The organism is Nocardia sp. NPDC003963 (assembly GCF_053605105.1).
Genome location: NZ_JBSGIP010000013.1, coordinates 85,334 through 143,004, shown reverse-complemented (window position 1 = coordinate 143,004; position 57,671 = coordinate 85,334). Strand labels below are relative to the sequence as shown.

The following is a 57,671-nucleotide window of genomic DNA, read 5'->3' as shown; positions in this document are numbered from 1 at the left end:
CGTCGCCGGGTGGGAGACGACAGGACAGCGCCGGGCCGACGAACTCCAGGGCCGGTCCGTCGATCTCGTGGTCCTGCAGTTCTCGACACCGAAGCAGGCCACCGATGCGGCCCGAGCGCTCACCGACGCCCTGTGGCACAGCAGATATCCGCCCCTGGGCACACTGCCGATTCCCGGGTATCCCGATGCGTACGGCCAGACCCGCGAATACGGTGCGATATCAGCGGCAGCCGCCCGAGACCGATTCGTACTGTGGACCTATATCGGTGGTGGCGTGGATATTCCCCCGAATCGGAACGAGCTGGCCGTTCTCGCCGGTAAGGTCTTCGACACACAGTTCGATCATCTGCGGGATTACGAACCGCCAGCGGAATCCGAAACCGCCGAATTACCCGTCGATCGGGACGGGATTCTGGAGTACGCACTGCCCCCATCGGACGGAGCAGCCGAAGGGGTGATGAGCGCTGACACCGCGTTACATCTACTCCAACGTCCCGACCTCACGAAACGTGCGTTCGACGATGCACGGGTGGATTTGGTGGTCGACAGCGAAACGCAGATCTACCGGGCAGGTGACGACGCTGCGGCCGAACGTTTGCTCGCGTATTTCGCCGCTCAACTCGATCCCGAGGAGAAACCGGTCGACAGTCCGCCCGGGCTTCCCGGTGCCCATTGCGTCGAGAATCCGGAAACAACGGGTTCGCTGAAATGTCTTTTCACCGTCGGCCGCTATACGGCAATAGTGGCAGGAACACAGATCCAGGATCTGCACCAGAAGGTAGCCGCCCAGTACACGCTGCTCGACCTCGCGCCCTGAGACCGAAACGATTGCGCCCCAAGCGCTCTTTCGCTCGGGGCGCAATCGGGAAAGCCCGGCCGGACGACGAAAGTTCGGCGTGCCGAGGCACCTCCCGCGCCCAGGACTACATCCAGCGACTGGCGTTCGCCTTATCGGTGGTGCTCATATCGATCGCACCGTCCCGGACGATATCGGCGAGCCGCTGCATGATTTCCAGGAGAGCGACGTGCGCATCGTCCCAGCGCTTCTGCTTGGCGCTGTAGGCCACCTGGGCTTCACCGCTCCAGCTCGCGACCAGACCGTTGACATAGCCCTGCAGTTCGTCGTGCGTTTCCTGAAGCCGTCCCCGCGAGGTCCCCAGATCCCCCGACAGCGCTATCAGCTGGGTCTCGGAATAAGAAATCGGTTCGGTCATAATGTCTCCTTGTGGCTATGAGTCGGAAGGCTGCCTAGATCTTCAGGCTGCTGTCGGGGAAACCTGTGCCCAGGTCCCCGGAAGCACCGGCACGGTTGATGGCGTCCTGATTTTCCTGCTCGGTCGCCGTGTAGCCCTTACCGTTCTGACGGATCAGTTCCGAGATCTCCACCAGGACATCGTGCAACTGCTTCGACTGGAAGTCGTAGTCGTCCATGACCTTCCGGAACGTACCGGCGGCGGCACCTTTCCAGTTCCCATGGGTGCCCGCGACCAGACTGCGGACATTGCCCAGTTCATTCGCCAGCGAGCCGTTCACGGTCTCGACGTGCTTGGCCGCGGTATCCATCGCCGCAAAATCGGTAGTGACTTCGCCCGCCATGGTTCCTCCTTTTCAAGAGTTCGGATCCGGACCCCCTGCGTCCGCAAACGGCCCGAACTTGCCTTCATGATGATTGGACGCGATCCTCGCCCAATCGGTTCCCTGAGATTTCGGAAAACGTCCCGACCGGAGTCATGGAGTGACATCCAGCGAGTTCGCGAGGTCTTCACAGATAGGTGTGATCGAGTCCTGCCCCCCTGTCTGATACTGGCACCCGATACTGATCTGGATGCTGTGCTCGACGATAACATGCCAGTCAACGGTGGATCCGTCCTCTGGATGCTCGGAATAGGCCAGGCCGGGGCGGCCGGCGAAGACCACATCGCGGCGGACCGCGGAGACCGATCCGGTTGGGCGCTTGGCGATCTGCGCTTCCAGATCGGCGGCGATCTGTTCATAGCCGACATCGGCGGCCACCGGCTGCTGGATCACCGTGATACGGGCTCGCGGACCGGCGTTCGGCACCAATTCGAGGCGCTGACCGGATGCGGCCGAGGAATCCTTGGCGCGCCAGCCGCCGGGGATCGTCAGGCGCAGGGCGCCGAAGGTCACCGGACCCGCGCCGGGTTCGGCCCCGGTGGTGGCCGTATCACCGGGACCGGGGCCCGAGGTGGTACTCGGCGCGGCGGCGACGGCATCGGAGCCGCCGCCGGACAGCCGGGCGATACCTATTCCCCCGGCGACCAGTACCGCGACGACGGCCACGGCGGCGGCTCCGAGGTAGACCGGCGTCCGGGAGCGAGGTGGCCTGGTGGCGGCCGCGCGTTCCCGCAGCGGCTGCAGCCATTCGGACTCCGCAGCGGCAGGCGGCAGGCCCGGGCGGTGTTCGCCGGGTTCGCTCCGGGGTATCCGCACCAGATCCGTACCCGCCACCACCACCAACTCGGCACCGCCGCAACGATCGGCGATCGCCGCGCCGATCCGGTCGAGGAACCCGGCATCGGTGCGGCCCACCACGATCACCGCGCTGACCCGGCAGCCGTGCAACAGCCGTTCCAGCAGCGCGTCGAAGGATTCGACACCGGCTTCCTCGGCCGCGATCTCGGCGGCGGCCAATACCGGCTCGTGCTCACAGTATTCGAGCCGCGGCCCGTGCTCGGTGGGCACAACCGTGGAGGCGGTGGTCGACAGCGGACCGAATTCCAGTACCACGGTGCGCGCATCGCGGATCCGCTGACCCGTGGTGACCGCCCGGACCGCGATCGTCTCCAACGTCACGTGACCGCTGTGCCGGCGGGCTGCGGCCTCCAGCACCGCAAGCCGATGCGGATCCCATTCGGTCGGATGTACGACGGTGAGCCGCTCGCACGGTGTGGGAATCCGCAGTTGGGCCAGCGTATGACCGAATACCGCGGTCAGCGCCTCGGCCGGAGTCGGCATACCCGGGTCGTAGGCGATGCGGTCGGCGGTGACCAGCTGCACCGGTGACACCGCGATCGACGGCGGTGCCAGCGGTTCCCCGACCACCAGGCTGCGGCCGTCGCCACTGGGTACGACCGACGGGGTGAGATCGGTGTGGGTGTTCGCGCTCCACGCCCACAACCGCGTCTCGGTCAGCGCGATCTCGACGACCGCCATTACCGGGTCGGCATCCACGAGGTCTGGACGAGCTCGTTACCCGAACGGCCGACCATGGTACCGCGGCCCGGCGGCATGGCGCTGGCCCGGACATTCCCGAGCAGACCGCCCTCCTCCCGGCTACCGCTCATGATCAGACCCGGCGTGGCCAGATCCCGCAGGCGGGAGATCACCGGCTCGTACAGGGCCCGACCGGCGCCACCGGAGCGCCGCGCGATGATCAGATGCAGGCCGATATCCTTGGCATGGGCCAGATAGTCGAGAATCTGGGCCAGCGGGTTACCGGTGGAGCCGCTGGACACCAGGTCGTAGTCGTCGACGACCACGAAAAGATCCGGGCCCGTCCACCAGGAACGGTCGCGCAGTTCCTGCGGCGTGACGTTCGGGCCGGGCATCCGAGTCCGCAGCAGAGCGGCGAGATCACGCATATTCGTGGTCAGGCCCTCGGCCCCGGCCGCGTAGGCGGCCAGCCGTTCCTGATCGAAGTGTCCGAGCATGGTGCGCCGGAAATCGACCAGGATGAGCGCCGCCTTGTCCCGCGCATTGGATTCGATGATTCCGCTGACGATATTGCGGAGCAGCGTCGACTTACCGCATTCGGTATCGCCGAAGATCAGGAAGTGTGGGTTGTCGTCGAAATTGAGGAATACCGGCGACAGCTCGGATTCGTTGATACCGATGGGGATCGAGGCATTTCGCCGGTCGGCCGGGCCCTGCCAGGGGCCGATCGCATGGACGAACTGTTCGCGATCGAGCTGTTCGGGCAGCATACGGACCTGCGGAGCGGGACGTCCGGGGGTGGCCTGCTGCAATCGCGCGACCGCGTCGGCCACGCCGCGACTGATGTCCTCGGGATCGGAGGACCCGTCCACCCGCGGCAGCGCGGTCAGCATGTGCAGGCTCTCCGGGGTCATACCGCGCCCCGGGCGGCCCTGCGGCACCAGGGCCGCGACCTTACGACCGAACTCGGAATCGGCCGGATCGCCGAGGCGGAGTTCGAGGCGGGTACCGATCTGGTCCTTCAGCTGGGGCCGGGCCTCCATCCAGCGCGAGAGCGCGATCACGACGTGCACACCGTAGGACAGGCCCTGGACGGCGAGGTTCATGATCGCCTGTTCCAGCGGTTCGAAATCCTGGCGGATGGAACCGAATCCGTCGATCACCAGGAAGACGTCGCCGAAGGGATCCTCGTGGGCGCCGGTGGCGGCCTGGCTGCTCGCCGGGTCACCGGCACGCAACCGGCGGAACTCCGACATCGACTCGATTCCGAGCTGGCGGAAACGCAGTTCGCGAGTACGCACGATGGTGGTCATCTCGGCGACGGTGCGCCGCACCTTGTCGTGGTCCAATCGGCCTGCCACCGATCCGACATGCGGCAGACCCTCCAGGCTCGCGAGAGTACCGCCACCGAAGTCCAGGCAGTAGAACTGCACCTGTTCGGCGGTATGCGTCAGCGACATCGCCATGATCAGCGCGCGCAGCATGGTCGATTTACCCGACTGCGGCCCGCCGACGACCGCGACATTGCCGCGGGCACCGGACAGATCGACGACCAGCGGATCACGCCGCTGGTCGTAGGGCCGGTCGACGAGGCCGATCGGAGCGCGCAGCGTGGCCACCGCGTTGTACTCGCCGGTGAGAATCGAGCGCGGGACGAGTTCGTCCAGTGTCGGGGCGGCGTCCAGCGGAGGCAGCCAGATCTCGTGGGCGGGGCGGCCGTGGCCGCGGATCCGTGCCACCAGCATGCCGATATTGGAGACCTGTTCGCCGTCCTCGACCAGCGGTTCCGGATCGTCGAGGGGTTCGGGGGCGAGCGGAACCCGGTCCACCGCCCGGAATTCGACATGTTTGGCCAGGAAGGGCCGGGCGGTGATATCGATTTCACCGGCACGGGTCGCGACCGCGATATCACGCTGCGGTCCGCCACCGACATAGGCTCCGGACACGTAGGACGCCTGGAAACGCTGGATCTCGCCCGAATCCGATTTCAGATAGCCGCCACCGGGATTGTTGGGGAGGTTGTAGGCGTCGGGCACTCCGAGTACCTGGCGGGACTCGTTGGCGGAGAACGTCTTCAGGCCGATGCGGTAGGACAGATGCGATTCGAGGCCCTTGAGCTTGCCCTCTTCCAGACGCTGCGAAGCGAGCAGCAGATGGACGTGCAACGAACGGCCCAGCCGTCCGATCATGACGAACAGCTCGGCGAAATCGGGGTGCTGGGTGAGCAGTTCGGAGAACTCGTCGAGTACCACGAACAGCGCGGGTAGCGGATCCAGATCGGCGCCGGCGGCCCGCGCCTTCTCGTATTCGGAGACGTTGGCGAAGTTACCGGCCTGGCGCAACACTTCCTGGCGGCGGTTCATCTCACCGGCCAGCGCGTCGCGCATACGGTCGACCAGGTCGGCTTCCTCTTCCAGGTTGGTGATGACGGCCGCGACATGCGGTACGCCGTCGAGGCCGAGGAAGGTGGCACCACCCTTGAAGTCCACCAGGACCAGGTTCAGCTGATCCGGTGAATGTGTGGCGAGCAGGCTGAGTACGAGGGTGCGCAGGAACTCGGATTTACCGGAACCGGTGGCGCCGATGCACAGACCGTGCGGGCCCATCCCGGATTCGGCGGCCTCCTTGATATCGAGGACCACCGGTAGGCCGTCGGCACCGACGCCGAACGGCACCCGCAACCGTTCCCGCCCGTACCGGGGCCGCCACGCGCTCTCCGGGTTGAAGGAACCGATATCGCCCAGACCCATCAGCTGGGCCCAGGTGTCGATGGTCTCCCCCTCGGTGACCTCGACATCGCTGCTGCGCTGGGTCGCCGCGCGATACGGAGCCAGGCGGCGCGCCACCTGCTGGGCCTGCTCCCGGCTGATCCGGTCGATCACCGCGAAACGCTCCTGGTTCCCGGTCGCACCACGCCCCAGGCATTCCCCGTTGCGGATCGTGAGGCCGATACCGCGCGATACCGCCAGCCGCGGCGCGTAGCCGCAGAGGTCGATCACGGTGACGCCCTCGTAGCCGGATTCGCGCAGCTGATCCTCTTCGGCCTCGAGCAGCCCGCCGTCCACCACGATCACCACGTGCACCATGGCGGAATTGGTGGGCTGGTTCCGGGAGTAGCGGACCCGGTTGCCGAGAATCGGGGCGAGTCCGGCCATCGCCTCGCGGATCGAACCGAAGAACATGCGCTCGGTGCCGACCCCGTCCTGGGAGTCGGGGTGCTGGGTATGCGGCAGCCATTTGGTCCATTCCCATTCCGCACTGGTGTCGGGACCGCAGACGATGGCGGTGAGCACCTGGTCCGGGCCGTGGAACATGGCCAGCTGGATGAGCATCGCGCGCACCATGTCCCGCGCCTGGGCCCGGTCGCCGTCGAGGGCGATGGTGGCGAAACCCTTGACGGCGACGGCGGTGGGCAGATCAGGCACGGTGGAATGCGCGCGGACGAAACGGCGCAGGGAAACAGCGGCGATCGGTTCGAGTTCCTCGACCGGGCCGGTCTCCGGCGCCACCAGGCGGGTGGCGAGGCGCTGGCCGCCGACCCCGATCCGGACATGGCAGAAATCCTTGTCGCTGGGTCGGCGCTCCCACATCCGGGAGGTGCCCGCCAGCATCCAGATGAGCCCGGGTTCCGGATGACTCCATTCCACCGCCGCGCGCTGCTCGGCCGCCGTGACCCCGACGTCCTTGCGGACCTGATCGAGATAGCGCAGATAATCCTTGCGGTCCTCGTTGGCCTCGGCGGCCTTGGCGCCCTTACCGTTGCCCTGACCGGCGAACATGCCGACCATCGAGACCATCATCATCATCGGGAACATCAGCGACATCGGATTCGAGGCGATACCGCTGCCCTGGGTGAACATCAGCGCCATCATCCCGACCATGCCGAGGACCATGACCACCGGCATGAGCTTGCCCAGCAGGTTTCCGGGTGTCACCCGGGGGATCTCGGGGGGCGGCTGCAGGGTGACCTCGCCGCCGGGGGTGCGGGGAACCTCCCGGCGCGCACGCCGCTGAAAACGGACAGTGGTCATCGAACGAGATCCCCCTTGTGGCCATGCGATGTTCGGGCTCAGTGTAGAGGCAAGCCCGAACATGTCGTACAGTTCGACCTGCATTCTGCTGGCCGGGACGAGGGCACGCAACCCGCGATCTGCAGGGAGAATGCGGGAAACGAGCAGGGTAGCGAATCAACTTGGGGGAAGCGTGACGCATGCGCGACTCGACCATATGGAGGAAGATTCCTCGCGGGGTATAGTCCGCGCACCGGATCTCACCAGGGTCACCATTCTGGCCAAACACACTCAGGTCGATATGGCGATTCCGGTCGATGTCCCGGTCGCGCTGGTGATCCCGAGTGTCGTCGATATGATCGCCGCGCACAGCAGAACCAACGACTTCGACAACCAGGGCGAACGCTACGAACCCGCGGACTGGGTACTCGCCCGGATCGGGCAGCCGCCACTGTCGAATTCGCTCAGCCTGGGCGAGCAGGGGATACGTGACGGCGAACTGCTGATGCTGGAGAACTCGGCGCATACCGCGCCGACACCGCTGTTCGACGACATCATGTACAACGTCGCCGTCGCCGACTCCGAGCATTTCCGCGGCTGGAACCCGAATACGGCCCGGATCACCGGATCGGTGCTCGCGGTGCTCACCATGCTGGCCGGCTGTACCGCGCTGCTGGCCGCACCGGACGCGATGGCCGGCTGGATCACCGGAACGATCGCACTGGGTGTGGCAGTGCTGCTGGTGGTCGCGGCCATGATCCTCAGCCGGGTCTACGGAGATCCGAAAACCGCGCTGGTACTCGGCGGCTGTGCGCTGCCGCCGGCGTTCACCGGCGGCATGCTGATCGTGCCGGACCATTACGACTGGGCCCATATGCTGCTCGGTTCCACCCTGTTCGGAGCCACTGCGATCCTCGCCTGGCGGGTCACCGGGGTGGGGCTGGGTCTGTTCATCGGCGCGGGCACGATCGCCCTGTTCGCCGTTCCCTCGGCGCTGGTCGGGCTGCTCACCGCGCAGCCGATGAAAGCGGTCGGCGCGGTGGTGGCGGCCGTGGGCCTGGCCGCGCTGTCGCTGGCCCCGCGGATCTCCATGATGCTGGCGAAACTGCCGTTGCCGCCGGTGCCCTCCCCCGGGACCCCGATCGACCCCACCGAGGACGATCCCGACGACCACCGGGCACTGCCCACCCTTGACGCACTGCACGCGAAATCGGCTCGGGCACGAACCTATCTGAGCGGCCTGGTCTCGGCGACCACACTGGTCACGGTGGCCGGTGCCCTGGTGGCGACCGATCCGGCCGGGGGCGGCTTCTTCTGGCAGGGCATCGCGCTCGCGCTGGTGTGCGCGGCGGTTCTGATGTTCCGCAGCCGCACCTATGCCGGCGCCGAACAGGCCGTGATCCTGATCGCGGGCGGTGCGGCGATCCTGCTGGCGATGCTCGTGGGGACAACGTTCGTGACCGACCTCCCGCTCACCGCGTTCGGGGCCGCCCTGGTGATGCTGATCGCGGCGCTGGTCCTCGGCATCATCGTCCCCAACCAGACGGCCACCCCGCCGATGCGGCGGGCCGCCGAACTGATCGAATACGGTTTCGTGGCCGCGGTGCTGCCGCTCGTGTTCTGGGTGACCGATCTCTACTCTCTCGTCCGCGGGCTGTGAACCGGGGGGTCCGCGCCGCGGCGGTGGCCGCGGTGCTCGGGTTGAGCGCATCGCTGGGACTCGGGAATCCGGTGGCCTACGCCGACCGGCCCGCGCCCGTGGACCCCGGCCAGCTACCGGCCGGTGATCCGGCGAAACCCGCTCAGCCGACCGAACGCAAAGCGAATGCCCCCTGCAACAGCACCGTTGCCGGTGGTGGCGGTCCGACCGTGCCGCCCGCGCAGGCCGCCCTCGACCTGCCCCGGGCCTGGCAGTTCTCCGAGGGCGCCGGCCAGGTGGTCGCGGTGATCGATACCGGTGTCGCCCGCCATCCCCGGCTGCCCGGGTTGCGGGCCGGTGGGGATTTCGTGGCCAACAGTGGTGACGGCACCGAGGACTGCGATGCGCACGGCACGATCGTGGCCGGCATCATCGGCGCGAGCAAGGTCACGAACGAGGGGTTTTCCGGAGTCGCGCCCGCGGCCACGATCCTCACCATCCGGCAGACCAGCGATAAATACGTGAAGGCGGGCAGTAACAGCACGAAATCCCCCGAGGACCTCTCCAAGGAGGGTTACGGCAACGTCGCCACCATGGCGCAGGCCATCCGCCGGGCCGCCGATATGGGTGCCACCGTCATCAATATCTCCGAGGTGGCCTGCAGTACCGGTCCGATCTCCGATGGTTCGCTCGGTGCCGCGCTCGACTACGTGGTGCACCAGAAGAACACGGTGGTCGTGACGTCGGCGGGCAACACCGACAACGAGAGCTGTAAGGGCAATACCGGTATTCAGGATCCGCTGCACCCCGCGGCGGATCCGTGGAGCAACGCCACGGTCAATGTCACCCCCGCCCGATACGACGATCTCGTTCTCTCGGTCGGCTCCATCGACGCCGACGGCGCGCCCTCGGAGTTCACGGTGCCCGGCCCCTGGCTGAGTGTCGCCGCTCCCGGCGAGAACATCGTCTCACTGGACGTGAACAGCGGCGGCGTCATCAACGGCACCGTCAATGCCCAGAACAGCCAGCAGGCCATCAACGGGACCAGCTTCGCGGCACCGTACGTATCCGGAGTGGTCGCACTGGTCCGGTCCCGTTTCCCCGAGCTCTCCGCGGTCGAGGTCATGAAACGGATCCAGGCGACCGCGCACGCACCGGCCGAGGGCTGGAATCCGTATGTGGGGTACGGCGCGATCGACCCCATCGCGGCACTGACCAACGAGGTGCCCGACGAACTGCGGCCGAAACTGCCGAATCCGGCGGTGAGCAAACAGCTCGCGGTCCCCGCACCGCCCACTCCACCGGATCACACCGCCCGCAATGTGGCCCTCATCGGCAGCGGCATCATCGGTGGCAGCCTGATTCTGGGATATCTCGCCTCGTTCCCCACCCGCCGTCGCTTCGGCGTCAGCGAAGACGACGCCTGACGGCGGCCGCACCCGCGATCCCGGCACAGACCGGCGAACGGCCCCACCGCCGGGGACGGCCGGGGTCTCCGCTCGCCGAGATCCCCGGACCGCACCCCGCCGCGCTCGGCAGCTGTAGCAGCAGGACCGGGCACATCGGCCACCAGCACCGCCGCTGTCGGAGGGTACGGGGTTCGTCGTACGTCCGGTCGAGTGGCGCGCCCGAGAGACAGCGGATCACCGGTCCAGTAGTACCGCGGATCTCGCCTCGAGCTGCCCCGGCGCCGACACCGCGCGGACAGCAGGCGAGCAGGCCCCACCCGGTTCGGTCCCCCAGGGGCCACCGAGGCCACCGAACCAGTGGTCACGCGTGTTTTCCTCGGCGCGGCCGGGCCCGAGCAACTCGCAGAGGGGCCGGTGCTGCGCGCGTACGGGAGGGATGCCCCGTACCGCGCCCGGGTGGTACCGCTACCGGTCCTCGCGGAGCAGCGGTTTCACTGTTCCGGCAGTTCAGCGCCCGGTCATTTACCCGTGGAGACAGGTTGCGCGGCCGGGGACGGATCCGGGGCGACACCGTCGTGCGCGACCAGGGCCTCGTCCCGGCCCAGACTCGGCCCGGAGGCCAAGAGGCCGATGATCGGCCAGGGCGCGGGTTCGGCCTTATCCGGCATCCCGAGCGCCTTCGCGGCATCGGCGTTCTTGATCCCGTACCGCACACCGGTATCGGCGATGTAGAAGATGCTGTCCTTGCGCCGGCTGTCCGGTTCGATCCCGGTGCCCTGCGCAAAGGCTCCCGATCCGGGTGCCAGGTAGGCGGAGTCGACGTTCTGACCGGAGCCGTCCGCCTGGGCGAGCGGTACCAGTTTCGCTTTATCGGGCATCGGCAGACTCACGCCGGTGACCACCGCCAGTTCGGCGCGGGTCCCGGTGTTCTCACCCGCTTCCGGGATCGGTTTCCACGACAGGCAGCTCACCGGCTGATCCTTGCCCTCGAGGACGGCCGGGACGGTCTGCGGATAGTCGTGGACCTTCAGTGCCGTGGAGACTGCGGCCCGCGTGCGCTGGGCCTGGTCGATGGTTTCGTCGGTCGAGGTCTGCGGGTTGGAGTTGCGGACGATCTCCGCGGTGAGCGGGGAGATCGGCTGTAGTCCGTCGGCCATCACCACGTAGTACTCGGTACCGGAGTTACCGACCTGCACCACCTCACCGATCCGATGGCCGCCGATCTCGTAACCCGCCGGGGCAGTACCGGCTTCGGGGATGGGTAGCGGGGTGATCGGCAGCACCTCCGGAATGGCGTTGATCAGCCCTTCGCTCATCGGCCGTGCGGTGGCGCCGGTGATGCCGAGCGCGTCGGTGACCGCGCGGTCACCCATGTTCACGCGCGCGCGTTTCTTGTCGTAGATCAGATAGGTGTGGTTCTCACCCTGCGCCAGCAGCGCTTTGCCCGGGTCCATGACCGAGGCCTTCGCACCGAGCTCGAGTTCGCCCGCGAGCACCGAGGTGGTGCGGTCCCCACTGCCGTCGGTTTTCATCTCGTCGCAGATGGTCCACTGCCGGCCGTTACCCGACGCGTCGTAGTGGATGGCGCCGGGGGCGCCCGGGATACCGATCAGCGGGCCCCGCGCCTTCTTACCGACCTCGGCCTCTTTCACGATCGCCGCGTCCGGTGCCTCACCGGCGGCCAGCCGGGCCGAGGCCAGGTTCAGCGCCGGATGCACCACATCGTTGAGCACCACGTACACCGCACCGGATTCCTTGCCGATGAGGATCGTGTTCTGGCCGATCTTGTCCTGTGGCCGGAGCAGAGCCAGGACGCCGCAACCCGCCAGGACCAGTACGGCCAGGACCAGGCCCACGACATAGGAGCGCACCTGAGAGCGCATGGGATCGTGGAGCATTCGCACGTCCCGCCGCACCAGCGCGTGCTCCATCCGGCGGACCAGAAAGTTGTAACCGCTGATCTGCCACCTGGTTGTGGGCTTTGAAGGCATCGTCTCCCCCGAACTGTGCTCGTGCTCGCCGAACACAGTACAGTTCCCGGGGACGTAGTTCAGCTCGGCCACTGATATATAGGCCGATACCGGGTACCTGGGGGACTCTGATGGCCGTTCCAGCCGCAGTGGGGCGCAGGCGCAGCCTGCTTTTCGGGCGTATCTCGATGCGCAATCTGCTCATCGCACAGGTATTCGCGCTCGTCACCGGGACCGTCGTCCTCTTCGTCACCGCGAACATATGGATCGCGCTGGGGGTCGCGGTGGTGGTCGGTGGTATCCCGCTGATCACGGTCGGCCGGCGGGTCCTGCTGGATTGGGCCGGCACCTGGTGGACCTACCGGGCCCACCGCGAGTACCGGATCGGGGACAGCAACGATTTCCGCGGGCCCGACGACCGTTCGCTCGGACTCTACTGGGACGACAGCCGAGTGGTCGCCGTGGTCGAGGTGCTGCCGCCGCGCGGCGGGCTCACCCGGATCGACCGCAGCGCCGTACATGCCTCCCACCTCCTGCCGATGGCGGAACTGGCGACCTGCCTGGCCCAGCACGACATCCTGCTCAGCGGTATCGACATCATCAGCCACGGCCACCGCAGTCGTTCGGGTACACCCGCCGGAGCCATCTACGAAACACTGCTGGGACCGCTGCCGGCCACCGCGTATCGCACGGTCTGGCTGGCGATCGGCTTCGATATGGTCGACTGCCCCGGCGCGGCGAACCGCCGCGGCGGTGGTGACGAGGGCGCCGCGCGTGCGGTGACCATCGCGACGCAGCGGATCGTGCGGACGCTGGAGGACGCGGGCTGCGGATCGCGGGTGCTGACCGCCTCGGAGATCCGGGCGGCCGTACGGCAGGTGCTCCACGGCGCCGACGCGCGCGAGCTGGCCCACCGCTGGCGATACGCCGAACTCGGCAACAGTGTCAATATCGGATCCGCGATCGACCCGAAACAGCTGGGGTCGGAGATCCTTTCGCAGGTGTGGGTGGCCGAATCCCGCGGTACCACGCTCGCGGTACGGCTGCGCCCGGGCAGTACCGCCGATACCGTGCATATCGGCGCGGCCTGGCGTTCGACCCTGCGCGAGATGCCGGAGAAGACCGTGTCCAAGGGCATGGTGTCGATGAACGGCCGCCACCGCGACGGCCTGCTCGCCCATCTGCCGATCGGTATCCCCGATGTCGAGGATGTCGTGCCGACCGCCGAATATCCGATCGAGGTACTCGACGCGCTGGCGCTGCCGTCGTCGGGATGCGGGCAGCTGATCGGGTCGGACGACGAGGGCAACGGTGTGGCGCTGCGACTCGTCGGCGCCGGTATCTCGTCGGTGTACGTGGCGGGCGAGCTGTATCTCGCGCAGCAGCTGGTGTTCCGGGCGCTGGCCGTGGGCGAGCGGATCCTGATCCGCACCGACCGCCCGCAGGCCTGGTATCAGCTCATCGAGACGATCGGGAATCCGGAACGGCTGATGCTGGCCGTGGAGATGCATCAGTCGGACGCCATGTTCACCGCGACCGTCGTCGACGGCGTGCTCGCGCCCGCACCACATGCCGGTATCACCACCATCTATGTCACCGGCGATCCGATGGGCTGGCCGGCCACCAAACCGGATCTGTCGATCCAGCAGCCGGGAGCGATCGGTAACCGGGTGGTCGTCCGCACCGCGACCACCCAGATCCCGCTGAACCTGGTCTCGATTCCGCGGGAGCACACCTACATCGGCGAACCCCGCACCCGCCGGCCCGCGCCCCAGGGGCACCCCACTCCCGCCGGTCGGCCCCAGCACCGCTGACCGTGTTCTCGCATCCCGCAGGGACCGAATCCCAGCACTGCTCCAGCGAGCGCGGGCCGGGACCCGAGAGCACGCCGGGGAACACAGCCCTTCCCGGGTGAGCTCACCGGCCCATCCCCACGAACGAGCCGGGATCCCGCCCGCACGGACCGGCAGCCCGACAGTCGTGAACTGCCTTCCCAACAGTCGACATCCGTGGCCGGGGCCCGACCCGGTTCGGTGGCGATGTAGCGAGGGTTGAAGACCCTGGGTCGGCTCCGCCCCGCGGAGGCGGGGCCGTGGGTACAGTTCAGCCCGGGTAGGGATCGGTGGTGCGCGCGTCGCGCAATGTCCTGCCCCACCAAGCGAGTTGGGTGAGCATCCGGTCCGCCGCGTCGATGGCGGCACCGTCGCCGGTGTTGCCTTCGGCGTCGAACTGCTTACGCGCGCGGTGGAAGCCGACCGATTCCCGCACCGAGACCATATGGATCTCGGCCACCACCTGGCGAAGTTGTTCCACCGCGCGTAATCCGCCCGAGAGCCCCCCGTAGGAGACGAAACCGATCGGTTTGGCACGCCATTCGTGCTTGGCGCTGTCGAACGCGGTTTTCACCGAGGCCGGATAGCCGTGGTTGTACTCCGAGGTCACCACCGCGAAGGCGTCGGCGGCTGCCAGCCTTTCCCGGAATCCGGCGGTGGCGGGTGTTTCGGTGAGATCGAGCGGCAGCGGAGTGTGCAGCAGATCTATTACGCCGATATCGAATTCGGGCCGGGCGCGCGCGGTGCGGACGAACCAGTCGGCCACCACGGGCGCGAAACGTTCGGGCCGGACGCTGGCGACGATCACCTCTAGCCGGAGGGGCGTATCCACCCGACGAGACTATCCCGCGGCCGGGCCGGACCGTGGGATCGGATCAGGGCAGTTCGAACGGCAGCGCGACCCCGGCGTGGACCCGGCAGTGCGCGCAGGTCTCGGTGTCCGCGACCGTGGCGACGGCGCTGCGAACGAGTTCCTTGAACGGTCCGATATTACGTTCGAACTCGGCGAAAACCTCGGCGGCGTGCACACCCTCACCCTCGGTGACACCGGCGTCGAGGTCGGTGACCAGTGCGATCGTCGCATAACACATTTCCAGTTCGCGGGCGAGAACCGCTTCCGGATAGCCGGTCATATTGACCAGATCCCAGCCCTGGGCCGCGAACCACCGGCTCTCGGCCCGGGTGGAGAACCGTGGCCCCTGGATGACGGCCATGGTGCCGTGCGGGTGGACGTGCACGGCACTGTCGGCGGATTTCACCGCGGTGGCCCGCAGATCGGCACAGTAGGGGTCGGCGAAGGAGACGTGGATACCGTTGCCGTCGAAATAGGTCTGCGACCGGCCCGACGTGCGATCGACGAGCTGATCCGGGATGACCACCGCGCCCGGCCCCCAGTCGGGCCGGAGACTGCCGACCGCGCAGGGCGCGTAGATCCGGCGCACCCCGATCGAGCGCAATGCCCACATATTGGCCTGGTAGGGCAGGGTGTGCGGGGAGTATTCGTGGCGTGCTCCGTGGCGGGGCAGGAACGCGACCGAGCGCCCCGCCACCTCGCCCACGGTGATCGGGGCGCTCGGGTCACCGTAGGGGGTCCGCACCGTGACCGCGTCGACTGCGCCGTCGAAGAAATCGTAGAATCCACTACCGCCGATGACGGCCAGCGCGGGCCGATCCTGGAAAGTCATGGTCTCGATTGTTCCGCGTCCGGCCCGGGGGCGCACGGGCGAGGGCCCGTACCTGACAAGCCCCCGCGGGACATGTACCCTAGGGGGGTATTAACGGTCCTCTCGACCGGCGCAGAGGAGACAATCGGTGACACCCAGAACCACCCCGGCGGGATCCGCCGACGAGACGGCTACCGGCCACACCTCCCACGATCACGCGGGCCACGGCTACATAACCGCCAAGGACGACTACCTCAAACGGCTGCGCCGGATCGAGGGTCAGGCGCGCGGCCTGCAGCGGATGGTGGAGGAGGAGAAGTACTGCATCGATATCCTCACCCAGGTCTCCGCCATGACCAAGGCATTGCAGGCCGTGGCGATGGGGCTGCTCGAGGACCATATCAGTCACTGCGTGGTCGACGCCGCCGTCGCCGGTGGCCCGGATGCCGAGGCCAAGATCAAGGAAGCCACCGACGCGATCGCGCGGCTGGTTCGTTCCTGACCGCTGCCCGGGTGGGCCGCCCGCTACCCGGGCGACCCATCGGCCGGATCAGCCCTGCTTCGTGAGCAGCGGCGCCAAGGTGCGCAGTGTGGCCAGGTAGTCCTGGTTCAAGGGCTGCAACGCGAGGTGATCGGCGCCCGCCGCGATATGGGCGCGCACCTGCTCCGCGACCTGTTCGGCGGATCCGTGCACCGCGAGCACATCGAGCAGGCGATCGCTGCCCGGTTTCGCGATGTCCTCGTCGGTGTAGCCGAGACGCCGGAGGTTGGTGGTGTAGTTGCGCAGGCCGAGGTACATCTCCACAACGGTGCGTCCGGTGGCGCGGGCGCTCTCGGGATCGGTATCGACGACCAGTTTCTGCTCGGGAACCAGCAGTGCGTCACCGACGGCCTTGCGGGCCTGCGCGGTGTGTTCCGGGGTGGTGAGATACGGGAGCGCGCCCGCGGTCCGGTCGGCCGCCAGTTTCAGGACCTTGGGGCCGAGCGCCGCGAGCATCCGGCCGGATACCGGGACCCCCGCTGCGTCCAGTGCGTCGAGGTACTCGACCAGCGCTTCGTAGGGGGAACGATAGGGCTTGTCGGCTTCGGGATGGCCACAGCCGATACCGAGCACGAAACGACCCGGGAACCGCTTTTCGATCCGGTGGAAGGATTCGGCGACCGCGTCGGCGGGCGCGGTCCAGATATTGACGATGCTGGTACCCACCTTCAGCGTGTCGGTGGCCGCCAGTAGATCCTCCACGACCGGGAGGTCGGGCGTCGGCGAGCCGCCGAGCCACAGAGCGCCGTAGCCCAGTCCCTGGAGCTCCGCCGCCGCCTCCGGAGTGAACAACTTGTAGTAGCGCCATACGCCGTATCGTCCGAGATCGATCGTCATAACTACCGCAACCTTGTCGTCGAGGGGACCTATTCCAGCCCCGACCCTATCCCCGCGATCCGGCCCACCCCGGCCGACCGGCCGACGAGGTCAACGAGCGACCACCGTCGCATGTCCCGGCCGCGCCCATCGAAATCCCTGCCGGAAAACAGCTTTCGAGCCCCACTGGCATCACGGATCCGCGCGGCGACGATCGGGCCCGTATTCCCGAGCGACGAGACGACCGAGCACAGCGACCGAATCCGCACGACACGCGATCAACCGACCATGATCAACGAAACTCGAGTACGCAGAGCCGCCGGGCAACGGGGGCCGATCCGGGGAGCACTCCCACTTCCCCAGGATGGTCGAACCTCCCCGGCGGGGCCCGCCCCGGTTCTGGAGCGACGAAGCGAAGGAGCGCAGCGACTGAGCGAAGGAGTGAAGAACCGGGGTCGATAGGGCCCCGCCCCGCGGCGCCGGAGGCGCCGCAATTAGATACAGCAGTCCCCGGTGGGTACCGAGCGCACCTCACGGGTCTGCGCGTTACGCGCGGCCAGCTCCGAGTCCACCGGATAGTCGACAGCGACCAGACTCAGCCCGTGCGCGGGAGCCACCGTGACCGAACTCGACCGGCTCCGTTCCGCGAGCAGCCCCGCGACCCATTCCGGTGTCCGCCGTCCCTCCCCCACCGCGAGTACCGCGCCGACCAGGCTGCGGACCATCGACCAGCAGAAGGCGTCGGCGCTCACCCGGGCTTCCAGCCGATCGCCCTCGCGCACCCAGTCGTAGCGCTGCAGTTCGCGGACGGTCGTCGCGCCTTCGCGGCGACGGCAGAAGGCCGCGAAATCGTGCAGACCGAGCAGTGCGTGCGATGCGGTCCGCATGGCGTCGAGATCGACCGGACGGCATCCCACCACGCTGCGTGCCGTCAGCGGATCGGCACCGTAGGGCGCGGTCGTGAGCCGGTAGACATAGTGGCGGCGCACCGCCGAGAAGCGGGCGTCGAATTCGGCCGGAGCCGTTCCGATCCCGGTGATCCGCACATCCTTCGGCAGGAATTTGGCCATCCGGTGGATCAGTTTGTCCGTGTCCGGCTCGGCCGCGGAGTCGAAATGCGCGACCTGGCCCTCGGCGTGCACGCCGGCGTCGGTGCGGCCGGCGACCGTCAACTGCACCGGCTCACGGAGTACCTTTCCCAGCGACTCCTCCAGCACACCCTGCACAGTGCGGAACCCGGGCTGCCGGGCCCAGCCCTGGAAATCGGTGCCGTCGTAGGAGATGTCCAGCCGGTAGCGCGATACGACACGGTCCGGCGACGGGGTCGATCCGGTCGTTTCGGCGGCACCGGCCGCCGCGTGGCTTTCGTATTCGCTCACCAGACATTCCTCCGGAAATGGGACGAGCCCGCACGCCCCGGAGGGCGGCGGGCTCGTCGACGAACCGTGGACACGGAACCCGTGCCCGCGGCAGGCGGGTCACGCCTTGTCGTCGGCCTTGTCGTCGGCCTTCTCATCTGCCGCGGCTTCTTCGGCCGGAGCCTCGGTGGCTTCGGCTTCGGCTTCGGTCTCGGCCTCGGGGGCCTTCTCCTCGACCTTCTGCGACGCGGCGACCCGGCGGGCGCGATCGGCTTCGTTGGTCACGGTCTGTTCCCGGACCAGCTCGATGATCGCCATGGGGGCGTTGTCGCCCTTACGCGGCAGGGTCTTGACGATCCGGGTGTAACCGCCGTTGCGGCCCTCGAACGACGGACCGATCTCGGCGAAGAGATCGTGTACGACGTCCTTGTTCCGGATCACCCGGAGCACCTCGCGGCGGTCGGCCAGCGTACCGGCCTTGGCCTTGGTGACCAGTTTCTCGGCGTAGGGGCGCAGCGCCTTGGCCTTGGCCTCGGTGGTCGTGATCCGACCGTGCTCGAAGAGCGCCGTGGCCAGATTGGCGAAGATCGCCTTCTGGTGCGACGCCGACCCGCCGAAGCGAGCACCCTTCTTGGGCTTGGGCATTGTGGGTTCTCCTGTGTCTAATTGCGGCGCGCACGGCGCCCTCCGTGGTTACGCTCCGCTACCGCCTCCGGGCACATCGCGCACACCGCGGGGTAAAGACCGCTACGGGGCGCCCGCCCCGGTCGGCCTAGAGCTGTTCGGTTTCGGCGTAGTCCTGCTCGCCGCCGTCGTTATCGCTGAAAGTGCCGCTGTCGGACCAGGTTCCGGTGCTCGCGTCGTAGCCGACCACGCTGGACGGATCGAAGGACGCGGGGCTGTCCTTGAGCGAGAGGCCCAGCGCGTGCAGCTTGACCTTGACCTCGTCGATGGACTTCTGGCCGAAGTTGCGGATATCCAGCAGATCCGATTCGGTACGCGCCACCAGCTCACCGACGGTGTGCACACCCTCGCGCTTCAGGCAGTTGTAGGAACGGACGGTGAGGTCCAGATCCTCGATCGGCAGCCCGAAGGAGGCGATGTGATCCGCCTCGGCCGGGGAGGGGCCGATCTCGATACCTTCGGCTTCGACGTTCAGCTCACGGGCCAGGCCGAAGAGTTCGACCAGGGTCTTGCCCGCCGAGGCGAGCGCGTCCCGCGCGCTGATGGAGTTCTTGGTCTCCACGTCCAGGATGAGCCGGTCGAAGTCGGTGCGCTGTTCGACACGGGTGGCCTCGACCTTGTAGGTCACCTTGAGCACCGGCGAGTAGATCGAATCCACCGGGATCCGGCCGATTTCCGCACCGGTCGCCTTGTTCTGCACCGCCGGGACATAACCGCGACCGCGTTCGACGACCAGCTCGATCTCGAGCTTGCCCTTGTCGTTCAGGGTGGCGATATGCATATCCGGGTTGTGCACGACCACACCCGACGGCGGCACGATGTCATCGGCGGTGACGGTCCCCGGGCCCTGCTTGCGCAGATACATGGTGACCGGCTCGTCCTCTTCGGAGGACACGACCAGGCCCTTGAGGTTCAGGATGATGTCGGTGACATCCTCCTTCACCCCGGGCACGGTGGTGAACTCGTGCAGAACGCCGTCGATGCGGATGCTGGTCACCGCGGCCCCCGGGATCGAGGACAGCAGGGTGCGCCGCAGCGAGTTACCGAGGGTGTACCCGAAGCCCGGCTCGAGCGGTTCGATGGTGAACTTCGACCGGTTGTCGGCGATGACCTCTTCGGTGAGGGTCGGACGCTGGGAAATCAGCATAGGATCAATCCTCCTGTTTTGGGCGCCCGCTATTTGACGCCTCGTCTAGGGGTTGTGCGGGCCGTCTACCTCGACGACCCGCACCAGCGGCACAGCCGACCGTTACTTCGAGTAGTACTCGACGATCAGCTGTTCCTGCAGCGGCACATCGATCTGCGCGCGTTCCGGCAGCTGGTGCACCAGGATGCGCAGCCGGCCCGGGATGACCTGGAGCCAGCCGGGGACCGGACGGTCACCGACGGTCTCGCGCGCCACCTGGAACGGCAGGGTCGGCAGCGACTTCTCCTTGACATCGATGATGTCGTACTGGGTGACCTGGAAAGAAGGCACATTGACCTTCTTGTTGTTCACCAGGAAGTGGCCGTGGCTGACCAGCTGGCGGGCCTGACGGCGGGTACGGGCCAGACCGGCGCGGTACACGACGTTGTCCAGCCGGGTCTCGAGCAGACGCAGCAGGTTGTCACCGGTCTTGCCCTTGAGGCGGTTGGCCTCTTCGTAGTACCGGCGGAACTGCCGCTCCATGACACCGTAGGAGAAGCGCGCCTTCTGCTTCTCCTGCAGCTGGAGCAGGTACTCGCTCTCCTTGATCCGCGCGCGGCCGTGCTGGCCGGGCGGGTAGGGGCGACGCTCGAAAGCCTGGTCACCGCCTACCAGGTCGACGCGCAGGCGACGCGATTTGCGGGTGATGGGTCCGGTGTAACGGGCCATTGTGCTCTACCTTCCTTCCCGCTTAGACGCGACGCCGCTTGGGCGGACGGCAGCCGTTGTGCGGCTGCGGAGTGACATCGGAGATGGTGCCCACTTCCAGGCCGGCGGCCTGCAGCGAACGGATCGCGGTTTCGCGGCCGGAACCCGGCCCCTTGACGAACACGTCGACCTTCTTCACACCGTTCTCCTGCGCCTTGCGGGCCGCGTTCTCGGCGGCCAGCTGCGCGGCGAACGGGGTCGACTTGCGCGAACCCTTGAACCCGACGTGACCCGACGACGCCCAGGAGATGACGTTGCCGGAGGGGTCGGTGATGGACACGATCGTGTTGTTGAACGTGCTCTTGATGTGTGCGTGGCCGTGGGGAACGTTCTTCTTTTCCCTGCGGCGCGACTTCTGGCTCTTCTTCGGGCCGGAGGCCCGGGACTTCGGAGGCATCGCTTATCCCCTACTTCTTCTTGCCGGCGACGGTGCGCTTCGGACCCTTGCGGGTGCGCGCGTTGGTCTTGGTGCGCTGGCCGTGGACCGGGAGGCCACGGCGGTGACGCAGGCCCTGGTAGCAGCCGATCTCGATCTTGCGACGGATATCGGCCTGGACCTCGCGGCGCAGGTCACCTTCGACCTTGAGGGAAGAGCCCTCGATGTAGTCACGCAGCTGCGTGACCTGCTCGTCGGTGAGATCCTTCGAGCGCAGATCCGGGCTGACGCCCGTCGCGGCCAGGATCTCCTTGGAGCGGGTACGACCGACGCCGTAGATGTAGGTCAGTGCGATCTCCATGCGCTTCTCGCGCGGGAGGTCGACGCCCATGAGACGTGCCATCTGGCAGGTTCCTTAACTGTTGCGGAGGTCTGCTCCCTGTCCGTCCCCTCGTCTTGTGGGGCCCCGGCCTCCGTTCCGGGGGTAGGCACGCACACCCTCCGGGTCACCCCGGAAAATCCTCAGTGTGCGGCTGGCGCTGGGAGTTCTTCTGTGTGCCAGTCCGAACTACGTTCGGTGCTCGGCGCCGGTGTCAGCCCTGCCGCTGCTTGTGCCGCAGGTTGTCGCAGATCACCATGACCCGGCCGTTACGCCGGATCACCTTGCACTTCTCGCAGATCTTCTTGACGCTCGGCTGAACCTTCACGTCCGTCCAATCTTTCGTTGCGGTCCACACCTACAGATGTGGACACAGTTGTCCCCGGTCGGGTACGACCGGGGAAATCTCGGGGAGCGAGCCGGGGCCCACTCGTTCACTTGTAGCGGTAGACGATCCGACCGCGGGACAGGTCGTACGGCGAAAGTTCGACGACGACCCGGTCCTCCGGCAGGATGCGGATGTAGTGCTGGCGCATCTTGCCGCTGATATGCGCGAGGACCTTGTGCCCGTTCTCGAGCTCGATCCGGAACATCGCATTCGGCAACGGCTCGACAACCCGCCCCTCGACCTCGATGGCCCCGTCTTTCTTCGCCATATCCTCCGCGATCCCGGTTACACTCAACCTGGTCTGATTGCCTGGTACTGCCCGCGGGACCGGCCGCAACACAGCGATGCGACGCGGATGCGGCACACCGTGCGCAGGCGGCGAACACGACAACCGATCGCACACGAACAGGCGGCGCTTTGATACACCGCCTGGTCAGCTTACCGGTAGGTATGTGATCGGGCAAAAAGGGGTACTCTCCGCGATGCGTCGCGCGGTCGGCGCCCGACTCCCCGGCACTGAGTGCAAGGGTGGTTGTCGCGTAAACTGGCCGCTGTCCGAGGTCGACCATTCAGGAGGGGACCGGTGAGCCGCAGCAACGACGGCCTCCCCATGCTGCCGCCATGGCTGGCCGATACCGAGGTCACCGGGGTCGGCGAGGGGAATTTCCGCAACTACGAGCCGCCGCCGGTCCAGAATCTGCCCCAGGACGAAGTCATTCCCGAGACCCCCGAACCGCCGGAGGGCTTCTTCTCCCGCCGCAGTCGCGGTGACGAGCGCGCGGACGACAAGAAGAAGGGCAAAGGCTGGTTCCGGAACAAGAACAAGGAACAGCCCTCCCTCGAGGAACGCGTCGGGGAACTCCTTCCGAACAACAACGGGCCCCGGCCCGCGCAACGCAACAACTGGGCCGAAGCGACCGGACGCCACGAGTGGGCGACACCGCCGGACGAGCAGGCCGCGGATACAGCGGTATCGCGGCATGCCGGCGCCGACCCGTTGCAGCAGACCGGTCAGGGCACGCCGCCGGCGCAGTATCCACCGGCCGAGCGGCCCGAGGTCCCGGCGCCCGCGCCGGGACCGCAGTGGGGGCCGGACGGCGGAGCGGCGGCCACGGACGCCGCGCCGAATTCGTTCCGGGCCCCGGAATCGGAGCCACCGGAGCTGCCGGTGCGCCGTCCCGGCGAGCCCGCACCGGAGTTCGACCGGCTGCGCCCGCACCATCCGATCCCGCCGAACCCGGCTCCCGAAGCTCCGGCGAACGAGCGGGCCGAAGACGCCGCGGGTCCGTCCAGCACCCCACCGTCGTTCCTGCCCCCGCCACCACCGCTACCGGATCCACCGGCTCCCGAGTCCCCGGGTCCCGATGCGGCTCCGGCACCACAGCAGGCGCTGCACCGCCTTCCGGATCTGCCGCCGACCCCGCCCGAGTCGCGGCCCGAGGCCCGGCCCGCCGAACCGGCCACGCCCGGCTTCCGCGGCGCCACCGGTTCGCCGGATCCCGAGCCCACCCCCGAAACGTTCACAGCTCCCACTCCGTCGACGGACCCGTTCGCGACACCGGAAACCCCCACCCCGCCGGCCCCTCGGATCGGCCCGACCGATATGTCGCGCGCGCCGGAGAGCGCTCCCCCGCCGCGTCCGGGCCCCACCGCCGGAGCCGGGGCCCCGGTGCGCCCGGAGCACTCCGCTCCGCCACCGAACCAGGGAAGTCCGCAGCAGTGGCGGGCGCCGGAAGTCGCTCCCGCCACCGAGGCTCCCCAGTGGCACACCCCAGAGCAGAACCGTCCGCGGCAACCCCTTCCGCCGCAGGCCCCCGGACCGCAGCAGCAGTGGCAGCAGCACCCGGGCCCGCCGCCGCAGGCCCCCGGCCCGGCCCAATACAACCCCACCGCCCCGCAGTGGCAACAGCAGACGCCTCCACCACCGCAGCAGCAGTACGGTGGCGCTCCGGCCCGGCCGCGGCACGGTGGCCCGCCGCCGCAGCAGTGGCAGCAGAACCAGCAGAACCCGGCGCAGTTCGGCGGGCCGGGCCCGGGTGCCCCCTCCCTCGACGACGTCTCGGTGCGCCGGGCGAAGAAGGCCTCCGGCCAGGGCTGGCGCAAAGTGGTGCATCACGCGTCGGGCGGCCGGATCAACCCCGGTATGTCGGCCGAGGAGCGACGGCTGCAGGAGCTGGTCGCGCGGATCCGGCAACCGGTGCGCGGGGACTACCGGATCGCGGTGCTCTCGCTCAAGGGCGGGGTCGGAAAGACCACCACCACCATCGGCCTCGGTTCGACCTTCGCCTCGGTACGTGGCGATCGGGTGATCGCGGTCGACGCGAACCCCGACTTCGGCACACTGTCGCAACGGGTTCCACTACAGACGCGGTCGACCGTACGGGATCTGCTGCTCGACCCCGCGATCGAACGCTATTCGGATGTGCGCCGGCACACCTCGCAGGCGACCAGCCGCCTGGAAGTGCTGGCCAGTGAACGGGATCCGGCCGCGTCCGAGGCGTTCAACGAGGACGAGTACCGCGCGGTGGCCCGGATCCTGCAGCGGTTCTACAACATCATCCTCACCGATTGCGGTACCGGCCTGATGCATTCGGCGATGGCGGGCGTGCTGCAGCTGGCGCATTCGCTGGTACTGATCTCCCCCACCGCGATCGACGGCGCGCAGAGCGCGTCGGCCACCCTGGACTGGCTCTCGCTGCACGGTTATCACCATCTGGTGCAGAACGCCGTGGTGGTGATCAATTCACCGCGCGACGGGACCCCGAACATCGATGTGCAGCAGTTGCGGCAGTACTTCCTGTCGCGCTGCCGGGCCGTGCACATGATCCCGTTCGACCCGCATATGTCCGAGGGCGCCGAGATCGATCTGCCGCGGCTGAAGAAGGAGACCAAACGCGCGTACGTGGAGTTGGCCGCCACGGTGGCCGACGATTTCACGCAGAGTTACCGCCCGCATCAGGGCGGATGACCCCCGCACCGATACCGCGTTCCGGGTAGTGGACCCCGGGGCCGGCCGTGGCGGCGACCGGCCCGGGGTGTCACCACTCCGGCAGGCGGCGCCTTCCGGCCAGTACATCGCCCACCAGCGCGTCGTAGGCATCGGCCAGTTCGGCCAGATGATGCCAGGCGCTGTGCAGTAGTTCGTCGCCCGCGTCCAGGGTCATCAGCGCGTGGTGCGCGCGGACCGCGGATTCGGCGATCCGATCGATGATCGCGCCGACGGTCTCGGTGTGCAGGGTGACACCGAGCCGGTGCTGCGGAACATTGCGCCCCACCCAGTCGTCGATGGCCAGCACCAATTCCATACGGCGCCGCTCGATCTCGACCAGCCGGTCGGGATCGGTGACGATGGACCCGCCGCGGCCCACCAATCTGCGCTCGTGGAGTACGGCCAGATCGCGGGCATACCAGAGCAGCTGACCCCCGACGACCCGGTGCCCGCGCGCGGCGCGCACCAATAGGTCCGAATTCGGCAGCGGACCGGGAGACCCGTTCTGCGCCAAAGGATCAGCGCCGCGCTGGGCGCCGGGAAGAGCCATTACAATTGTCGTATCCGAACCTGTCACGGTTGCCTCGCCGTTCGATCGCCGCACAACACCGGGTCAGTACGTTGATTACAATAAACCGCAGAAGGCTACTGTCAAGCGATACAGGCCCCCCTGATCACGAAAAGCGTACACTTCGTTATCTGGCGACCACCCGAGGAGCACGATGGCGGACGGTCCGACGTATCGACGTATCGCGGACCATCTTCGCGAGGAGATACGAGCAGGCAGATGGCAGCCGGGGGATCGCTTGCCGAGCCATGCCGAATTGGCCGAGCAGATGCAGGTTTCGCTGACCACGGCACGTAATGCGATCCAGGTGCTGGTCACCGAGAATCTCGTCTATACGGCTACCTCCCGGGGCACCATCGTGCGGAGCCGGGAAGTGCTGGAATCGGTCGTCACCGACCATATCCGGCCCGATCGGCCACGGGCCGGCCACGATATCTTCGAGGAGATCGCGCGCGCCGCGGGCCGGGCACCGACCAAAGAATTCAGCGCCCGGATGGAACCCGCGGACGAGCGTGTCGCGCAGTGGCTGGGCATTCCGGTGGATTCCTGGGTACTGGCCCGGACCGTCGTGCAGTTCCTGGACAACGAGCCGTGGTCGTGGGAGGTGAGCTTCTACGCGCGAGATCTGGCCGAGGCCACCGGGATCGACTCACCGCACGATATCGCCGAGGGTACGACACGCCGGCTCGCCGAACGCGGACAAGGCGAGACCGCGCACCGGGATTCGCTGGTCGCGCGTCCGGCGACACCGGAAGAGGCCGCGGTACTCGGTGTCGCCATCGGCACGGTGCTCCTGGATCATCTGCGGATAGGCGCCAACCACGAACGCGTCACCCGGGTGACGCGCCATCGTTCCATCGCGGCGAGCAACCGGCTGGCCTATGAGCTCGGCGATTCCGCCGGGACGGCGGTAATCCGTGGCGTGTTGGATCAGACCGATCGGTCCGAGATATGGTTCTAGCTCATGACCGTGCAGATTCGGCCGGCCGCGCTCGATGACCTGGATCTGATCCTTCGCCTGCGGCTACAACGCTCTTCGTGGCTCGCCGCCCGCGGTTCGGACCAATGGTCGACCGCGGCGTCGGGATTGCCGATCGACTATTTCGCCTGTGCCGTGCGCCGCGCGGTGGCCGCGTGGGAAACCTGGATAGCCGAGGTGGACGGCGAACCGGCCGGGACGATCACTATCAACAACCGGGCCGACCGGGAACTGTGGACCGACGCCGAACTCGCCGACGCGCTGATCGTGCACTATCTGATCGTGGATCTACGCTTCGCCGGATGCGGTGTCGGGCAGCGACTGCTCGGGCACGCCGCCACCCTGACCAGAGCGCACCGCAGGCGCTGGGTCCGGCTGGATGCCTGGACCACCAACAACGACCTGCACGCCTATTACCGACGCGCCGGATTCCGGCTGGTCCGGGTGGCCGATCCAGGGAGCCCGAGCCCTTCGTGCGCGCTGTTCGAGCGGCATGTCGACGACTGGCTGCTCGGGGGCAGCGCGGTGGACACCCCGGCCGGTTTCCCGATGATCCCGCTGGCGCGCGATCCGGTCGTCCTTCCGGTTTCCGGCTGACCCGCGGCCGGGACAGCCACTCGCGGACCGGAGGTCACAGTGGATCGAGATGGGCGATATGGACCATCTCGATTCCGCGGCTGCGCGAGATCAGGGTGCCGCGGCCCGGCGGCAGCTTGGTGGGACGTACATCGCCGATCAGTTTGCCCTCGTCTTTCGACCCGCTCATGATCAGCGTCTCCACCGACATATTCTTCATCGTGCCCAGGATCGGGTCGTACAGTGCCCGCGACACCCCGCCGATCCGTCGCGCGACGACCAGATGCATACCGATATCGCGGGCCTGCGGCAGGAATTCGATCAACGGCTGGAACGGATTGGCGCTACCGGCGGCGACCATATCGTAATCGTCGACCACGATGTAGATCTCCGGTCCGCTCCACCAGCTGCGTTCGCGCAGCTGCTGGGGAGTGATATCGGAGCCGGGGATCCGTTTGGCCAGATAGCCCGCGACCTCTTTGATCATCGGCGCACAGGTCTGCGACGAGGTGGAGTATCCGGCCAGCTGGTCGCCCTCGATCACGCCGAGCATGGTGCGGCGGTAGTCGATCATGATCACCCGCGCCGTTTCGGCGGTGGAGTTCTCGGTGATCCCCATGACGATATTCCGCAACAGGGTGGTCTTTCCGCATTCGACATCGGCGAAGGCCATGAAATGCGGTTCGGCATTGAAATCCATGACCAGCGGCTGCAGTTCGGATTCCCCCAGACCCACCACGACCTTGGTCGCGCCGGGCTCGATACCCCGCGCCCGCGCCTGTTCGAGCAATTCGGCACGCTCGAACTTCAGCGGCAGCATCCGGACCTGTGGAGCGCGGCGGTTCGGATACAGCTGCGCCAGTTCGGTGCGGGCCCGGGTGACACCTTCGGCCAGGCTCGAGATGTCGGAGTTCGAATCCAGCCGGGGCAGCGCGATGAGCATATGCAGGTGGTCGGCGGTGAGACCGCGTCCCGGCCGCCCCAGCGGGACCTGATGGGCGACCCGGCGGCCCATCTCCGAATCGGAGGGGTCACCGAGGCGCAGTTCGATCCGGGTACCGATCTGATCCTTGACCACCGGCCGGATCTCGGCCCAGCGGGACGCGCCGACCAGTAGATGGATTCCGAACGAGAGACCCTGCCCGGCAATGGCATTGATCTGCGGTTCGAGTACCTCGAACTCCTCGCGGATGGCCATCCAGCCGTCGATCACGAGGAATACGTCGCCGAACGCGTCTTCGGGGAAGGGGTCGGCGATGCCCTGTTGCAGGGCGGCGAATTTGCGGCGACGGTATTCGGCCATCGACTCGATACCCTGTTCGGCGAACCGCTCCTCGCGCTGGCGCATGAGGGAGGTGAGTTCGGCGATGGTCCGGCGCACCCGGTCGCCGTCGAGGCGTCCGGCCACCGATCCGACATGGGGCAGTCCCACCAGTCCGGCCATACTGCCGCCGCCGAAATCGAGGCAGTAGATCTGCACCTGTTCGGGTGTGTGCGTGGCGGCCGCGGCCATGACGATGGCGCGCAACGCGGTCGATTTACCCGACTGCGGACCGCCGACGACCGCGACATTGCCCTGCGCACCGGCCAGATTGATGGTGAGCACATCGCGACGCTGTTCGTAGGGTTTGTCGATGACGCCGATCGGCATCCACAGCTGGCCGTGCCGGTTCACCGGTGACCGCCAGTCCGGATCGGGCAGCAGCATATCCACCGTGGGCGAATCGTCCAGCGGCGGCAACCACACCTCGTGGGCCGGGCGGCCGTGGCCGGTGAGGCGTTCGACCACGACATCGAGCAGCGAATCCGGGACCCCCTCGCTCTCCGACGCACCCGCGCCCACCGCCGACGGCGGGGGCGGCAGTTCGAGCCGTGGATCGAGGACAGCGGCCGGTTCCTCCGGCGCGCCGGTCTCGGCCTCGGGGATATCGACCGGCGCCGCGGTGAACACGGCCGGGCGTTGCCGGGCGACCGGGCTGCCGTCCTCACCGGTGGCGGTACCCAGCGGCGCCTCGTAGGGACCGGAGACGTAGCTGGCGTTGAACCGCAACGGGTCCGAGGCGTCGCTCTTCAGGTAGCCCGAACCCGGGACGCCGGGCAGATGGTAGGCGTCGGTGATGCCCAGGACCGCGCGGGATTCGTTGGCGGAGAACGTACGCAGACCGATCCGGTAGGACAGATGCGATTCCAGGCCGCGCAGTTTGTTCTCCTCGAGTCGCTGCGATGCCAGCAGCAGATGTACGTGCAACGAGCGGCCCAGGCGGCCGATCATCACGAACAGCTCCGCGAAATCCGGTTTCTGCGAGAGCAATTCGGAGAACTCGTCGACCACGACGAACAGCGCGGGCAGCGGATCCAGCGGAACGCCGGCGGCACGGGCCTTCTCGTAATCGGTGACATTGGCGTAGTTACCGGAGGACCGCAGCAGTTCCTGCCGGCGGTTCATCTCACCGGCGAGGGCGTCCTTCATCCGGTCCACCAGGGAGAGTTCCTCTTCCAGGTTGGTGATGACCGCCGCGACGTGGGGCAGCGGGTCCAGACCCAGAAACGTCGCGCCGCCTTTGAAGTCGACGAGCACGAGGTTCAGGGCATCCGGGGAATGTGTGGTCACCAGCGACAGCACCAGCGTCCGCAGGAACTCCGATTTGCCCGAACCGGTCGCGCCGATGCACAGACCGTGCGGTCCCATCCCGTTCTCCGCCGACTCCTTGATATCGATCTCGACCGGCGTACCGTCGGGCGTGATACCGATCGGTACCCGCAGCCGCTCCCGGGCGGTGCGCGGGCGCCAGACCCGGGCCGGGTCGACCTGGGCGGCGTCCGGGATCCTCAGCAGCGCCATCAACCCGGGATCCGCCGTACTCCCCTCACCGAGACTGACGATCTGCGCGGCGGTCGCGAGGCGGTATCGGGCAAGTGTCCTGGAGAACGCCTCGGCTTCGGCGATACTCACCACATCGGCCGTGGCGAAGCGTTCGACCCCGGCCGCGCTCTTGGCCGAGACCTCCGAATTCGCGCAGACCAACTGCAGACCGCGCCGGACCGCGAGACCGGTCTCGGGCGCGGTGAGGTCCAGTACGGTCACCGAGTCCAGCCCCGATTCCGCGACCAGCCGCTCGTTGCCGTCGACGTAGCCGTCGTCGATGACGACGACCAGATGCAACCGGCCCTGAGTGGGCTGTGGATTCCGCATGAACCGGCCGCGCTCGATCAGTTCCGACGACAGCGCGGTCTCCAGCTCCCCGAGCGACTGGTACATCATCCGCACCGAGCCCATCCCGTCGCGCTGGGTCGGATGCTGCAGGTGGGGCAACCATTTGGCCCACGCCCAGACCGGTGCGTCCGGATCGCTGCAGACCACGGCGACGGCGAGATGATCGGGACCGTGGAAGCTCGCCAGTTCCATGATCATCGAGCGCACCAGGGTGTGCGACTCGTCCGGATCGCCACCGATATTGATGGCGGGAAAAGCACGCAGCGATACGGCGGTCGGCAACTGGTGCACCACCGAATGGGTGCGCACGAACCGGCGCAGCGCGACGGTGGACACCGGTTCCAGGTCTTCGAGCGGACCCGTCTCCGGGCGAGCGAGTTTGGTCGCGAGCCGGTGGCTGCCGAGACCGACCCGGACATGGCCGAAATCGGGGTCGTTGGGCCGGCGTTCCCACATCCGGCGGGTGCCCACCAGCGACGGCAGATCGGCGGGTTCGGGATGACTCCAGCTCAGTGCTTCCAGCTGTTTGCCGCCGGTGCGGCGCACCTCGCGGCGGATCTGGTCGAGATAGCGGAAGTAGTCTTTGCGTTCCTCGTTCAGTTCGACCGCGCGTTTACCGCCGCCGCCGCGATACCCGGCCATCATGCCCACCATCGACATGATCATCATCATCGGGAACATCATCATGAACGGGTTGGCGAGCAGGTTGCGGCCCATCATCGCCATCATGGCGATCATGCCGATCACCGCGATAACCATGACCACCGGCATGATCTTCATCATCAGCGGCGCCGGGATGGCACGCGGAACCTCCGGGGGCGCGGTCAGCGCGACCTCACCGCCGGGAGCCCGGGGCGGGGCGATACGGGGGCGGCGCACGAAACCTTCGGTAGCCATGGTTCCTTCTTCGATCGGCGACTGACGGGGATCGGGGTGCCGCGCTAAGGATCCGGTTCCAGATCCAGGTCACGGTCGCGTCGGCGGAAGGGATACGCCACCGCGGCGCCGATCGCGAGGCCGGACAGGCAGATCACCGACCCGGCGATCGCGATCCAGCGCTGACGCGGATCGGGGCCGGGCGGATGGAAGGGAGCGGCGATGGGCCGGCCCGCGGCCGCGCCGGCACCGACCGGTTCGACCGGCAGTTCGGCGGTCAGCGCGGCCAGGGGATCGATGAGGCCGTGCCCGATCCGATCGTCGCGCCCGGTACCCGGGCCGTGTGCGGTCCGGGTGATCCGATCGATCACCTGCGCGGCGGACAGTTCGGGGAAACGGGACCGCACCAGCGCCGCCAGACCCGCCACGTACGGCGCCGCGAAACTGGTGCCCTCCACCGAGCGGATGCCCTCGGTGGTCTGCACACCGTCGACGAGTCCGGTACCGCCGGGCTTGCTGTCCAGCGAGACGATATTGCGGCCGATGGCGGCGACCTGCACCCACGGCCCGTTGAGGGAGAGCTCGGAGACCTGCCCGTTCGGGTCCACCGAACCGACGGCCAGCACGTACGGCGAGAACCACGCGGGACTGGCCACGGTCGCGACCGAACCCCAGCCGGCGCCGGAGTTCTGGTTCTGGCAGGCACCGTCGCTCTGTAGATTGCCGGCCGCGGCCACCACCACGACATTTCGGCGGTAGGCGTACTCGACGGCGGCACCGAGCGCGGCGTCGGCGGTATCGAGTCCGGCCCGGGTGCAGGCGACCTCGGAGATATTGATGACCGTGGCGCCCATATCCACGGCCCGGACGACGGCGCCCGCGAGAGTGAGCACGCTGCCGTATCCCTCGGTGCCGATTTTGCCGGGCGCCTCGTTGTTGCTGTTGTCCTTCTTCTCGTAGGCCAGGCTCAACTGGCGGATCGCGAGGATCTCCGCGTCGGGGGCCACGCCGGCGAAGGCGTCGTCCGGTACCGGCTGGGCACCGATGATCCCGGCGACGAGGGTGCCGTGCCCGTCGCAGTCGACGGTGCCGTCGGTATCGGCGACGTAATCCCCGCCCGGTTGTAACCGGGGCAGTCGCGGATGCCGGTTCACCCCGGTATCGATCACCGCGACCTTCTGGCCCGCACCACGACTGAACTGCCACGCGGCGGGCAGATCGAGCACCTGCTGCGCCATCGGCGGTTCGCTCGGCGGCGCTCCGGTGAGCAGCGGCTCCGCGCAGACTGCGCGCTGTTCGGTCGGTTCGAGCGGGGCGGGCCGGCCGCTGATCGCCTGGGCGGCACCCAGCGCGCCGCGGTCGATCGCGGGTTGTGGTATCGCCGCGGCGTCCGGTCCGGGCAGCACCACCGCGGCACCCAGTACACCCGCCGCGCACAACATACGCAGCAGGCCGCGATGCGGTGGCCGACCACTCATATGCTCAGATTCCGGGCGGCGCCGTAGATTCCCATCACCCACAGGACCAGCGGGATCACGGCCATGATCAGCGCGTATTCGAAGAGTTCGATCATCCGCCGGACCACCGGTGTCACCTCGATATGCGGACCGATCACGCCGAAGCCGATCACGCCGAGTGTGAAGGCGAGCAGGATCGCGGCACAGAGGAGGACGAGATCGCCGTCGCCGAAGGACAATCCGACGATCAGCGCCAGGAAGGTCGCGCAGGCACCACCGATGAGAGTGGCGGCCTGCGCGATATCGGCGAACGAGCGACCGCGCAGCGACAGGATGACGGCGGTGATCACCGCGAGTGTGATGCCCTGCCACCGATACGATCCCAGCGGGTCGGCGACCCCGAACGCACCGATCACCGTGGTGGCGGTACAGGCGACGATCAGGCCGGTCTGGAACCGGTTGGCCGCCCGGGCGCGTTCCCCGAGGCCGGCGGCCGAGGGCAGCGCTGTCGCCCCGATGGCGCCGATACCCTCGATGGTCGGGCGGGGTTCGTGATCGGCCGGGTCGATGGCAGCACCGGCGGTCGGTACCGGCGGGATCGGCAGCCGGGCCAGCAGTGCCGCCAGCCGCGGCACCATGGACAGGATCATGATCCCGGCGACCAGCAGTCCGCCCGACACCTTCGGCAACCCCGGGTGCCAGATCAGATAGATCACCGAGGTGACCAGGGCGATGACGGATACGGCCGCGGCACAGGAGAAGAGGGTCGCGCCCACTCCGGTGAGGCGGTATCCCAGTATCGAGGCCACCAGCACTACCGAACTGCCCAGCAGCAGATGTGGACTGCCCAGCGTTCCCGGCACGAGTAGCGCCGCACCGCCGAACAACAGCAGCAACCCGTCGGCCGAAAGCCACGAGGCGGTGAGTTCGTCGTAGTACTTGTGCGCGGTGATACCGGCCGCGACCAATGCGGCCGGACCCGCGCCCAGCAGCGCGAACGCCGGTGCGAGCGGATCGCCGGCACCGCGCGAGACGACGAGGACCACCAGGGTGGTGAGCACGGTCAGCGCCGAGGCCACCAGCCCCAGCCGGCGCGCGGAGGCCCCGGACCACCCGGTGAACTCCTCGGCGGTGAGCCGGGATACCGCGTCGATGACATCGTCGAACAACGCGGGTGCCTCTTTGGCGGATACCGAGCGCAGCACCAGCAGTTCACCGTCGTACACCTCGGCCTCGCTGAGCGTGCGGCTCGGCGCGATCGCCTCGCGGCCCAGCCGGGCCAGTGTCCAGTGCTGCGCCGCGAGCGGGCCGGTCTCCTCGTCCGTCTCGGGCAGGTCCGGGCTGCGTGATTCGATCAGCGCGACCAGATCGCCGATGAAACCGGCGATGGGCACGGTCGCGGGTAATCCCACATCGATCTGGGTGTTGCCGCCGATCACCGAAACTCTGCTCAATTCCGGTTCCTGCGCTCGGCCCGTGCTCGGCGATTCGGCTGGTGCGCTCATCTCCCCACCCATATTTCCTTCGGCATTTCAATCCCCGGCGGTCGACAATTCATCTGCACGCCATCCACAATTCATATTCCGCCAGGCCAGTGGATTTCGAAAGACCTTCCGGGTTAACAACTTCGGCACTTTCGGTGAACTCTCGATCGGCTTGTTCGGCATTGCGTATATTCGGCAACTGCACCCAATGTAACGGAGCGCCGACATGCGCGCGATCGGTAGTCTGGTATCCAGATAACGTTCTCTTCAAGACGATCCAAAGAATTCGGGGAGCGACTGCAATGACCGGCAACCGCCAAGCACAACGCGCATTCGACGCCGGAGTCCTGTCGCTCGGATTGGCCATCGAAGGACAGGAATCGGTGCGCGACCTCGAATACGCCGCCCTGGCCTTCCAGCGGGCCACTGAATGGGACCCGGGCATGTGCGACGCCTGGCTGGGCCGGGCCGCCGCCGGCGAACTCACCAGAGAAGTCCTGCTCAATCTGTACCGGACCTGTGACGGGACGCTCTATCGAGAGCAGCGCCGGGTGGGCCTGCGGCCGCGCGAGCTCGCCGGCCGCTTCCAACCGGGGCTCTACATCGACTACCCGCTCTCCAGTCGGGCCGAGATCTCGCTGGCGTGGGCGGCACAGTTGATCGCCGACAAGGAATTCGACGAGGCCGAGCGCGCACTGAACGAGCTGGACGAGTTCCGGCGCGGTCGGTCCGGCGAGGCCGAACACGAAGCCGACAACCGTATCGCGGCCTATGTCCGGGGCGTACTGCACTACACCACGCAGCGCTGGCCCGATGTGATGACCGTACTGGCGGCCTCGGCGGAATGGGACGATCCGTACCTGGCCGCCGGCGCGCACGTCATGGTCGGTACGGCCTGCGCTCAGCTCGGCCTGTTCGCCGAATCCATCCGCCGGATGAAGTCCGCCGAGCAGGGGCCGATACCGTCAGCCCGGTCCACCGCCATGTTCTGCCGCGGTCTGTGCCTGCGCGAGACAGGTAACGAGGAACAGGCACAGGCTTTGTTCGAGAAGGTCTATTCGCAAGCACCGGACTTCGCGGAGAACGCCGCGGCCATGCGCGACCGCACCTTCCGGATCACCGTCACCAAACGCGAGGTGATCGAGGCACGCACCGACCGATGGGATCCGGCCTCCTCGCCGACGATGGAGCAGATGAACCGGGCCGAGGTACAGGACCGGGCCAAGGAGACCCTGGTGGAGGCCCGTGCCGAACTCGATTCCCAGATCGGGCTGGCGTCGGTGAAAACCCAGGTCGCCAAACTGCAGTCGACCGCGCAGCTGGCCAAGATCCGGGCCGAGAAGGGGATGGCGAGTGTGCCGCGCGGCCAGCATCTGGCCTTCACCGGGCCGCCCGGTACCGGTAAGACCACCATCGCCCGCGTGGTCGCCAAGATCTACTGCGGGCTGGGCCTGCTGGAGACCGAGAAGATGGTCGAGGCCAAACGCGCCGATTTCGTCGGCGAACATCTGGGCAGCACCGCTATCAAGACGAACAAGCTGATCGACGGCGCGATGGACGGGGTGCTCTTCATCGACGAGGCCTACACCCTCATCCAGTCGGGCCTGTCCGGCGGCGACGCGTTCGGCCGCGAGGCCGTCGATACGCTGCTGGCCCGGATGGAGAACGACCGCGACCGCCTGGTGGTCATCATCGCCGGATACGACGGTGAGATCGACCGGCTGCTGGCCGCCAACGACGGTCTGGCCTCACGTTTCGCCAAACGCCTGCAGTTCCCGTCCTACAACGCGACCGAACTGGGACGCATCGGCGAGGTCATCGCGACGAAGCGGGACTCGGATCTGTCCGAGGAAGCCCTGAAGCTGCTGATCCGGGCCTGCGACCATCTGTACGCCATGGAGAGCACCGATCAGAGCGGACAGCCCCGGCGCGGGGTGGACGTGGCCGGTAACGGCCGTTTCATCCGCAATGTGGTCGAGGCGGCCGAGGAGGAACGCGAGTTCCGCCTGGCCAACGACGAATCCCTGGATCTCACCGATATCGACGAGGCGGTACTGCGGCGTATCGAGGAACCGGATATGCGGCTCGCGCTGGCGACCATCCTGGAATCGCTGAACATCGCCTGGACCGACGTCCCGGCCTGATCACCGCCGCCCGCGGCCGGGCCGGTATCGGCCGGGCCGCGGTCCGGCCGCCGGAATCAGCCCTCGGTCAGCGAATCGTGGCTCATCAGGGCCGCCGTGGGTTCGAGGGTGGGCCCCGGAACGAGCTGGCCGACGATCGCCCACGGCGCCAGACGCGGCGTGGAGCCCAGACCCAGCACCGTCGCGGTGGCCGGATCCGGTACGCCGTAACGGATCCCGTTGTCACCGACGTAGAACAGGCTGCCGCGGCGGGGACTACCCGGATCCAGGCCGGTGATCTGCAGGTATTCACCGTGCGCGGGCGCGAGATACACCTCGTCCACCCGGTCGCCACTGCTGTCGGCGGTCGCCAGCCGCACCGGTTCGGCCGAATCCGGGATGGGCAGCCGGGTGCCGATCAGCAGGCCGATGGTGGCCCGTTCGTGCGGCCCCTCTCCCGCGCCCTTCTCCGCCGGCGCGGTACCCGGTGATTTGGACCAGGTGACACAGGTGACCGGACCGTCCTCGGCGTCCACGATCCGCGGTATCTCCCGCGGGAAGTCCGCGACCGGCAGCCGCGCCACGACGGGAACATCGTCGAGCGCGTCGGGGGGTACCACCGCCACCTCGCTCATACCCTGCGAGTCGGCGTAGCGGATCACCTCGGCGGCGAACGGCGATACCGGTTGTACGCCGTCGGCGAGGACCACGAACATCTCGGGTCCGGTATTGTCGCCCAGCCCGGCCACCGAGATGATGCCGCCGATCGGCACCTCCGACAGCGCTCCGGGTCCCGGCTGACCGGCTCGATCGATGGACGGCGCCGCGAGCGCGGGTACCTGGGTGGTCGCGCCGAGGAATCCGGTACCGACCGGCCGCGGCCGGTGGGACGGCAGATCGAGCGCGCGGGCGAGCACCGAGTTCTCCGGATCGAGTTCGGCGCGTTTGCCGTCGTAGACGAGATAGGTCTTGTCGTCGCGAGTCACCAGCAGTGCGTCGCCGGGACCGGCGGCCCGGACCCGATCGGTCAGCTCCGGACGGCCCGCCACCACTGTTGTCGTCGCTCCCGCCGCCGCGGCCGCGCTCCCACCGGCGGACAGCTCGATGGACTCGCACAGCGACCAGTGCGAATCACCGCCCTGCGCCGAACCCGGTAGCGCGGCCGGCGCGCCCGGGATACCCAGTAGCGGGCCGCGCGGCAGCGCGCCGAGCTTATCGTCCTTCACCGCGTGCGGTTCGGCGTTGCTACCGGTGATCAGCCGCGCGGAGGCCAGGTTGAGCACCGGGTGCAGCGTCTGGCTGCCGTCTTCCTTCTTCACCACGACATACAGTGCGCCGCTGGACTTACCGGAGACGATGAGCGCGTCACCGATCGCGCCCTGCGGACGCAGGAACGCCAGAATGGCGGCCCCGGCGACGACGAGAATACCGAGGACCAAACCGACCAGCAGCGAACGTGTCTGTGAACGCATCGGATCGTGCAACATTCGCACATCGCGGCGTACCAATGCGTGATCGAGACGACGTAACAGGAATCGGTACCCGTTCACCTGGGCACGGGTAGTCAGCTGTGCTGGCACTGCGAACTCCATCGAGCTATCGACCGCGATCTCATTCGACACGGTACCGTAATTTTCGATGGTTACGTCGGTCCGGATCGGTGGAATCCCTTGTGGCTCATCGAAACGCGGCCGCCACTCAGGCAGGAATCAACAGCTGTGAACGAGACCATGAACTCCGCACCTCGAGACACCGAAATCCCGGAACCGGTGGTTCCCGATAATTCACCGAATATTCGCGCATCCGCTTACGACACATTGCGTGATCCCGAATTCTGGTTGTTCCGGATATTTCCGCTGCGCATCGTCGTTCCCGGAATTCTGATCGCCGCGTTCACCGGGTGGATCGTCCTCGCGTTCACCGATTCGGTCTGGTACTCGCTCGGCGCCGGCGCCGGCGTGGGCGTACTCGGGCTGACCCCGATCGGCGGCCGCACTCTGGTGGCGCGGATCGCGGGACTGCTCGCCCGGGGCGGGCGGATCTCCACCGAGCGGCTGGACGAGGCCGCGGCATTCGATGTGCCGCTGCCCGAAGGCGGCGGCTACGGCGTGCGGTGGGACGGGGATCTGCTGCTCACCATGCTGCGAATCGATCCGCCCCCGGATACGCTCACGCTGCTGCGACCCGGTTCGCTCAACACCGAGCAACTGCTGCCGCTACCGGAGATCGCCCGCTGTCTCGACCAGTTCGATCTGACCCTGGCCGGTATCGACGTGGTGAGTACCGGGGCCCGGACCGCCGGTACCGGCATCGCCGCGCACCTCTACGACCGCATCATCGGTCCGCTCCCGGCCATCGCTCATCGCATCTGCTGGCTGGTGCTGCGGCTGGATCCGCTGGCCAACGCCGAGGCGGTGGACAACCGCGGCGGTGGCGGTACCGGAGCCCTGCGCGCCGCCATCATCGCCACACGGCGGGTGGCGAACCGGCTGGCCGCGCACGATATCGCCGCCTCGGTGCTGACCGCGACCGAGATGAACACCGCGGTCCGCGAACTCATCCACGGTTTCTCCGTGGATCAGCTCACCGAATCGCCGAAATGGCTGGAATCCCAGGGCCGGCACCTGGCCCAGTACCAGATCGGCGCCGATATGGTGGGTCCGCGCGGGCTGGCCGACATCTGGTCGGTCCCCAGTCTGTCCACCACGGTCACCCTCCGGCTGCGTCCGGGTATCGGCCGCAACGATCCGCGTACCGAACTCGCCGATACCGTCGTCCTCAACGCCGTCGTACGCTTCGATACCGTCGAACCGCCCGAGCAGCCACCGCTGCCGGGCCTGCGTCAGCTCTACGGGAATCAGTTGCGCATCCTGCTCGATACCTTGCCGGTCGGTTACACCGGCCGCTGGGGACGCGATGTGGCCTACCGCGGCACCCTCGCCGCACTCGCCGAGTTCACGGTGCCGACGGCCGGCTGCGGCCAGCTCATCGGCGCCGACGACCGCGGCCAGGGCATCGCGGTACCCCTGATCGGTGAGGGCACCCGCCAGCTCGAAGTGATCGGCACCCTGGATCTCGCCCAGCAGGTCATCCTGCGCGCGACCGGGCTCGGCGCGCATGCCATCGTGCACACCTCCCGGCCGGAGGCGTGGCAGACACTGGTCCGCAATCTGGACAGCCCACAGATCCTCACCATCGCCCCGCGCGCGGCCGGTGCCAGCTACCATCCGCCGGGCCCGCCGCCACTGCCCACCGCGCCCTATCCGAGCACTACGGTCCTGGTGTTCGACGGTGTCGCCCCGGTCTCCCACGCGGGCGGAGCCACGATCGTGCATGTGCGGCAGCCACACGATCCGCCCGGGTCGATCGACGCCGATGTCTCGCTGATCCAGGATTCCGCCGCGCCCAACCGGGTCACCGTCCGCACCCCCGCCGTGACGACGACGGTGAACATGGTGACGACGCAGGAGGAGATGCACTACATCGGCGAATCCCTCGCCGCCCGCTGAACTATCGGTGATACCGGAACGGCCGGCTGGATCCTCATCCGATCCAGCCGGCCGTCCGGCGCGTCGCGTCCGGCGCGATCAGCCGAAAGCGGCGAAACCGTCGCCGATCTTCTTATCGGTCTCGAGCGCGCGGTGCAGCGCGTTCTCCACCGCGGCGGCGAGCTGATCCAGCTTGGTGAGGGTGTCCTCGAGTTCGGTGTTCACCGCACCGTGGGCGGTCTGGAAACCCTCCTGGGCACCCTGGCTGGCCATGGCGTTCAGGAAGTTGTCCTTGGCACCGGCCAGGGCCTCGATCTCACCCTGGATCTTGCTGCCCTCGGTCTTCAGCGAGTCGAACAGAGCCTCCATGGTGGGCTTGTCGTACAAAATATCGCTCATGATCCCATTTCCTTCTCAGTGGAGTGGATAGGTGGAAGTGCCGTACTGCGGAGTCAGAGGCTGGTGTAGCCGCCGCCGGGGATGAAGGCGTCCTCGTCCATGCCCAGGATGTTCTGGGTGGCGTCTTCGGTGGCCTTGGTCAGCTCGTCGAGCTTCTGGTTCAGCCGGTCGGACTCGTCGCTCCAGGCCTGCGAAGTGGTGACGAACGACGCGTTGGCATCGCCCTTCCAGCCCGCGCGCGCGGCATCGCTGGCCGAGTCCACGGATTTCACCGACAGGCGCAGGTTTTCGATGGCCTGGTACATCTCGCCGGTCGCCTTCTTGACCAGCTCGAGATCGAGATCAACACCCTGTGTAGCCATTGTGGGGTTCCTTTCGTGAGTTCGTTTTCGTGCCGAGATCCGACGATCTCGAGATGAAGAGACGGTGGGTCAGCTCCTCGGGAACTACGGTGTCGGCCACCTCCCCCCGGGCAAGTCCTCGAGCAGCGCGGCGACTGCCTGCGCGACCCGGTGGTCACTACCCGTCGTCACCGTCGACCAGACCTGCCGGTCCGGCGAAACCATGGGGGCGGCGGCGATCCGCCCACGCTCGGTGTCGTACACCACGACCGCGCCGGGGGCTCGGGTGGTGAGACCGTCCTCGTGGCTGTAGGCCACGATCTCGGTGTAGGCGTGGCACGTACCGAAGGCCGCGCCGAGCACGGTGGCGTCGCGGTCGGGTACGCCCAGTGCGTAGAAAGCGTCCGCGTAGTCGCCGGTGGACTCGGCCGCATCGAGGCGGTCGGCGAGATCGTCGGCGAGCGCGCTGAATCCACCGATCGCGGCCGGCTCGCCCGGCCCGAGCGCGGTCAGCAGTGGCCGCACCAGCGCGGCGGGTGAACCGTCGCACCAGACGGTCCCGATCTCGAAGCTGTCCCCGGTGCGGATCGCCACGGCGTACCGTTCGCCGCGCCCGGCCACACAACCGCGCAACGTGTGCTCCGGCCCGTAGCCGCGGGCCACCAGCTCCCGATCCGGTTGTGCGAGCACGTAGAGGGCGTCGGCCAGATCGGCGTCGACATCGCCGTCGGCGTCGAACACCTCCGCGGTGATCAGCTCCGCGACGGCGCGCTCCCGGGCCGCCCGCCACTCGTCGTAGGAGTCCTGCCGCGGCCCGGCGGCGAGTACCAGGGGGAGGGTCTGCACGCCGAGTCGCTCGGCGACGGCGAGCAGCCCGTCGTTGCTCAAAGTCCTCACGGCGTCCCCCCGGCCTGTGCCTGTGCCTGCGGCGCCTGCACGGCGCCGAGTACCGCCGGGGCGGCCCGGAGTTCGCCCTCGCCGGCGAAACGATCGTCCTCGTCGCCGGCCAGGCCGGCCCGGGGGAACCTCGGCGCCTCCTGCCCACCGCCGGCGGAGTTGGCGGCGCCCATCGCCCCCGGCGCCATCGGCGCCGCCTGGGAAGAACCGCCGGCGGCGACCGGCGCGGTCTGCGGTACGACCTCCGGTGCCGTGGTGGACTGCGCGTACACCGGCGCGTTGTAGGCGACCGGTACCCGCGGCATCGCCGCCGGAATCGGGATCGAACCCACCGGTATCCCCAGCGGTCCCATCGGCATACCGCCACGCACCGGTGGCGGGGTCGCGCCCGGCGCGGCGGCCGCATGTTCGGCGGCCAGCGCGGTATCGGGCGCGACCACCGGTGGCGTGGGGTGCTGCCACGGCGAGGCGAGCGGTTCGGTGGCCTTCTCGTAGTTCTCCATCACCCGGGAGGCCACGGCCTTGGCCATATCCGCGTCCTTGTCCGTCTCGGCCGCGATCGCCTTGATCGGCGCCCCCAGCATGTCGCCGACCGATTCCAGCATCCGCTGGATCTGCTGGATCTGTTCGATATCGGCGGTATGCGGCATTGCCAGACGGGCGATCTCGTAGGCGGCGACCTGCGCCTGGAAACGCGCGGCGTTGGCCGTGGCCGTCGTCGCCGCCTCGAGCAGCCAGTCGCGCAACGTCGAGATACGCTGCAGCACTTCGCTGCTGCGCCCGGAACCCCAGGCGCCCCGCATCTCCAGGACCATCCGCTCGTACTCCACCACTGCCGCGCCGAAGGACGCGGCCAGCCGGGCCCACGCCTGGACGGCCTCGGCCAGCGGCACGGCGCCCGGGCCCGCGGTGAGGTCGCGGGCCAGCCGGTCGGCCGGGCGCGCGGGCCACACGACACCGGTGAAACCGGGCTGCGGTGGTTCGATCATCGCTGCGCATTACCCTTCGGTCGTCGCCAGTACGAGCGTGCGGTCAGGCTTTCGGACCACCGAGATTCGAGACGTTGTCGGTTTCCATACCGTCGAACCGCACGGTGCTCAGCCGCAGTGTGGCCGCCAGTTTGCGCATCTCCCGCACACTGGCCTGCGCGCTGGTCAGGTACGAGGTCGCGACATCGTTGTGGGTCTGCGACGCCCGCCCCGACACCTCGTCGATTCCGGCGGGTACCACGGTCAGCGCCTGCGTGACCGCGTCGAGATCGCCGGCCAGCCGGTCGGCCAGTGTGTCCAGTCCCGACGAGGCCTTGCCCGCCGCGGCCGGATCGAACCGGACGCCGTCGTACACCTCACCCATCTCGTTGTTCATGAGACCCTCCTGTGTGCTGATCGCCGGTCCGCTCACAGCGTGAGCTCCTTGTCCGGCGGTGGTTCCGATGCTGTTTCCGCCGCGCCGACCACCGGCACCGCGATACCTTCGAGCGACCCGACCACTTCGTCGCCGTGTTCGGCCGAGACCGGGCCGCGCGCCGAACCGTCGGTCACCGATTCCCCGTCGCGCGCCATACCCGCGGCGGCACCCATACCCGCGCCCATCGGCATCATCCCGGGGCCGCTACCGGCCGCGGTGGAATTCGTGGTCCCGTTGTGCGCCGCGGAGGCCGCGGAGGATCCCGTGGGCATACCACCGAGACCGCCCGGCGCGCCGACCGCGCCGAGTGGGCCGGGCGCCGCGGCCCTGGTCCCCGGGAAGGCGGACAGTGGCGCGGACGCCGCACCCGTCGCGACCGGTCCCCCGCCGAACCCGTCGCCATCGAAACCGCCACCGCCGCGCGCCTCGTCGAGATCGTGCCCCGGACCGTCCGTGACGGCCGGTGCGTCAACAGGTTTCGGCGCGGACAGCGCCGGGTTCGCGGCGGCCAGTTGTCCCAGCGACCGGGCGGCCTGCCCGGCCGTCCCGATGAGCGGCGTGACCATTCCGATCAGCTGCGTCAGCTGGTCGGTCGAACCCGCACCGGTGGGTGCGTTGGTGATGGGCACCTTCTCGCCGGTCTGCGTCATACCGGCCGCCTCGACGCCGAGTTCGGCCTTGGTCTTACCGGTGATGATCAGCCCCTCGGTGGCCGCCTCGATCGCCGAGACCACCAGGAACGTCGCGCCTCCCGGAGTGGTCGCGTACAGCGGGGACAGCGCCAGCTTCGCGGAGAACGCGGCGACGACCGCGGCCATCTCCGCGCCACCGATCGCGACACTGGTCGCGCCCTTGGCGAGATGTATTTTCTCACCGGTGCTCTGTGCTTCGAGCGCGGCCGCGTCGCTCTGTGCCGCGCCGGCCTTCTCCGCCGCCTGTGTGGCCGCCATACCCTGCCACAGGCCCATAACCGTCTGCAGAACGGACGGCGCCACCTGCAGCAGCGTCTGCATCACGGTCGAGATCTGCGACAGTGCCTGGGTCGGATCCACCGGCGGCGGCGGGGCTGCCGCGTCCCGCGGGGCGGTATCGCCGCCCGCCGGTACGGCGGGGGCCGGCGGGGCGAACCGGCCGCTGCCGAAGGCCGACGCGAGATCGGTGAGCGGACGCATCAGCGCGCTCAGATCGATCGTCGGCAGCGGCGGCATATCCGGAAACCCGCCGAACGCGGGCAGTTCCGGTAGCTGCGGCAGGCCCATGTTGTGCAGGATGTCGTTCACCGGCATATCCAGCATCGGTGCCAGCACACTGCCACGTAACAGGTCCAGCACAGTCGGGTCGATGGCGTCCGCGCCGGGGGGCGGGGCCGAACCTGCTCCTGGGGTGCTCATGAACCCGGGAAGACCACGCCGATATTCGTCGCGTTACCGGCATCGGTGACCTCGTAGTTCGCCGCGGCCTGGTGCGCGGTGAGGGCGGTACCGGCGTGCACCGCGGCCAGTTCGGCCACCGAGGCGAGATGATTGGCCTGGGCGTAGGCGAACGCCGCGAGGAATTCCTGACCGATGAGCCCGAACACCGGTGCCGCGAAGGCGACCGTCGCCGCCTGATCGACCGCGCCGGCCGAGGCCACTCCCGCGGCCATGGCCGCGGATTCGCTGCCGTACAGCCGAACCGCGTCCGGGACAACGTGGATGTTACTCATGTCTTTGTCCAATCCCGAAACATCCCACAATGTTTCGTAAACAACGGTACCCATCACATACCTTCGGCCGCGATCGCGGCGCGGTTAACACTCGGTGACTACCTCGTGCTCTCGGAATTGAAGTCGTTTATCAACTCGCCGCGTTCGGCCAGCGCGCGGTGCGCCGCCGCCCGCGCTGTGTCGACCAGCGATTTCTCGAACTCTTCGGGGGTGAGTTCGCCGATCCCGGCGGTGAAACTCAGTCCGGTCAATGCCGCATTCCCGTCCACTTCCACAGTTACCGTGCCGTCGGATGACGTCTCGGTGACAAGGATGCCGGTCATCGCGTCACGCAGATCGGTGAGCCGATAAACTTGCTGCCGCACCCGGGAAATGAGTTCATCCATTGTTTCGACCATATCCACCTCCGAATTTCTCGAGACCTGTTGCCGAATTCCGTTCACGCGTCGACTTTTCCCGACCGTGCTTCCCTGCCATCAGACCGAACGCAGCCAGCTCTCGGGTTCAGTGTCGTATTCCTGCTCGGCGACGATCTCCCGCCGGGCCACCTCCGCCTCGGTCGGCAGGCCGGCCGTGCGGAGCATCTCGGCGGTGAAACCCGCCTCTTGCAGCTGTTTCCTTCTCTCCAGCCCCGCCCGCGCGGCCGCTTGCCGGCACAGGCGGAGGATCTCACCGGCGAGCGCGTCCGGGTCACGGCGCAGCTGGGCCGGCTCCACCGAGAGCGCCACGGGCAAACCCATTTCCGTCGTCCGGACGCGAATTGTTCCCGTCAGCGAATGGGCACCGAACTCCGTGGGAAATTCCGTTCTCCCCTCTTCGGAATCGCTCATCACCCGACCTCCTCCGACAGTCGCTCGGTTCGGCGGCGTGATCTTCGCGAATATTCCACCGCGCACAACCACCTTTCGCGATACGGACCATTCCCGGCTCCCAGTATCGAGCGTCGAGATGAACTGCCGGTTATCGTCCGGTGATGGACGCACTCCGGACAGGCGACCCCGGATCCACCGAACCATGCGAAATATGGCGTTGATCACCGCCGATGGCAATATGACCCTCGGGATCGCGACCGAGTGAATCATTCCGACACAGTCCGATTCCGGGAAACCCGCCCTCGCAGCATAATTGGAACATTTCCATACACCGTTATCCGACGGCTCATTATTCGAGTAACCACGCCGGTCGTCTCGACCCGCCGGAGATCGGCTCCGTCATAGAATCTCGGTAACCGCCGACCGCTCCGGAGAACCGGGCGGCGAGGCGACGGTGATCACCGAGTGGTTCCGGCTCCCCACCGGTCCCGCGGGGACAACCGCGCACCGGCGTGACACGGCCGGACAAGTAGGCGAAGGGAATTCGCCGCATACGCCCCCGTGCCGCCCCCGCGCATCGATATTCTGTCCGCGTGCACGGACCCACGGGAGATCCGCGATGAGGCGAATCGACCTGAACGAGGACCCGACCTCGGTGAGCGCCGACCTACGACTGGAATACGCGGGACAACCGTTCACCGGCGAAGTGGTCGAGGAACTGGTACCCGGCCAGCTGCTGTCCCAGGAGTTCTACCTCGACGGATTTCGGCACGGCAGCCACCGGGAGTGGTGGCCCGACGGCCGGCTGAAATCGGAAGGTGAGAGCTACCGCGGACAACCGCGCGGAGTGTTCCGGCGGTGGCATCCCAACGGCCGTCTCGCCGCCGAGAATCTGTACGGGTCGCGCGGCGAAGTGGAAGCGAGCCGGGAATGGGACGAACACGGCCGCCGGCGCTGATTCGCGCTCAGACCCTGCGACGCTCATCCTTGATCACCCGGACCACCTGGGCGATCATCGAATTGATCGCGCCCTTCAGCAACCCGGTATCGGCGGGGGCGGCGACCGGTGTCTCGGCCGCTCCGATCAGATATCTGCCGTCGCCGACCAGATCCCGCCACTCCATCCGATGCCGGGTGATCCCGCGCGGCCCGTAGATCGAGGACCCCTGCTCCACATCGATCGTCCCCACACAGCTCACCGGCGCCGTGAGGAACGCCGACCCGCGTTCGAATTCCGTCGCGGCGAACGAATCACGCACGGTGGGAACCTTCCGGGGTGGCGCGTCGACACGGCGCGGCAGCACTGTCTCGCCGCCGGTACCGGCCGCTGTCCCGGGCAGTTTCGCGACCAGTTCGTCGGCCAGCCGCACCGCGTCGCATTCGGTCACCGTGAATCCGCCGCTGTGCCAGAAACTCGGACCGGGCAGCGCGGAGACGACATAGCCGACCGATTCCCGGCGGGCGCCGAACAGCCGCACAATACTGCGCGGTTCGTCGCCTTCCCGGTGGTCGCTACCGTTGACCACCACCCGGATATCCGGGTGGGCGAGGAGATCGGATACCGGATCGAACGTCTCCCCCAGCCGTTCGCGCAGTCCGGCGCGGGCCTGCCGCAGCTCGAACCGGAACTGCTGCGGATCCAGGGTGCCGGCGGTGAAGTGGAAGGGAAAGGGCAGCCCGAGTTCATCGGTCGCGCCGGTCCACAGGACGTAGAACTCGACAGCGGTGAACGTCCACCGACCCGGTACCGACCCGGAGATCACTGATCCACCACCGGTTTCGCCACCACTGAGGGCTCGCCGATACCTTCTTCCAGCCATTCGGTGGAATCGAGGTAATCGGCGCGTTTGTGATCCTTCTGCTGACCGCCCTGCGCGGCGCCGCCGGCACCGCCGCCGCCCATCGGCATACCGCCCATCGGCGAACTCTGACCGGTCGCGGACGCCGCGACCTGGCCTGTCGCCACGCCACCGGCCGTCGTGGCCAGGGAGGCGCGCGGAAACAGTTTGGCGGCCTTCTCCATATTCGGCACCTGCGGAGTCTTCGCGCCGCCCGCGCCACCACCGGGACCACCGGCCCCACTGCCCAGACCGGCGGGCAACTTCCCCGCCTTCTGCAACGCCGACTGATAGTTCTTCGCCGCGTCCTGCAAACCGGGCATTCCCGGCAGTCCGGTGATACCGGCCTGCTGCAGTGCCTGCTGCGCGGCCGTGGACAGCTGCTGTCCCATCTGGCTCAGCTGCTGCAACCCCTGTTGGGCCGCCTGTAGCAGCGGCTGGGCTTCCGGCTGCTGTTCCAGCGCCGACTGCTGCTGTTGCAGCGCCTCCTGCTGCGCCTGCGCCTGTTCCTCGAGGTCCCGCTGCGCGGCCATCAACTCCGCTCGCTGCTGGTCTATCTCCCGCAGCGCCGCCTGTTGTTCTTGGTACTGCCCGTTCTGTCCGCCGCTCCCGTTCCCATTGCCATTGCCGTTTCCGTTCCCATTGCCGTTCCCGTTGCCGTTCCCGTCGTCGTCCGGCGGACCGGTGGTTTCGGCGGGCTTCTCGAGCTTGGGGATCGCGCTGGAGGACAACGCGACACCCGGTTCGTACCAGTTCGCGTAGACCTGTCGCGCGAAGGTCTCCTGCTGGTGAACGGCGGCGTCTCCGCCTTCCAGCCGGGTGTAGTAGTGCGATTTCTCCGGCATCCCCAGGCCGGTGTTCTGGATCCACTGGGACACACTCAGGAGGTTGTCGCCGAGTTGTTCCATGGCCGAGACCAGATGCGCACCGCTGCCGAGATAGGCCCGGACCGCCGTGGTGGCCCCGTCCACCCCCCGGCCCTTCCAGCGGTCGGACTCCAGCAGACCCTGCATCCCCTGATCGAAATCGGTGAAACCGGTATCCAGCTGGATCTTCATCCGAATCCAATAGGTGGCCTTGTCCTGGATGAACTGGGAGGCGCCGATGATCTCCTGGCGGAGCCACCAGAACTGGTTGAAATTCAGGCCGCCGGCCGGTGGTGCCTCCGCCGCGAACCCTTCGGCGCCCGCGCTACCGGGCAGCCCCGACAGCCCGCTCGGCAGCGTGAACTTGTTGTCCTTATCGGCGTAGTTACCGAAATCGGGTACACGGGTGTAGGTCTCGTCCACCCAGCCGTCGGTCTCGTCGTAATGAGAGAACGCGTGCTCGACATTCGAGCCCGCCATACTGCCGTCCACCATGCGCGCGAACGTGCCCGCCGCGTCCTGATCGGTGTTCTGGTAGAGCTTTCCGGCCAGTACGAACGCTTCGCCCAGATCGGTGACACGGCGGCGATGCCCGGGCATGATGTCGTCGGCGAACTCACCGGCGACCTCGTCGAATTTCGCCCGCAGCCGCTCCGGCCCGGAGAACGACTCCGAGCCCAGTTTCGTCAACGGCACCAGCAGCGGTGCGACCCCGTCGACGATATCGAAGATGCTGACCAGATCGGCAGCGAACTGCGCCGCTTCCTGCGCGACCGCCTCCTCGAAAACTACGCCACCACCGGCGGCCCGGTCCCGGAAAGCACCCCACGGGTCGTCGCCGGCCATACCTACGCTCCCGCCGAGTCGAAGTTTCGCGTACCGCCACTTGTCAGAATTGGGAACAGCGGCTCGAGATCCGCAGGGCGCCCGGTGGTTACGATTCCGGCGTCCGATCCCGGGACGCCCACCCCCGGAACCCACAACTGAACATACGACCGAACCGCGTTTCGGCCGTACGACAGGATCGCGGCGATCCCACAATCGCCACAGTCCTGGTCGAACGTCGGCGCCGGGCACTCCATCCGCTCACGCCCTCCTCGGCAATGCCCGGCGAAAGCACGGGTCACCACCGAAGATCGCAGCCGCGTCTTACCCGCCGACCACCACCCGTTGAACGGCCACCGAAGTTTCGGTGCGCCGACGGCCGGTGCGTGAACAGAAGACCAACCATATTGACGCGCAGGGTGTTCGCGCGTTATAGGATCGCGCGATTGCGTTCGCGGATACGCCGCTCGAATTCCGGCAGGTAGCGCGAGGGCGCCACCGACGACGACGAACGTTCCAGCACACCGTCGTCGGCCAGATAGAAGATCGCCCGGCCGACCGCTATCTCTCCGGGCTCCACCGGGACATAGACCATCCACCCCGCATTCACTCGCTCCGCGCGCAGCTCCCCCACCGGATAACCGGTGGTGTCCGCGCCGCTGCCGGCGAGGTATCCGGCGACCCGGTCGACCGCGTCCGCGGCCGCGAGCGGTTCCGGTGCCGTCACGCCACCCAGCACCAGCTGATAGACGGCGGCGTCGAGATCGAACTCCCCGTCTTCGGCGAAGATGCCGGTGAGCGCGGTACGTGTCACCATTCCCGCTTCGGCCGCCGCCACCAGCGCCGCGGCGGCGGCGTGCTGCTCATCGGACGGTTCGGAGCCGAGCAGACCGGCCACGATCCGAGCAACCGTATCCCGGTCGCGGACACCGGGAATCGCGTCGCTGATCGTCGCGGGGTCCGGTGAACCCCCACAGGACCACCGCCGTCCGTCCCACCAATAACAGAAGGTGAGCATTCCGGCGGTGGCCCGATGGTTCAGGACCTGGTCCGCGACCCAATCCGGCGCTCCCCGGAACAGTTGGGGCAGCTCGTCCGCGCCGTTGTAGGCCCGATCGAGTTCCGGCGCGTTCCAGACGCCACCGGACAGCACCGCGCGTCCCCCGGGCAACGCGTGCAAGGAGGAACCACTGCGGGCGGCCCCCTCGAACCAGCGCAATCCGGGAAGCAGACGGGGCCCCCATTCGGAGCGGACGGCAGTGAACGCCGCGCACAACACCGCCCAGCGCGCGGCCATGAGCGGGAAAGGCGGCAGGCCGTCGACCGGACGGGCGGCCACACCGGCCTCCCGGTCCGCCCGCGCCTGCGCGGCAGCCACACCGGACGAACGCTGCTGGCGTCCGCCGTGCCACAGATAGGCCGCGAGCCAGACCGGGAGCGACTTACGCGGAAAGGCCGCCAGATCCGCCCGGTATATCTCGGGCGCGAACAACTGATCGTCGGGAAACGGCTCGTCACCGTAGTCGTAGTCGGCCTCGAGCTGCCCGGCACTGGTCAGGCCGATCAGCAGGCGCCACCACGGTCCGTCCCCGAGCGTCGCGGACAGTTGCCGATGCTCCCGCACCAGGGCGAGCACCTCGGGGCCCGGATTCCACCGCACCGCCTGCTGCCGGTCGTCGGAGAAGATCGCGAAACCGACATCGGCGGCCACCGTCGAGGCGAACACCGCGTCCACCCGCTGCCAGCCTTCGGGCGCGACGCCGGCCAGTTCCCGGGCCACGGCGTGCACGATCGCCCGCGCCGCCTCGACCGGATCGGGTTCGGGCGCGGGCGGCGAAAGGGTGAACCCGACATCGGGATCCGCGGCCCCGGGCACACCGGCCGGCTCCTCCACCGAACCCGCCGTCCCGGCCGGCTCGGATGCCGGACCGGCCGCGTCGTCGTCATGGGCCGGCACTTTCCCGGCTTCCTCGTCGGACCTGGTCACTTCGCCACATTCCCCTCGTACGAAACTCGGAACGACCGTCTCGTTCCGGAACCCGGACCACCGGGCCCGCCACAGCTCGCCCGCGGACGATCAGCGCTCGTCACGGGCGCGTCGCAACTCCTCGAACTGCCGTTCCAGCTCGGCCCGGCGCCGGCGGGCATTGGTGCCGTCGAGCTGCCCGGCGAACGCCGCACGGGCCGCGTCCACCAACTCCTCGGACACCTCTGGATAAGCGCGCGCGATCGACCACAGCGCATCCTCGGTCTCCATGTCCAGACCGGTCTCGGTGCGCAGGCCGCCCCCGTTACGAACCGATTCGAGCATCTCCGCGAAGTTCTCCCGCAACTCGTCGTCGCTCGGATGTGCGGTACGCATAGCTACTCCTCACTGGTTGCCGTGCGGCGCGTCCGCCCGGCCCGACGTCCCTCGTCGCCTCATCGCGCGAACACTTGCGCGCGCCGCTGCGGATCGGCGAGCAGATCCCGCAGATACGCACCGAAGTCCAACTCCTCCGGCAGCGATCGGTAGGTCAGCTCACCGAGCAGGTGTCCGCCCTGGATCAACGCGAACCGGGTGGTCCGGTAGGCGACGGTCGCCAACTCGACGACGACCGGGCCTTCCAGATCTATCGTCGCATCGCCGATCCGCAACCCCAGCCGGCCGCGCAGCCGGTACAACACCACCGGCAGCCCACCGATCTCACCGTAGAGGCCGCTCACCCGGCCCTGGTCGGCCGGTGCCGCCCGCACCGCACCGGTCACCGGATCGAACTCCGAGGGCACACCGAACCCCGAGAACGGACGCACGACCAGCGGCGCCTCGTCGTCGGGCTCCGGACCGGGCGCGGCCGGCGGGCCGGTGACCGGTGCACCGCGCTGCGACCGATAGTGGTCACGCGGACCACCCGGCGCGGATCCGGCCGGCGGCGGAGGCATCGGCGAGTACGGCATACCCCCCGGCGGCGCCGGGTCCGCCGGGCCGGCCCCCGGGTACCCCGGCCGCGGACCGTTGCCCGAAGGTATCCCCGGTTCGGATGCGGGAGTGGGATCGCCTGGCGTGGGATAGGGGTCGAACGGCTTCTGCACGTCCGGCGGAACCGACACCGGCGGAGGTTCCGGCACGCCCGGCTGCCCGGGCAGCGGTGGGCCGGGAGGCTGCGGCGGTTCCGGCATCGGCGGCGGCCACGGCAGCTGAGCGGGCGGCGCCGGTGGGGTCGGCAGGCCGGGGAAGCCGGGCAGCCCAGGTGGGTCGGGCAGGTTCGGCTGCCCGGGCGGCAGCGGCGGATTCGGCGGCACCGGGACCTCCGGGGGCTCGGGCGGGTTCGGCGGCTCGGGCGGGTTCGGCGGCACAGACGGCACCGGCGGCACAGACGGCACAGACGGCACCGGCGGGTGCGGCGGAGTCGGCGGAGTCGGGGGCACAGGCGACACCGGCGGCACCGGCGGGTTCGGCGGGTTCGCCGGGTTCGGCGGGTTCGGCGGGTTCGCCGGGTTCGGCGGGTTCGGCGGGTTCGGCGGGTTCGGCGGAGTCGGGGGCTCTGGAGGGACCGGCGGGTTCGGCGGCTCGGGCGGGTTCGGCGGCACCGGCCGCACCGGCGGAGTCGGTGGTTCTGGGGGCTTCGGCGGCGCCGGGGGTTCCGGCGACTCGGGAACATCCGGTAACGGCACCGGCCACCGCTCTCGTTCGTTCTCGAACAGGGGCGGGAAGTCGGGATCCCATTCGTGCGGTGGATGCGGTATGTGGGAACGCAGCGACGAACCGCGCGGTAAAGGCGGCAGCGGGCGGCGGTTCCCGGTGCCCGCCTCGTCCGGTGGGTCCGGGTGCCCGGGACCACCGCTTCGCGCGTGCGGGCCCGGTGCCCCGGCGGGTTCGGCGCGGCCCGTGCCACCGCCGGGTTCGTTCGCGCCGGTGCCGAGGTCCGGCGGATCTCCGGCGGCGGGCTCCTCGTCCGGCCGGGTCCGGGCGCCGGTAGCGGTGTCGGCTTCGTCCGGCCGCGTGTCCGCACGATCATCGCCGGCCACCGGATCCGCTTCCCCGGGCGGAGTCTCGCGCCCGGGATCCGCTGCGGGACCGGATGTACGGCCGGGCCGGGCATCCGGTTCCGGGGGCGCCGGTTCGCGATGCCGATCGCCGGACTCGCCTGCCTGCGCCGGGTCGCCGGGTCGGTCCCCACCGGTGTCCGGGTGGCGGTGTTCCAGTTCGCCGGCGATACGGTCGAGTTCCGATTCGGCGTCGATCACCCGGCGGGCCGCCTCCTCGTACTCCGCGACTCGGCGCTGATACGCCTCCTGTTCGTCGAGCCGGGTGGTACGACCGCGCAGCTGTTCCAGCCGACGGTCCAGAGCCCGGTGCGAGGCCGGATCCGCCTCGGCCACCGGCAGATCCCGGTGCGGCGGCGGTAGTACGGCGCGGGCACGTTCCACCTCCAGCACGGCCCGGTCGCGGTCCGTGCGCAGCCGCTCCGCGTCCCGTTGTGCGGCATGTTCGCCCAGTGCGGCCAGTGCGGCGATATCACGGGCGCGCCGGGTCACCTCACCGCGTAGTTCGGCCTGCACCCGGGCGAGTTCGGCAGGGGTCAGCCGTTCGTGCTTGTCCAGCCGGCCGTCGCGGTATTTCTCGTAGACCTCGTTCCACCGCCGCAGTTCCGCTCGTACCCGGGCGAGTTCGGGATGGTCGGCCGGTATCGCACCGCGCCGGAAGCGGTCGAGTACATCGTCCCAGCGGGCGAGGTCGGCCGGTGGCAGTTCGACCCCTACGGTGCGGGCGAAATCGGGCCCGGCACCGAGTTCGGTGGCGGGCAGCAGATCGGTTTCCGCGTCCAGCAGCCCCATACGCAGCGGCGCTTCGGCAAGGTGACGCAGGTCGGCGATCAGGTCCACCAGATGCCGGACGGCCCGGTGGTGTACCGGTATCTCGGCACGACCCACCCGCGGGTCGACGGCCGTATCGCCGTGGACGGCGGGGTCGAAGATATCGATCTCGCCGAGGGCGGACAGGTATTCGGTGAGGGCGTCGGCCAGATCGGACCGGGTATGCGGCCGGTGCACCAGATCGCGGATTCCCGCGTCGATCTGCCCGGGTCCGGTGATCGCGACGGTATCGGAGAGGGCGTCGAGGCGGCGTTGCAGACGCCCGGTCGCCGTATCGGCGGCTGCCGGGTCCAGGGCGGCCAATGCCTTCGCGTAGGCGAGCATTCCGGCGATCTGCTGGATCCGGCGCGCGCCGGGGGTCGCGGGATCGGCGATGATCCGCGCCGCCTGCTGCGCGGCCACCGGCTCGGAACCGCCCGGTTCGGCCCGCTGCGCGAGATTCGCGCGGGCCTGGGCGATCTCGTGGTACGTGTCGATATCCCAGGCGGTACGGGCATGGTCGATTATCGCTTCGAGCTGGGCAGCGCGGACCTCGTTCGCGTCCCGCAGGACGGCGAGTTCCGCGGCGAGCCGACGCGGATCCGCCAGATCCTCGTCGGTGATACCGAGCCTTTCGGCCAGTTCACCGATGGTGGTACCGATTTCGGCACGGGTCAGGTCCGCGGGCTGCTCGCCGGGCTCCGGTTCGGCCGCTTCGTCCGGGACCAGCCGCCAGCCGTCACCGTCGTCGACGAGTGTGACGTCCAGGTGGCGGCCTTCGACGGGCTCGGCCAGATGCCGGACCCGCGGTGCGCCCGCATCGGCCACGATGATCCGCTCCGGCCCGAAACCCCCGTCCGGTAGGGACTCGCCGGGGCGCACATGGGTCAGCTTGTACCGAACTTCCAGATCGCCGTTGTTCACCGCGTCGGCGAGATCCGGGTGCCGGGCGAGCGCATCGGCGAGCACCCGGTCGTGGTCGAGCCGGCCGTCCAGCACGACCAGACGCATCGGCCCACCCGGCCGGTCGGCCGGTAGCAGTCCGATACCCGGCGGATCACCGAACATGACCCCGCCGGCGGCGAGCACCCATTCCTGGGCGGCCATATCGCCGATCAATCCGGTGAGTTCGTCGACCTCGGCGTCGCGGCGCAGGAATTCCTCGGCACGGCGCCCGAATTCGTCGACGGGGCCGGTCGCCTGCCGGATCCGGTCCAGTTGCGCGGCCAGCGTATCGGCCAGCCGGTCCGGGCCGAGGGTGTCCAGGTCGATATCGCCGAGCACCTGCGCCCACACCGCACGCTCGTCGCGGATCTGGTCCCGGCGCAGCGCCCGCTCGAGATAGAGCCGGGTCCCGTCGTCGCGACCGGGCTGATCGCTGTCGAAGAGATCGCCCCACTCGCGGGTCGGCTCACCACCGTTGTTCACGCCCTGCCAGTCGAGCAGATGCTGCGGTTCGGGCCACCACGGCCGCAACGCCGCGGGCAGCCATTCGGGTATCCTGGCCGGTTCCCCGTGGGCGTCGGCGACTTCGCGCAGGAAGCGGGCCAGCGGGTTCGCATCGAAGAAATGGGCGTGATCACCGAACGGGATATCGGCGTTCTCGGCGTTGAACCGGCGGGCCGCGTCCGCCAGCCCGGTCAGCGCGCCGATCCGGCGCGCCTGCTGGTACCGGATCAGATCGTGGGCCCGCCGGACGTTCTCCGCGGTCGGTTCGCCCAGGTCGATCCCGAAGGCCCGGGCGGCCTCGGCCAGCGCCGCGGCCTGTGCGTCGCGATGCGCGGCGGTCGCGGCCAGTTCGTCTGTCCACGCGGCGATCTCACCGGCACTGCGGGGCATTCGGTCGCCGTCCGGCTCCGTGCGGGCGAGCTCGGTCACCGGACCGTCCGGTGGTGCTTCCGGACCCGGCGGCAGCGCCCGGTCCGCCTCCTCCGCCTGCCGTTTCAGCTCGTCGAGTTCGACCCCCAGTTCCCGGCGCACCAGCTCGGGGTCGGCTTCGTCCAGCCAGTACCGGTATTCGCTGTTGTTCTCGTCCAGCAGCGGCGGGGTATCGGTGCTGCGATCGGCGACCCGGGAGGTGAACCGGCGGACGAACGGCAGCAGCTCCCGTTTCTTCCACAGGGTGACGGTCTCTTTGAGGATCCGGGCAGGATTGAATTTGGTCTGCAGTACCTCGTACTCGTCGCCGGGTACGCCCGGTGTCGGGTCCTGGGTCTTCGACAGCGGCAGCCCGGCCGTATCGCCGAGTACCGACTGACCGGCGCTGTCGATCCCGGAACCGGAGGGATATTTCGGGACCTCGCCGGTGTATCCGAAATCGCGCAACCATTCCCACATCCGGCGCAGCAGTGGTTTCCGGGGCTCCGGGACGGCCGGTTCGCCGGGGTGGCCGGGCGGAACGACGCGCTCTGCCTCCTCCACCCGCCAGCCGCCGTCGTCATCGGCGACCAGGCGCGCGGGCACATGTTCGCCCTCCAACGCGATGTTGTAACGGCGGGTCGCCCCGGCGGCCGTCGGCGCCCCGCCGGATTCCGGCTGTTGCCGGGCCGACTGGGCACTGTCGGCGAGCGCGGCCAGATCGCCGGCCGCCCGGACCACCGCGGTGCGGGCGCGGTCCAGCACGACCGCGGGGTCACCGTCCAGTTCCGCGGGGTCGATCCGCAGCAGGCGGGCCCAGGTATCCCGGGTGTGCCGCCGGGCGGCCCGGTCGGCCGGATCGGTGGCGGCGTCGAGACGGGCCTGTGCGGCCGCGGTGGCTTCCAGCGCGGCGGCCCGCAGCAGGATCCGGGAGCGGTGGTCGGCAACCGTCGCGGCGAGGCGATCCGGGACGAGCGCGGCCTCGTCCAGGCCGAACCGGCCGGCCAGACGGTCCCGGGTTTCGGCGACGGGCTCCGCGTGCGGCCCGCGGACAGCCGGCGGGAGTTCGGGCGCGGCCCGTTCCACGTCCCCCGGCCGGCCGGGACCGCCGGTACCGACCGGATCACCCGGGGCCGCGAGTTCCCCGACCGGCCCCGGTTCGGCCGGCGCCGCGATCTCTTCCCCGGCGGGCCGGGCGGGGGGCAGCCGGGGCTCCTCCACCGGGAGTCCCGCGCGGCGCAACTCCGCACGCATCTCGGCCGCGAGTTCCGGATCGGCCTCGTTTTGCCAGTACTGCTCGTCACCGTAGCGTTCGTGGGCACTGAGCTCGGCGAAATCGGCCGGATACCGCATCCGCGGACCATCGACCGGATCGTCGAGGAAGCCGCGCGCGCGGGCGATTTCGCCGAGTTCGGCCAGGGCGGCGCGCGGATCGCGTAGCTCGCCGAGAACGTCGGCGAGACCGAGTGGTCCGGCCAGCCGGCGTACGTGGTCGGCGGCCGCACCGGTCAGCGGTCGCGCGGCGCGCTGCGCGGGCCAGTCCGCTTGTTCGCGCAGGAACGCGACGAGGTCGCGCATGGGGTCACCGGTGCGGTTCGCCGGGCCGCCCGGACCACCGGGCGGTGGGGCGCCGGGGCCACCTGGATCAGCCCGACTGCCGGGTGGTGGTGCCGGTGGCGGGGCACCGTTGTTCTGCGCGGGATCCGCGGCGCCGGGGGCAGCCGGGGGCCGGACGGGCGGCGTACCGCCCGGTCCGCCGGTGGGGGGCGTGCCCGGTCCGTCCGGCTCCGGACCGCCGGGATCATCGGGACCGTCCGAATCGCCCGGCTCCTCCGGAACGGATCCGTTCGGCCGCGGCGGTATCGGTACCGTATCGCCGCCCGGTGCCGGCGGGATCTCGGATTCCTGGACTCCGGTCTGTTCCGCCGCGGGCAGTTCGAGCGTGTCGTCACCCTGCGCCACCGGATCCCCCGACCCGGGCAATTCGACCGTGTCACCAT

46 protein-coding genes (1 of these 46 cut by a window edge) are annotated in these 57,671 nt (G+C 68.5%); 11 read left to right on the top strand and 35 right to left on the bottom strand.

The features are described from left to right. On the top strand, positions 1-817 hold the 3' portion of the coding sequence (locus tag ACWEWT_RS21710; RefSeq protein WP_452561409.1) for a DUF7373 family lipoprotein. It extends 341 nt beyond the left edge of the window; the window shows 817 of its 1,158 coding nt (coding positions 342-1,158); its start codon lies off the left edge, out of view; it ends in the stop codon at positions 815-817. 106 nt (positions 818-923) lie between these two features. Here the strand turns inward: ACWEWT_RS21710 and ACWEWT_RS21705 are convergent, their stop codons facing one another. The 4 genes from ACWEWT_RS21705 to eccCa (ACWEWT_RS21690) all read right to left on the bottom strand — a co-directional run bounded on the left by ACWEWT_RS21705 (position 924) and on the right by eccCa (ACWEWT_RS21690) (position 7,205). Further along, a complete protein-coding gene (locus ACWEWT_RS21705) occupies positions 924-1,214 on the bottom strand; it encodes a WXG100 family type VII secretion target (protein ID WP_452561407.1) in 291 nt (96 codons plus the stop codon). Between the two features lie 34 nt (positions 1,215-1,248). Then, a complete protein-coding gene (locus ACWEWT_RS21700) occupies positions 1,249-1,596 on the bottom strand; it encodes a WXG100 family type VII secretion target (protein ID WP_452561406.1) in 348 nt (115 codons plus the stop codon). A gap of 132 nt (positions 1,597-1,728) precedes the next feature. After that, positions 1,729-3,174 (bottom strand): type VII secretion-associated protein, encoded by a 1,446-nt coding sequence (locus ACWEWT_RS21695; protein ID WP_452561404.1) that lies wholly within the window; start codon positions 3,172-3,174, stop codon positions 1,729-1,731. Continuing rightward, positions 3,174-7,205, bottom strand: a complete 4,032-nt coding sequence (gene eccCa / locus ACWEWT_RS21690; protein ID WP_452561403.1) for a type VII secretion protein EccCa — start codon at positions 7,203-7,205, stop codon at positions 3,174-3,176. Before eccCa (ACWEWT_RS21690) ends, ACWEWT_RS21695 begins: the two co-directional genes overlap by 1 nt. Before the next feature lie 172 nt (positions 7,206-7,377). On the opposite strand from eccCa (ACWEWT_RS21690), the gene eccD (ACWEWT_RS21685) reads away from it, so the two are divergent. Together eccD (ACWEWT_RS21685) and mycP (ACWEWT_RS21680) are read left to right on the top strand one after the other, a co-directional pair. Next, complete coding sequence (gene eccD / locus ACWEWT_RS21685; RefSeq protein ID WP_452561402.1) at positions 7,378-8,844, top strand: type VII secretion integral membrane protein EccD; 1,467 nt, start codon at positions 7,378-7,380, stop codon at positions 8,842-8,844. Then, positions 8,841-10,250 (top strand): type VII secretion-associated serine protease mycosin, encoded by a 1,410-nt coding sequence (gene mycP / locus ACWEWT_RS21680; RefSeq protein ID WP_452561400.1) that lies wholly within the window; start codon positions 8,841-8,843, stop codon positions 10,248-10,250. The genes eccD (ACWEWT_RS21685) and mycP (ACWEWT_RS21680) overlap by 4 nt, the downstream gene beginning before the upstream one ends. 500 nt (positions 10,251-10,750) lie before the next feature. On the opposite strand, the gene eccB (ACWEWT_RS21675) is transcribed toward mycP (ACWEWT_RS21680), so the two are convergent. Continuing rightward, positions 10,751-12,223, bottom strand: coding sequence for a type VII secretion protein EccB (eccB, locus tag ACWEWT_RS21675; RefSeq protein WP_452561399.1), 1,473 nt, complete (start codon positions 12,221-12,223; stop codon positions 10,751-10,753). Positions 12,224-12,333: 110 nt separating this feature from the next. Between eccB (ACWEWT_RS21675) and eccE (ACWEWT_RS21670) the strand changes: the two genes are divergently transcribed. Then, on the top strand, positions 12,334-14,016 hold the full coding sequence (gene eccE / locus ACWEWT_RS21670; RefSeq protein WP_452561397.1) for a type VII secretion protein EccE: 1,683 nt from the start codon (positions 12,334-12,336) through the stop codon (positions 14,014-14,016). 289 nt (positions 14,017-14,305) lie between these two features. Here the strand turns inward: eccE (ACWEWT_RS21670) and ACWEWT_RS21665 are convergent, their stop codons facing one another. Both ACWEWT_RS21665 and ACWEWT_RS21660 read right to left on the bottom strand, forming a co-directional pair. Continuing rightward, entirely contained in the window at positions 14,306-14,866 is a 561-nt protein-coding gene (locus ACWEWT_RS21665; RefSeq protein ID WP_452561395.1) for an NADPH-dependent FMN reductase, read from the bottom strand. Between the two features lie 43 nt (positions 14,867-14,909). Continuing rightward, positions 14,910-15,719, bottom strand: coding sequence for an S-methyl-5'-thioadenosine phosphorylase (locus tag ACWEWT_RS21660; protein ID WP_452561394.1), 810 nt, complete (start codon positions 15,717-15,719; stop codon positions 14,910-14,912). Positions 15,720-15,846: 127 nt separating this feature from the next. Here ACWEWT_RS21660 and ACWEWT_RS21655 point away from each other — a divergent pair, with 127 nt between their 5' ends. Then, on the top strand, positions 15,847-16,200 hold the full coding sequence (locus tag ACWEWT_RS21655; RefSeq protein ID WP_452561392.1) for a metal-sensitive transcriptional regulator: 354 nt from the start codon (positions 15,847-15,849) through the stop codon (positions 16,198-16,200). A gap of 48 nt (positions 16,201-16,248) precedes the next feature. Here the strand turns inward: ACWEWT_RS21655 and ACWEWT_RS21650 are convergent, their stop codons facing one another. The 9 genes from ACWEWT_RS21650 to infA all read right to left on the bottom strand — a co-directional run bounded on the left by ACWEWT_RS21650 (position 16,249) and on the right by infA (position 22,402). Beyond that, on the bottom strand, positions 16,249-17,076 hold the full coding sequence (locus ACWEWT_RS21650) for an LLM class F420-dependent oxidoreductase (RefSeq protein WP_452561390.1): 828 nt from the start codon (positions 17,074-17,076) through the stop codon (positions 16,249-16,251). A 473-nt stretch (positions 17,077-17,549) separates the two neighbouring features. Continuing rightward, positions 17,550-18,437, bottom strand: a complete 888-nt coding sequence (truA, locus tag ACWEWT_RS21645; protein WP_452561449.1) for a tRNA pseudouridine(38-40) synthase TruA — start codon at positions 18,435-18,437, stop codon at positions 17,550-17,552. 96 nt (positions 18,438-18,533) lie between these two features. Next, on the bottom strand, positions 18,534-19,058 hold the full coding sequence (gene rplQ, locus ACWEWT_RS21640) for a 50S ribosomal protein L17 (RefSeq protein ID WP_452561388.1): 525 nt from the start codon (positions 19,056-19,058) through the stop codon (positions 18,534-18,536). Between the two features lie 127 nt (positions 19,059-19,185). Next, complete coding sequence (locus ACWEWT_RS21635; protein WP_030522611.1) at positions 19,186-20,244, bottom strand: DNA-directed RNA polymerase subunit alpha; 1,059 nt, start codon at positions 20,242-20,244, stop codon at positions 19,186-19,188. A 102-nt stretch (positions 20,245-20,346) separates the two neighbouring features. Then, positions 20,347-20,952 (bottom strand): 30S ribosomal protein S4, encoded by a 606-nt coding sequence (rpsD, locus tag ACWEWT_RS21630; RefSeq protein ID WP_452561386.1) that lies wholly within the window; start codon positions 20,950-20,952, stop codon positions 20,347-20,349. A gap of 22 nt (positions 20,953-20,974) precedes the next feature. Then, the gene (gene rpsK, locus ACWEWT_RS21625; protein ID WP_030522613.1) at positions 20,975-21,388 is read right to left on the bottom strand and encodes a 30S ribosomal protein S11; all 414 of its coding nucleotides are present in this window, start codon (positions 21,386-21,388) and stop codon (positions 20,975-20,977) included. A gap of 10 nt (positions 21,389-21,398) precedes the next feature. Continuing rightward, entirely contained in the window at positions 21,399-21,770 is a 372-nt protein-coding gene (gene rpsM / locus ACWEWT_RS21620; RefSeq protein WP_030522614.1) for a 30S ribosomal protein S13, read from the bottom strand. Between the two features lie 190 nt (positions 21,771-21,960). Then, positions 21,961-22,074: a 50S ribosomal protein L36 gene (gene rpmJ, locus ACWEWT_RS21615; protein WP_025347279.1), complete on the bottom strand. Its 114-nt coding sequence runs from the start codon at positions 22,072-22,074 to the stop codon at positions 21,961-21,963. 106 nt (positions 22,075-22,180) lie between these two features. After that, positions 22,181-22,402 carry a translation initiation factor IF-1 gene (gene infA / locus ACWEWT_RS21610; protein WP_003418601.1) on the bottom strand — a complete coding sequence of 74 codons (222 nt, stop codon included), beginning with the start codon at positions 22,400-22,402 and terminating at the stop codon, positions 22,181-22,183. 315 nt (positions 22,403-22,717) lie between these two features. Between infA and ACWEWT_RS21605 the strand changes: the two genes are divergently transcribed. Further along, positions 22,718-25,102: a nucleotide-binding protein gene (locus ACWEWT_RS21605; RefSeq protein WP_452561385.1), complete on the top strand. Its 2,385-nt coding sequence runs from the start codon at positions 22,718-22,720 to the stop codon at positions 25,100-25,102. Between the two features lie 70 nt (positions 25,103-25,172). Here ACWEWT_RS21605 and ACWEWT_RS21600 read toward each other — a convergent pair whose 3' ends face one another. Then, the gene (locus tag ACWEWT_RS21600; protein ID WP_452561383.1) at positions 25,173-25,673 is read right to left on the bottom strand and encodes a DUF4254 domain-containing protein; all 501 of its coding nucleotides are present in this window, start codon (positions 25,671-25,673) and stop codon (positions 25,173-25,175) included. A 172-nt stretch (positions 25,674-25,845) separates the two neighbouring features. Here ACWEWT_RS21600 and ACWEWT_RS21595 point away from each other — a divergent pair, with 172 nt between their 5' ends. Together ACWEWT_RS21595 and ACWEWT_RS21590 are read left to right on the top strand one after the other, a co-directional pair. Beyond that, a complete protein-coding gene (locus ACWEWT_RS21595) occupies positions 25,846-26,652 on the top strand; it encodes a GntR family transcriptional regulator (RefSeq protein ID WP_452561382.1) in 807 nt (268 codons plus the stop codon). 3 nt (positions 26,653-26,655) lie between these two features. After that, positions 26,656-27,267 carry a GNAT family N-acetyltransferase gene (locus ACWEWT_RS21590; protein WP_452561380.1) on the top strand — a complete coding sequence of 204 codons (612 nt, stop codon included), beginning with the start codon at positions 26,656-26,658 and terminating at the stop codon, positions 27,265-27,267. A gap of 34 nt (positions 27,268-27,301) precedes the next feature. Here ACWEWT_RS21590 and eccCa (ACWEWT_RS21585) read toward each other — a convergent pair whose 3' ends face one another. Genes eccCa (ACWEWT_RS21585) through eccD (ACWEWT_RS21575) form a run of 3 tightly spaced genes read right to left on the bottom strand, consistent with a single transcriptional unit; the run spans position 27,302 to position 34,298 of the window. Next, positions 27,302-31,357, bottom strand: a complete 4,056-nt coding sequence (eccCa, locus tag ACWEWT_RS21585) for a type VII secretion protein EccCa (protein WP_452561378.1) — start codon at positions 31,355-31,357, stop codon at positions 27,302-27,304. A 44-nt stretch (positions 31,358-31,401) separates the two neighbouring features. Next, the gene (mycP, locus tag ACWEWT_RS21580; protein WP_452561376.1) at positions 31,402-32,814 is read right to left on the bottom strand and encodes a type VII secretion-associated serine protease mycosin; all 1,413 of its coding nucleotides are present in this window, start codon (positions 32,812-32,814) and stop codon (positions 31,402-31,404) included. After that, entirely contained in the window at positions 32,811-34,298 is a 1,488-nt protein-coding gene (gene eccD / locus ACWEWT_RS21575) for a type VII secretion integral membrane protein EccD (protein WP_452561374.1), read from the bottom strand. The genes mycP (ACWEWT_RS21580) and eccD (ACWEWT_RS21575) overlap by 4 nt, the downstream gene beginning before the upstream one ends. 281 nt (positions 34,299-34,579) lie before the next feature. On the opposite strand from eccD (ACWEWT_RS21575), the gene eccA reads away from it, so the two are divergent. Then, positions 34,580-36,421 (top strand): type VII secretion AAA-ATPase EccA, encoded by a 1,842-nt coding sequence (gene eccA, locus ACWEWT_RS21570; RefSeq protein ID WP_452561373.1) that lies wholly within the window; start codon positions 34,580-34,582, stop codon positions 36,419-36,421. Between the two features lie 56 nt (positions 36,422-36,477). On the opposite strand, the gene eccB (ACWEWT_RS21565) is transcribed toward eccA, so the two are convergent. Next, positions 36,478-37,980 (bottom strand): type VII secretion protein EccB, encoded by a 1,503-nt coding sequence (gene eccB / locus ACWEWT_RS21565; protein ID WP_452561371.1) that lies wholly within the window; start codon positions 37,978-37,980, stop codon positions 36,478-36,480. Between the two features lie 138 nt (positions 37,981-38,118). Here eccB (ACWEWT_RS21565) and eccE (ACWEWT_RS21560) point away from each other — a divergent pair, with 138 nt between their 5' ends. Next, the gene (eccE, locus tag ACWEWT_RS21560; protein ID WP_452561370.1) at positions 38,119-39,909 is read left to right on the top strand and encodes a type VII secretion protein EccE; all 1,791 of its coding nucleotides are present in this window, start codon (positions 38,119-38,121) and stop codon (positions 39,907-39,909) included. Positions 39,910-39,987: 78 nt separating this feature from the next. Here eccE (ACWEWT_RS21560) and ACWEWT_RS21555 read toward each other — a convergent pair whose 3' ends face one another. The 9 genes from ACWEWT_RS21555 to ACWEWT_RS21515 all read right to left on the bottom strand — a co-directional run bounded on the left by ACWEWT_RS21555 (position 39,988) and on the right by ACWEWT_RS21515 (position 45,467). Beyond that, entirely contained in the window at positions 39,988-40,287 is a 300-nt protein-coding gene (locus ACWEWT_RS21555; RefSeq protein ID WP_452561369.1) for a type VII secretion protein EsxR, read from the bottom strand. A 53-nt stretch (positions 40,288-40,340) separates the two neighbouring features. Further along, the gene (locus ACWEWT_RS21550; RefSeq protein ID WP_452561368.1) at positions 40,341-40,649 is read right to left on the bottom strand and encodes a WXG100 family type VII secretion target; all 309 of its coding nucleotides are present in this window, start codon (positions 40,647-40,649) and stop codon (positions 40,341-40,343) included. 84 nt (positions 40,650-40,733) lie between these two features. After that, a complete protein-coding gene (locus ACWEWT_RS21545; protein WP_452561367.1) occupies positions 40,734-41,525 on the bottom strand; it encodes an ESX secretion-associated protein EspG in 792 nt (263 codons plus the stop codon). Beyond that, positions 41,522-42,514, bottom strand: a complete 993-nt coding sequence (locus ACWEWT_RS21540) for a PPE domain-containing protein (RefSeq protein ID WP_452561365.1) — start codon at positions 42,512-42,514, stop codon at positions 41,522-41,524. The genes ACWEWT_RS21545 and ACWEWT_RS21540 overlap by 4 nt, the downstream gene beginning before the upstream one ends. Positions 42,515-42,557: 43 nt before the next feature. Then, positions 42,558-42,926: a PE family protein gene (locus tag ACWEWT_RS21535; RefSeq protein ID WP_452561364.1), complete on the bottom strand. Its 369-nt coding sequence runs from the start codon at positions 42,924-42,926 to the stop codon at positions 42,558-42,560. Further along, complete coding sequence (locus ACWEWT_RS21530) at positions 42,923-44,323, bottom strand: hypothetical protein (RefSeq protein ID WP_452561363.1); 1,401 nt, start codon at positions 44,321-44,323, stop codon at positions 42,923-42,925. Before ACWEWT_RS21530 ends, ACWEWT_RS21535 begins: the two co-directional genes overlap by 4 nt. Continuing rightward, a complete protein-coding gene (locus tag ACWEWT_RS21525; RefSeq protein ID WP_452561362.1) occupies positions 44,320-44,637 on the bottom strand; it encodes a type VII secretion target in 318 nt (105 codons plus the stop codon). Before ACWEWT_RS21525 ends, ACWEWT_RS21530 begins: the two co-directional genes overlap by 4 nt. Before the next feature lie 98 nt (positions 44,638-44,735). Then, positions 44,736-45,035 carry a YbaB/EbfC family nucleoid-associated protein gene (locus ACWEWT_RS21520; RefSeq protein ID WP_452561448.1) on the bottom strand — a complete coding sequence of 100 codons (300 nt, stop codon included), beginning with the start codon at positions 45,033-45,035 and terminating at the stop codon, positions 44,736-44,738. A 78-nt stretch (positions 45,036-45,113) separates the two neighbouring features. Beyond that, positions 45,114-45,467 carry a hypothetical protein gene (locus tag ACWEWT_RS21515; RefSeq protein ID WP_452561360.1) on the bottom strand — a complete coding sequence of 118 codons (354 nt, stop codon included), beginning with the start codon at positions 45,465-45,467 and terminating at the stop codon, positions 45,114-45,116. Positions 45,468-46,068: 601 nt separating this feature from the next. Here ACWEWT_RS21515 and ACWEWT_RS21510 point away from each other — a divergent pair. Further along, positions 46,069-46,407: a toxin-antitoxin system YwqK family antitoxin gene (locus ACWEWT_RS21510; RefSeq protein WP_452561359.1), complete on the top strand. Its 339-nt coding sequence runs from the start codon at positions 46,069-46,071 to the stop codon at positions 46,405-46,407. Between the two features lie 7 nt (positions 46,408-46,414). Here the strand turns inward: ACWEWT_RS21510 and ACWEWT_RS21505 are convergent, their stop codons facing one another. The 5 genes from ACWEWT_RS21505 to ACWEWT_RS21485 form a co-directional block, all read right to left on the bottom strand. Continuing rightward, entirely contained in the window at positions 46,415-47,212 is a 798-nt protein-coding gene (locus ACWEWT_RS21505) for an ESX secretion-associated protein EspG (RefSeq protein WP_452561357.1), read from the bottom strand. Continuing rightward, positions 47,209-48,999, bottom strand: coding sequence for a hypothetical protein (locus ACWEWT_RS21500; protein ID WP_452561355.1), 1,791 nt, complete (start codon positions 48,997-48,999; stop codon positions 47,209-47,211). The genes ACWEWT_RS21505 and ACWEWT_RS21500 overlap by 4 nt, the downstream gene beginning before the upstream one ends. Positions 49,000-49,408: 409 nt before the next feature. Continuing rightward, positions 49,409-50,965 carry a hypothetical protein gene (locus tag ACWEWT_RS21495; protein ID WP_452561353.1) on the bottom strand — a complete coding sequence of 519 codons (1,557 nt, stop codon included), beginning with the start codon at positions 50,963-50,965 and terminating at the stop codon, positions 49,409-49,411. Positions 50,966-51,055: 90 nt separating this feature from the next. Next, positions 51,056-51,340, bottom strand: coding sequence for a hypothetical protein (locus ACWEWT_RS21490; protein ID WP_452561352.1), 285 nt, complete (start codon positions 51,338-51,340; stop codon positions 51,056-51,058). Positions 51,341-51,399: 59 nt separating this feature from the next. Beyond that, positions 51,400-57,249 (bottom strand): hypothetical protein, encoded by a 5,850-nt coding sequence (locus ACWEWT_RS21485; protein ID WP_452561350.1) that lies wholly within the window; start codon positions 57,247-57,249, stop codon positions 51,400-51,402. Positions 57,250-57,671: the final 422 nt, after the last annotated feature.

What these genes read in the sequence shown, in the direction of transcription:
- eccA (WP_452561373.1), top strand. Translation starts at nt 34,580, where the DNA reads ATGACCGGCAACCGCCAAGCACAACGCGCATTCGACGCCGGAGTCCTG.
- ACWEWT_RS21520 (WP_452561448.1), bottom strand. Translation starts at nt 45,035, where the DNA reads ATGGTCGAAACAATGGATGAACTCATTTCCCGGGTGCGGCAGCAAGTT.
- ACWEWT_RS21660 (WP_452561394.1), bottom strand. Translation starts at nt 15,719, where the DNA reads ATGACTTTCCAGGATCGGCCCGCGCTGGCCGTCATCGGCGGTAGTGGA.
- ACWEWT_RS21705 (WP_452561407.1), bottom strand. Translation starts at nt 1,214, where the DNA reads ATGACCGAACCGATTTCTTATTCCGAGACCCAGCTGATAGCGCTGTCG.
- eccCa (WP_452561378.1), bottom strand. Translation starts at nt 31,357, where the DNA reads ATGGCTACCGAAGGTTTCGTGCGCCGCCCCCGTATCGCCCCGCCCCGG.
- ACWEWT_RS21540 (WP_452561365.1), bottom strand. Translation starts at nt 42,514, where the DNA reads ATGATCGAACCACCGCAGCCCGGTTTCACCGGTGTCGTGTGGCCCGCG.
- ACWEWT_RS21550 (WP_452561368.1), bottom strand. Translation starts at nt 40,649, where the DNA reads ATGGCTACACAGGGTGTTGATCTCGATCTCGAGCTGGTCAAGAAGGCG.
- eccB (WP_452561399.1), bottom strand. Translation starts at nt 12,223, where the DNA reads ATGCCTTCAAAGCCCACAACCAGGTGGCAGATCAGCGGTTACAACTTT.
- eccCa (WP_452561403.1), bottom strand. Translation starts at nt 7,205, where the DNA reads ATGACCACTGTCCGTTTTCAGCGGCGTGCGCGCCGGGAGGTTCCCCGC.
- ACWEWT_RS21595 (WP_452561382.1), top strand. Translation starts at nt 25,846, where the DNA reads ATGGCGGACGGTCCGACGTATCGACGTATCGCGGACCATCTTCGCGAG.
- rplQ (WP_452561388.1), bottom strand. Translation starts at nt 19,058, where the DNA reads ATGCCCAAGCCCAAGAAGGGTGCTCGCTTCGGCGGGTCGGCGTCGCAC.
- ACWEWT_RS21490 (WP_452561352.1), bottom strand. Translation starts at nt 51,340, where the DNA reads ATGCGTACCGCACATCCGAGCGACGACGAGTTGCGGGAGAACTTCGCG.
- infA (WP_003418601.1), bottom strand. Translation starts at nt 22,402, where the DNA reads ATGGCGAAGAAAGACGGGGCCATCGAGGTCGAGGGGCGGGTTGTCGAG.
- rpsM (WP_030522614.1), bottom strand. Translation starts at nt 21,770, where the DNA reads ATGGCACGTCTCATGGGCGTCGACCTCCCGCGCGAGAAGCGCATGGAG.
- ACWEWT_RS21510 (WP_452561359.1), top strand. Translation starts at nt 46,069, where the DNA reads ATGAGGCGAATCGACCTGAACGAGGACCCGACCTCGGTGAGCGCCGAC.
- mycP (WP_452561376.1), bottom strand. Translation starts at nt 32,814, where the DNA reads ATGAGTGGTCGGCCACCGCATCGCGGCCTGCTGCGTATGTTGTGCGCG.
- rpsK (WP_030522613.1), bottom strand. Translation starts at nt 21,388, where the DNA reads ATGCCTCCGAAGTCCCGGGCCTCCGGCCCGAAGAAGAGCCAGAAGTCG.
- eccE (WP_452561397.1), top strand. Translation starts at nt 12,334, where the DNA reads ATGGCCGTTCCAGCCGCAGTGGGGCGCAGGCGCAGCCTGCTTTTCGGG.
- ACWEWT_RS21555 (WP_452561369.1), bottom strand. Translation starts at nt 40,287, where the DNA reads ATGAGCGATATTTTGTACGACAAGCCCACCATGGAGGCTCTGTTCGAC.
- ACWEWT_RS21650 (WP_452561390.1), bottom strand. Translation starts at nt 17,076, where the DNA reads ATGACGATCGATCTCGGACGATACGGCGTATGGCGCTACTACAAGTTG.
- ACWEWT_RS21525 (WP_452561362.1), bottom strand. Translation starts at nt 44,637, where the DNA reads ATGAGTAACATCCACGTTGTCCCGGACGCGGTTCGGCTGTACGGCAGC.
- ACWEWT_RS21530 (WP_452561363.1), bottom strand. Translation starts at nt 44,323, where the DNA reads ATGAGCACCCCAGGAGCAGGTTCGGCCCCGCCCCCCGGCGCGGACGCC.
- ACWEWT_RS21590 (WP_452561380.1), top strand. Translation starts at nt 26,656, where the DNA reads ATGACCGTGCAGATTCGGCCGGCCGCGCTCGATGACCTGGATCTGATC.
- ACWEWT_RS21515 (WP_452561360.1), bottom strand. Translation starts at nt 45,467, where the DNA reads ATGAGCGATTCCGAAGAGGGGAGAACGGAATTTCCCACGGAGTTCGGT.
- ACWEWT_RS21485 (WP_452561350.1), bottom strand. Translation starts at nt 57,249, where the DNA reads ATGCGCGACCTCGTCGCGTTCCTGCGCGAACAAGCGGACTGGCCCGCG.
- ACWEWT_RS21635 (WP_030522611.1), bottom strand. Translation starts at nt 20,244, where the DNA reads ATGCTGATTTCCCAGCGTCCGACCCTCACCGAAGAGGTCATCGCCGAC.
- ACWEWT_RS21695 (WP_452561404.1), bottom strand. Translation starts at nt 3,174, where the DNA reads ATGGCGGTCGTCGAGATCGCGCTGACCGAGACGCGGTTGTGGGCGTGG.
- eccD (WP_452561374.1), bottom strand. Translation starts at nt 34,298, where the DNA reads ATGAGCGCACCAGCCGAATCGCCGAGCACGGGCCGAGCGCAGGAACCG.
- ACWEWT_RS21700 (WP_452561406.1), bottom strand. Translation starts at nt 1,596, where the DNA reads ATGGCGGGCGAAGTCACTACCGATTTTGCGGCGATGGATACCGCGGCC.
- ACWEWT_RS21500 (WP_452561355.1), bottom strand. Translation starts at nt 48,999, where the DNA reads ATGGCCGGCGACGACCCGTGGGGTGCTTTCCGGGACCGGGCCGCCGGT.
- ACWEWT_RS21600 (WP_452561383.1), bottom strand. Translation starts at nt 25,673, where the DNA reads ATGGCTCTTCCCGGCGCCCAGCGCGGCGCTGATCCTTTGGCGCAGAAC.
- rpsD (WP_452561386.1), bottom strand. Translation starts at nt 20,952, where the DNA reads ATGGCCCGTTACACCGGACCCATCACCCGCAAATCGCGTCGCCTGCGC.